Here is a 49,206-nt window from a genome sequence, read left to right on the forward strand (position 1 = left end):
GGTTACTGGTTAAATGTCTTACTTAAATTGGCAATCTCAGCAGCTTGCTGGTGCAGACGTTGGTTGTTGTCGGCAACTAGTTGCATATTGCCTAAGTTTTCATCTGCAATATGCTGAATATTTTGCACATTGCTGGCCACTTCACTTGCAACCTGGCCTTGCTGAGTCGCAGCTGTCGCAATTTGCGACGATAAATGATCGATGGTATTGACCATAGCGACAATTTCCGATAATTGCTCTGTGCTGTGAGTGGTCTGAGTCACACATTCTTCTACCTGTTCACGGCTTTGCGTCATGGTTTTGCCCCAACTCAATAAAGTTTGCTGGATTTCACCAATAGAACGCTGAATTTGCTCTGTAGCTTTATGAGTACGGGATGATAAAGCCCTTACTTCATCAGCGACTACGGCAAAACCACGGCCATGTTCACCGGCCCGAGCTGCTTCAATGGCGGCATTTAACGCCAGCAAGTTGGTTTGATTAGCAATACCCTGAATTTCTGTCATCACAGCACCAATACGTTCGGCTTCCACAGCTAAGTTATCTGCAGTGCTGGCTGCACCTTGTACTTCTACAGCCAGTTTTTTTACTGTGTTGGCGGTTAATTGCATCACTTGTTCTGCCTGCTGGCAAATCTGCTGAGCTTCGCCCACTTTCTGGTTGGTTTCGCCTGTGCGTTCGGCGATATCCAGTACTGTACTGCTTAATTGCTGAGTGGCCGTAGCAATAGAGACTAATTCCTGACTTTGCTGGTGAATGCCACGTTGTGTTAAATGCACGGCCTCTTCCAGCGTGTCGGCAATGCTGGTTAGTTTGTTGGTGCTGTCTCTAGTGCGGCCTAATACGGTTCGCAAGCGGGCCTGATGCATCTGATGGCGGAAGTCTGCTACTGAAAATGCCGTTTTACCGCTATAGACATAACGGGATACAGAATCGAAGTCTTGACGCATTTTGCTTAACTGAGCCGGAATATCTACTAATTCGTCATACATCAACACAAAGAAAATAGCCGGAATAAGCAAGGCCAGCCATAACGCATGAGACCAGAGCAAAGCACCTGCCGCTATTAAAATAAAGCTGCTAAGCAGTGCAATAAGACGACGTAAATTGCTGTTACCATTCCACTGGTTGATGGTTTTACCTGCGTTGATCGCCTGGTAACAGCGATCGGCTTTTTGGATTAAATCTGGAGTTGCTTTTACGCGTACTGACTGGTAGCCCACCAGTTGCTGCTGCTGATAAATAGGGGTGACAAAAGCATCCACCCAATAATAGCGACCGTCTTTGCAACGGTTTTTCACCATACCACGCCAGGATTGACCTTGCTTTAAGTGGGTCCACATATCAGCAAAAGCGGCGGCTGGCATATCAGGATGGCGCACCAGATTATGGTTTTTCCCCACCAGTTCGTCTTCTGTATAACCGGCAACCAGGCAAAATGCAGGGTTGGCATAGGTGATCACCCCACGTGTATCTGTAGTGGAGACTAACTCTTGTCCGGCGTCGTATTGAACTTCCTGGTCAACAAGGTTCTGGTTGCGGCGGTTCATGCTTATTTCCTTTTTATTTATCATTCAGTTAATCTGAATCAAAGCGGCGGCATTATTTCAAAGATCTCTCAGATAAGCGAGTTTAGGAGCATTATGCAAGTATCTGCCATTATGACCAGAAAATTGACGATGGTTGACCCGGATATGAGTTTGTCTGCGCTAAAAGACATTTTTAATCAGTCTAAATTTCAGCATGTGCCAGTGATTGATGCCGGGCGACGTTTAGTAGGTATAGTTTCCGTCAAAGATTATTTCAAAGCATTGGCACCTGTGATGGATGCCGCCTCGGAGAAAACCTTAGATATTTTTGTCACCAGCCGCAAAATTAAACATGTAATGAGCAGCCCAGTGATAGCTGTGCCTGAAGATTATCCAGTGGTCAAAGCGGCAGCCTTGTTGCTCAAACATAACATTGGCTGTTTGCCTGTGACGGATCAGGATAATGTGGCTATAGGCATAGTGTCGTGGAAAGACATTATGCGAATAGTGGTGTTGCAGGCGGCGCGCAAAAGCAGATTGGCATATGGCGCTGCTGCTGAAGAAGAGTAGAATACAACGTCAATTTATCTCACAAAAACTTAATTTCTGGGCACTCTTGTTTTTTAATTTGAGTCGCCCCATTTTAACGTTTGCTCATTATCAGAAATAAGGGATCAGCTTGAGTCATTTCCTCGAACAACGTCTGGCTGCGCTTGGCACCACGTCATTTCAAACTGCAATTAAAGGTATCAGACGGGGTATTGAGCGGGAGACATTGCGGATTAAGCCGGATGGTCATCTGGCTCAAACTGGTCATGCAAAAGCTTTAGGATCGGCTTTAACTCACCCTTTAATCACCACAGATTTTTCAGAGTCTTTGCTGGAGTTTATTACCCCGGCACAAACTGATATTGATGTGACTTTAAAGCAACTGACGGATATTCATAAATTTGCGTTATCTCATATAGGTGAAGAGCGGCTTTGGGCTGGTTCTATGCCTTGTTATATCGAACATCAGGATGAGATCCAACTGGCGCAGTACGGTAGCTCCAATGTTGGAACTATGAAAACCGTTTATCGCCAGGGCCTTAAAAATCGTTATGGCAGCATGATGCAGGCCATCAGCGGTGTGCATTTTAATTTCTCTATTCCACAAGAGTTCTGGCAGCAGTATCAGCAGTTGTTGGGAGACACGGGGTCCTTGCAGGATTTTATTTCTGCTCAGTACCTGCACCTTATTCGTAATTACAAAAGATATGTTTGGCTGGTTGTGTATTTGTTTGGTGCATCCCCTGCTATGTGCAGCTCGTTTCTACAAGGCCGCGAACCTAAGTATAAGTTCCAAACCTTGGGCAAAGGCTCTTTATACTTACCTTATGCCACCTCTTTACGAATGAGTGATCTGGGCTATACCAACAGTGCGCAGTCCAGTTTAAATATCAGCTACAACAATTTGCCGGATTATATCGAAGGTTTACGTCAGGCTATTTCGACGCCTTCTGCCGAATACGCTTCCATAGGCGTTAAAGTCGATGGGCAGTACAATCAGCTCAATAGCAATATTCTACAAATCGAAAACGAATTTTATTCGACCATACGACCTAAACGTACTACTCAAAGTGGCGAGCGGCCAACCTGCGCTTTAAAACGCCGTGGTGTGGAATACATTGAAGTGCGGGCTTTGGATGTCAATCCGTTCAGCGCTGTGGGGATTAACGCTGAACAAATGCGTTTTCTGGATTTGTTTTTGATTTACTGTTTACTGGAAAAAAGCCCGGATTTATCGGCTGACGAACAGGCAGTGACAGAGCAAAACCTGCGTAAAGTGGTAACCGAAGGACGCAAACGTAACCTTGATCTGAATGAAAATGGCCAGCCTCGTTTAATGCTGGACTGGGCTGAACAGCTGTTCGCTGATCTGATGCCTATAGCGAACTGGATGGACGCAGCTCACAGCAGTGATTCGTACAGTGCTGCTATCAAAGAGTTTTATTTAGGCTTGTTAGATCCGAACCAAACCTATTCAGGTAAGTTATTAAGCCGTTTAATTGCTCAGCAGCAGGATAGTCCTTATTACGCTTTGGCTTTGGCTGAGCAGTACAGGCAGCAATTGGCTGCAATGGACTATCAGCTGTATACCGAAGCAGAGTTTGAACAAATGGCGGCGGTATCCTTGCTTGAGCAACAGAAGATTGAACAGGCCGACTCGGTGAGTTTTGATCAGTACCTTGAACAGTATTTTGCTGATTTATAAGCATAAAGCCGGATATTAAATCCGGCTTTTTAATATCCACTAAAACTCAGACATAAAAAAACGGCCAGCAAGCTGGCCGTGAAAACTAAGGATAAGGATAATCCAGGGATGAAAAACAAAAACTTGGTTGAATCCATTCGTTAGGTTAGTCTGAGTTGTGTTTTGAAAAGTTCAGCGTGTTATGAAAAAAATTAAAAAAACTTTACTCTTCTTATCGCTTGCTACTGTATTAACAGGCTGCGCTACAGCCCCACCTAAAAACAGCTCCAATTTATGTGAAATTTTCCGCGAACATGACGACTGGTATGACGCAGCATCCGATATGCGTGATAAATGGGACGTGCCTATTCATGTGCCTATGGCGATGATGTATCAGGAAAGCAGTTTTAAGCATAATGCCCAGCCGCCTATGGAATATTGGTTTGGTTTTATTCCAGTCGGTCGTGCCAGCACAGCTTATGGTTATGCTCAGGTCAAAGACGAGACCTGGGAAGACTATGGCCGTGAAACGGGCAGCTATTTTGCGGCGCGCTCAAACTTTGATGATGCTTTGGATTTTATGGGCTGGTATATCAACAAAAGCAGCAAAATTAATAAAGTGGCCAAATCTGATGCCTATGCTCAGTATCTGAATTATCACGAAGGCTGGGGCGGTTATAAGCGCGGTACCTATTACAAAAAGCGCTGGCTGATGGAAACGTCCCGTAAAGTACAACAAAGAGCAACTATGTATCAGAAACAATTACAAAGCTGTGAAGACGAATTTAAAAGCGGTTGGTTTTTTGGTTTGTTTGGTTAACTGGACAAAAACAGATGTAAGAAGGGCGCCGCAGGGCGCCCTTTTGCTTTTATGCTTTTTGCAAATGCGGCATTAACCGCACTGTTTTAATCATATTATCCTGCACTTCGATAATCTCCATTGGGCACCCTGCCAGAGTCAAACCTAAACTGGCTTCAGGGATCTCTTCCAGATACTCAAGCACCAGACCATTTAATGTTTTAGGCCCATCCGTTGGGAAATTCAGTTGCATATCCCGGTTTAAATCCCGTAAGTTGATACCGCCGTCGACCAGGAAACTGCCATCAGGCTGAGGCTGAATTTCTTCGCTCTGGTGATCTGTGATATCAGTCGTAAAATTACCTACCACTTCTTCCAGTATATCTTCTAAGGTAACCAGGCCTTGAATATCACCGTATTCGTCGACCACCAGGCCTATACGCTCTTTGGAACTTTGAAACTTATGCAGCTGGGTATTGAGTGGGGTGTTTTCCGGAATAAAATAAATTTCCCGTACTGAACGTAGTAAAGATGCTTTGTTCAGTTGTTCTTTTAAAGCCAGACGGGCCAGATCACGGCTGTGAATAAAACCTAATGCATCATCCACGCTGTCGCGGTACAACAAAATGCGGTTATGCTGACTGTTGGACAACTGACGTACTATGTCTTTCCACTCGTCGTTGATATCAATGCCCACCAACTCGTTGCGTGGGATCATAATATCTTCCACTGTGGCTTTTTCTAAATCCAGCACGCCAACCAGCATACTTTGGTTGTGTTCCGGGATCAGAGCTCCAGCTTCATAGACGACAGTGCGTAATTCTTCGCTGCTTAAGCTGTTGCCATGATGTTGCTCAGCACTGACGCCAAGCCAGCCTAACAGGGTGTTACAGATTTTATTCAGTAACCAGACCACAGGATAAAGCACTTTCATCAGGGGTTTAAGGACTACCGAACTTGGAAAAGCGACTTTTTCCGGGTGCAAAGCTGCCAGAGTTTTTGGTGTGACTTCACCAAAAATCAGGATGATTACTGTCAGAGCTATAGTGGCTATTGCAATACCAAAATCACCATATAAACGTAAGCCAATAACCGTACCTATAGCTGATGCTGCGATATTGACGAGATTGTTACCGACCAGAATTAAACCAATCAGCCTGTCACGGCGTTCCAACATAGCGGTCACACGCATGGCAGCTTTATGCTGTTCATTGGCAAGATGTTTAAGCTTGTATGGGTTCACCGACATCATGCCGGTTTCAGAAGCTGAGAAAAATGCGGAACATAAAACCAGCAATCCCAATACAATAAAGAGGGTGCTGGTTGAGATCTCGTCCAAAAGTAGTTTACCTGTAGGGCTAATCGAAGCTATTTGATATTACGAACAGCCCTTCAAGTCAAGACTTAATGGGCTATAGCGGGAAAAAGCTGTTATCCGAGCCGGTCTAACATCACTTCACGGACAAAACGGCTGCCAAAATAAGCAAGTGTCAGCAAAATGCTGCCGGTAAAGGTTAAGGCTATCGCCAGACGACCACGCCAGCCTAACTGAGCATGACCCCATAACAGCAGTACAAAGATCAGAAAAGCGATGGAACTCAGTATATTTTTATGCAGGTTTTGCGCGGCCAGCCAGTTGTCAGTAAAAGCGGCACCACTGAATAAAGTTAACCCCAGCAACAAAGTACCAAGCAGCAACACTCTGAACTGCAGCCGCTCGACCTGGAGCAGCGGCGGCAAAAACTGATTGCCTAGCATAAAGTCTTTTTGCTTCAGTTTTTTACTGATGTAGTGCACTTGCAGCGAATGCAAAGTGGCCACTATTAATAAGGTGTAAGCAACGAATGCAACTATGATGTGCATCAGCAAAATAGGACTATGCTCAAAGTGCTGCATTTGCACTTCAGCAGGCAACACCAAAACGGCCAGCTGAGTCAGAGCTGAAAAACCATAAACTATAGGTAGCAATAATACGGTTGGGGTGCGAAGTGCCGTAATAGTAATAGCAGTGCTGATCAACCAGCACACCAGCGAAATGACATTGAGCAGGCTGAAGTTCTGACCGGAGCCTGCAAAAATAGAATCAGCCAGAAACAGCATGTGGCACACAATAGCCAACAAGGCTGCACTGAACATTAATTTATAGTTAGGGCCTTGTGGATGCACCAGACGGGACAATACCATACCGGTTGCCAGCAAATAACCAACCAATGCCACACCGGGTAACAGCTCAACTAACATAAATCAGATCCTGTTGATTCGTGAAGATTTAACATTCTATTGCAAATTACTCGCATTTGACAGCTCAAGCTCACCTAATTGGCGTGACAGTTTCAGCTAAGATGGCGGCTGACTCCTTACTCGCTCTGGGGTATAATCCGGCCATATTGTATATCAGGTGCTAAGTTATGTTTGAAAACCTGTCGGACCGCTTAACCAAAACGCTGAAGAACATCAGCGGTCGTGGTCGTTTAACTGAAGATAATATCAAAGAAACCTTACGTGAAGTACGGATGGCTTTATTAGAAGCTGACGTTGCTTTGCCTGTGGTGCGTGACTTTGTTAATCAGGTCAAAGAACGTTCTGTTGGCATTGAAGTCAGCAAAAGCCTGACACCTGGTCAGGAATTCCTGAAAATCGTCCGCAAAGCCTTAGAAGATGCGATGGGCGAAGCCAATGAAGAGCTGGCATTAAATGTTCAGCCGCCTGCAGTGGTATTAATGGCCGGTTTACAAGGTGCGGGTAAAACCACCTCTGTGGCTAAGCTTGCGAAGTTTTTAAAAGAGCGCAAAAAGAAAAAAGTATTAGTGGTCTCTGCTGACGTTTATCGTCCAGCCGCTATTAAACAGTTAGAGACGCTGGCGAAAGAAGTCGGTGTTGAATTCTTCCCAAGCGATGTTAGTCAGAAGCCTATAGATATAGTCAACGCTGCCATAGCTCATGCCCGCTTACAAATTTTTGATGTGCTGTTAGTCGATACCGCCGGTCGTCTGCATGTTGATGAAGAAATGATGGGCGAAATTAAAGCTCTGCATGCAGCGGTTAACCCTGTCGAAACTTTGTTTGTGGTCGATGCCATGACAGGTCAGGATGCGGCCAATACGGCTAAAGCGTTTAACGAAGCTTTACCTTTGACCGGTGTGATCCTGACCAAAGCTGATGGTGATGCCCGTGGTGGTGCTGCTTTATCTATTCGTCATATCACTGGCAAGCCGATAAAGTTTATCGGTATGGGCGAAAAAATTGACGCCTTAGAGCCATTCCATCCGGATCGTATTGCCTCCCGTATTCTGGGCATGGGCGATATGATGAGCTTGATTGAGCAAATCGAGCAAAAGGTTGATAAAGAGCAAGCCGCTAAAGTCGCTGCCAAAGTAATGAAAGGGCAGGGCTTTAGTTTAGAAGACTTCCGTGACCAGTTAGTGCAGATGCGCAGCATGGGCGGCATGATGTCGATGCTGGATAAATTACCTGGCATGAAAAACTTACCTGCTGGTGCTATGGATCAGATGGGTAATAAGCAGTTCAATAAAATGGAAGCCATTATTAATTCCATGACGAAAAAAGAGCGCTTGTTTCCTGATTTGATCAAAGGCTCTCGCAAAAAACGTATCGCAGCAGGTTCAGGCACCCAAGTGCAGGATGTGAACCAAATGCTGAAGCAATTTACCCAAATGCAGAAAATGATGAAGCAGATGTCGGGTAAAGGCGGCTTAATGAAGATGATGCGTGGCATGGGCGGTAAGTTACCACCTGGCCTGTTACCTCCACGTTAAGTCCAATTCCAGCCTGCCGTCAGTGGGTTTTGGTAAAAGCTGAAATATGCGGCCAAAGCCCGAAAAACCTTGCAATGCAGGCAAAAATCCGTACAATTCACCGACCCCACGGTCTGACCGCGGGGTTTGTTATTTTTTTAAATCCTGAACGATTATTAGAGGACGGTATGGTAACTATTCGTTTACAACGTGGTGGCGCGAAAAAGCGTCCATTTTACCAAGTTGTGGTAGCGGACAGCCGTTTTGCCCGTGATGGCCGCTTCATTGAGCGCGTGGGTTTTTTCAACCCAATCGCTAGCGGTACTGAAGAGCAAACGCGTATTGACTTAGAGCGTATCAACCACTGGGTATCGCAAGGCGCTTCTTTAAGCGACCGCGTTGCTTCATTGGTGAAAGCTGCTAAGAAAACTGCTGCTTAATAGCTAAAATAAATAAAGGTCGGAGTTTCACCTTGAACGGTAAAGATTTAGTTGTCTTAGGTAAGTTTGGTGCTGTTTACGGCATCAACGGGTGGCTAAAAGTAAACTCCTATACCGATATCCCGGAAGGGATTTTTGATTACACACCCTGGCAAATTCAAGTGCAGGGTAACTGGCGTCAAATGCAAATCTCCGGTAAAAAACGACATGGCAACGGCCTTATCGTAAAACTGGCAGACGTGGCTGACCGCGACCAGGCTCAACTCTACGTAAATGCGGATATCGCAGTAGAGCGTTCTGCATTACCTCAGCTTGCTGAAGGTGATTTCTATTGGCGTGACCTGATGGGCATGTCTGTAGTGAACGAGGCTGGTTATCACTTAGGTGAAGTGGTCGACATGATGGAAACTGGCTCAAACGACGTTCTCGTTGTGAAAGCCAATAAATCCGATGCATTTGGCAAGACGGAGCGTTTACTCCCTTTCTTGACTGACTCTGTCATTAAGGAAGTGAATAACGCTGAAAGACGTATCTTAGTAGACTGGGATCCGGACTTTTAATGTCGCAGCAAGCTGGTTTGTGGGTTGGAGTTATTACTCTGTTCCCGCAGATGTTTGATGCTATTACAAAGTTTGGTGTAACAAGCCGTGCTGTAAAGCAAGGATTGTTACAGGTGGAGTGTTGGAATCCGCGGGATTATACTTCGGATAAACACAATACTGTCGATGATCGCCCCTTTGGTGGTGGTCCCGGAATGCTGATGATGGTGCAGCCGCTGACCGACGCTATTCGCGCCGCCAAGCAAGCTGCCGGAGGGAATGTACATACGGTGTATTTGTCGCCGCAAGGCCGCAAATTAGACCAAAAAGGTGTACAGGAACTTTCACGTTACCCGAAACTGCTGTTAGTGGCAGGCCGTTACGAAGGCATTGATGAACGCGTAATTGAAACCGAAATTGACGAAGAATGGTCAATTGGGGATTACGTGCTGAGTGGAGGCGAGTTGCCTGCGATGACGCTGATTGATGCGGTATCGCGACTGGTACCAGGCGTACTGGGGCACGAAGAGTCGGCAGAACAGGATTCGTTTGCAACTGGTTTGTTAGACTGCCCACACTACACCAGACCTGCGGTGTTAGCAGACAAAGAGGTTCCACCGGTGTTGCTGAGTGGACACCATGAAAATATACGACGCTGGCGTCTGAAACAGGCTCTTGGTAGAACCTGGTTAAGACGGCCGGATATGTTAAATACCCTGGCTCTGACTAAGGAGCAACGCAAATTACTGGATGAATTCCAATTGGAACACCAGGCGTTGCAGCAACACGATAGTTAATTCCAGGTAAAGTGAGATTGTTATGAGCAAAGTTAGCCAAAACATTATCAAGCAACTTGAAGACGAACAGTTAAAAACTGACGTGCCAGCATTTGGCCCAGGTGACACTGTAGTTGTTCAGGTTAAAGTGAAAGAAGGTGACAAAACCCGTCTGCAGGCTTACGAAGGCGTAGTTATCGCCAAACGTAACCGTGGTCTGCATTCAGCTTTCACAGTTCGTAAAATTTCCAACGGCGAAGGTGTTGAGCGTGTATTCCAGACGCACAGCCCTATGATTGACAGCATTACGCTGAAACGCCGTGGCGCAGTCCGCCGTGCCAAGCTTTACTACTTACGCGATCGTTCAGGTAAATCAGCGCGTATCCGCGAAAAGCTTAACTAAGCGACTGGAAAGGCTGACCTTGTGTCAGCCTTTTTTTATGTCCATGGAAGGACGGTATGTCGCAGCCATCCCTGGCGCTCACCCTTTGGGCCAATGCTTCGCATTGTTAAAAATTGATCCTGACTATTTTTTATTCGCAGCCATCCTTGGCGCTCACCCTTTGGGTCAATGCTTTGCATTGTTAAAAATTGATCCTGACAATTTTTTGGTCTGTAATGTGACTATGCACACCGAACTGCAAGCCGATTTAGTTGCCGCACTCGAAGCTTTCCTGTTATCCAGACAAGGAGAGATCAGCGAGCAGGAATTGCTGCATCAATTAAAAGCCTTTTTCCCCGAACCTCGTAGCCTCGCTGTCGATTCCTTGTTATTCCAGCAACACTTTATTCTTTATCATCATTTGTTTGTATTGCAGGCGCAGTGGCAGCAGGAGCAAGTGGCTTTATTACATATTGGTTACGCCAAAGTGATGGTCTACACGGTCAGTGCTCTGCCCGACAATGCCGTGGCTTTATGGCAGGAGCAACAGGACAAAGCGGCTTATTATCTGGATTGGCAAAATATGCGGGCTATGACGGATGATAAACTGCAGACGGTATTGGATGAATTCTGGAAAAAGCTGGCGTTGTACCAGCAGAATAAAACGCTCGATACCACAGTGTTGCAGCAAAAATGGCAGTTGCTTCAGCCTTATTCAGTGGCTCAATTGAAAAAAAACTACCGGCAACAGGCACTGCGTTTGCACCCGGATAAAGGCGGCGATGCTGCGGCTTTTCAACTGTTGCAGCAGGAGTACCAATGGTTACTTGCTGAGCTTTCTCTGTAAAGACAGCGCTAACTTAGCTTTTATCAATCACTTAGCAATATCCTCTTCTATCCATACCTCACAAAGCCCACTACAATAGCTTTATATTGTGTTGCAACGCGACAAGGACCCTAACGTGGATTCCGCCAGTTTTATCGAAAAACGCCGCTTTATCGTCAAGCTTGGCAAAATGCTGCATAAGTTTGGTACCCCTGCTTATCGTTTGGAAGCGCACTTACAGGAAGTGGCACAGTTGCTGAAAATTGGCGGCTCTTTTGCTATTACGCCTACAGTGCTGACTTTTGTGCTGTGGATCCCTGGTGATGAGAATGAATACACCCACATCTCCCGGGTGACTCCAGGCGAACTGGATTTAGGTGCCTTGTCTTATACGGATGAACTGGTGGATGCACTCGCCAGCAGTAAACTCACCTTACAGGATGTAAATCTGCGGTTGGATCAAATAGCTGCAGCGCCAAATCCTTATTCCCGCTGGGCCACTTTTGCTGCTTTTGGTGCTGCAGGTGGTGCTTTTGCTATGCTAATGCGCGCCAGCTGGCATGATGTGTTCTGGGCCACAGTGCTGAGTCTTATTGTATATTTGTTTGTGCTCTGGTCGATGAAGTCACGCCGTGTTGCCCATATGCTGGAACCACTGGTGGCGCTAATTTCAGCCTTGTTGGCTACTGCTGTTGCAGTCTATATTGACCCGATGATCAATGTACCCCTGGTGGTATTGTCTTCCATTATTGTATTTATTCCAGGTCTGGCTTTAACCCTGGGATTAGCAGAGCTGGCGGCCCGTCATCTGGTATCAGGTACAGCCAGGGTGATGGATGCAGTCATGCTGCTGTTTAAGCTGTATTTTGGTGCCTTTTTAGGGGTCGCTTTAGGTCAGGTGTTATTTGGCCAGATCCCTCCGCAAATCGCGCCTTCAGTGCCAGAATGGACCAGTTGGCTGGCCGTCTCGATTTTATGTGGCAGCTTAGTGGTGGTATTTAAAGCCAGGCTGAAACATGCACTTTGGGGGATAGCTTCAGGTTTTATTGCCTATGCTGCCAGCTTAATAGGAGCCTATTATCTGGGATTGGCATTAGGAGCTTTTGTTGGTGCTTTCGCTGTTGGTTTATACGGTAATTTGTTTAACCGACTGATGAATGCCCCTGCCAGTATTGTTTCTTTGCAGGGCATGATAGTACTAGTGCCTGGCAGTAAAACCTATATGGGTTTAAATGCTTTTGTTTCAGGGCAACAAATGGTGTCAACTGAGCAACTAGGCCAGCAAACCTTTCTGATTTTTATGTCGCTGGTGGCAGGATTTATTTTTGCCAATGTGGCGTTGCCGCCGAGAAAGGCGTTGTAGAAAATTCGATTTTCGTTATACCCAAAGTAATTGATGTTGCAGCGCGACGACAAGCGTTGGAGACCCCGGGAGCATAGTAGTCCTATGTTTCTATGGATTGAGGCGTATGCTCGCCAGAGACCAAAGTTAATACCTTTAAATAAATTGCTGGGGCGAGGAGCGCAGTCAACAAAGCTGCGGCTTCAAGTACGAAGGGTATAAAAAAATCGTCGGGAAACGATTTTCACTCACATCGTCCATGATGCTCGCCTTCGGCAGCTGAAGCTGTGAAAAACGGCTATCCTGCCGTTTTTCACATTGGAGCGAAGCGACGATGGCCTGTCAGGGCGAAACCGGTAAAAGCATTGCCAACAGTTTGGCAATGCCCGGATGAGCGCCAGCGGCTCTGCCGGCTGGCCGGAACATTTTGCAGGACAGCAAATGTAAAAAAGCTGCGATTAACGCAGCTCTTGTAACAACTTCTCTAAGCGGTCTTTTAAGTCGCTAAACAGCAGTGGCTTGCGCATCAGTTGCACTGAATCCGGTAAACCGCCACCAGAGGCAATTTCAGCATCTGTTAAAGCAGTTACCACAATAATTTTCATATTCTCGTGGCGAGGAGATAACTTCAGTTCACGGATCATCTGAAAACCATCCAGTTCAGGCATTTGCAAATCTGAGATCAGAATCTGTGGTGCCCATTCGCCAATTTTTAATAAACCAGCTATACCGTTGGTAACTGATTGCAAACTGATAGGTAAACCCCAGGATTCAATTTGCAGGCTATAAAGTTGCTTGAGTAACTCATCATCTTCAGCCAATAGAATGCGAACCGAATTATCAACAGGTTGAGTTTGATTTTTCAGCAGAAGGCGTTCGACAGAAGATTGAGTGACACGACGATGACCACCAGGAGTTTTCCAGGCGTCCAGAGCACCTTTCTCCACCCATAACTGCACGGTGCGTAAAGAAACACCAAGTAAATCAGCAGCTTGTTGAGTCGACAATAAAGGTTCTGTGTGTTTACTTTTGTTCATACGGGGCTAGTGGGTATCATATTTTGTATTTTTATCAATTCTAGACGAGAACACAGGTCGCTGTCACTTTATTTTTTGTGATTTTAAACCGCTTTTTTTTCACTTATCGCTCCTGACTCTTTGACCTGAAAGGCAAAATGGTAGCGCAGGGCTTTTTCGGCGGTTTTTGCGGCGCGCATAACTGCTCCAAGGCATCCTGCATCCGGCTCATTTCTGACAACATGAGTTGATAGGCTCTGGTTAGCCGGACCAGAGGCGCTTTATATCTTAACTGTTCTGACTGCAGCCTGAACAAGGTTTGCTGAATGGCCTTTCTTCCCCTGTCGTCACTTTGCGCATCAATAAGCTCCTGATTCAATTTTTTCTGTAACTCATCCAGTGCAGCCGGGTTCTGTTTTGCCATGCTGAGTAACTCATCAAAAGCGGGCAGCGGTGAATAAGGGGGAGCAGCCATAAGCTAGCCTATACAGAGTTAGAGTTAGTTAAGTTTTAGTGTAGACCATCCAGTTCTGACCGTTGTTCCTGTGGTTTTAATACTCGCAACAGGTAGAAACCTGAACTATTGAGCCTAATGATTTGCATTGTATTGTTAAGTGTACGGTTGTTGATTTTCTTGATTCTGCTTTATTGTCTTTATTTGTTTGGCTTTAAAGGTTGACTTGTGGGCCTTTGGTTTTTAATATGCCTGCATTCGTAATTAATTGAATACGTGTTGTAAATATAAGTTTACTGGTGTTCTGCTTGCATTTATCAAGTAAAAACCGGCGCTTTGGCAACGCATGATGCAAACAGGAGCATTTAAATGAGCAAGATTGTTGACGATTTACGTATAGTCTCGGAGCAGCTATTAAGCCCGCCAGCCGTATTGAAGCAGGCTTTACCTTTATCTGGTGCAGGTTCTGACTTTATTCAGAAATCCCGCCAGGAGATTGCAGATATAGTGCATGGTCGCGATCCACGTTTACTGGTGATCACAGGTCCTTGCTCTATTCATGATCCTGTGTCAGCTATGGATTACGCCCGCCGCCTTAAACAGCTGCAACTGCAATTCAAAGATACTCTGTACATTGTGATGCGGGTGTACTTCGAAAAACCCCGAACTACAGTCGGCTGGAAAGGTTTTATCAACGATCCTCATCTGGATGACTCTTTTGATCTGGAAACAGGCTTAACCAAAGGGCGTCGTTTACTGTTAGATTTAGTCGAGATGGAGTTGCCAGCCGCGACTGAAGCTTTAGACCCTATCAGCCCACAGTACCTGTCTGATTTAATCAGTTGGGCTGCAGTCGGTGCTCGTACAGTGGAGTCACAAACTCACCGTGAAATGGCCAGCGGCTTGTCGATGCCTGTTGGTTTTAAAAATGGCACTGACGGTAATTTAAATATTGCACTTAATGCGCTGCAATCAGCTGCCAGTGGTCATAGCTTTATTGGTATCAACCAAAAAGGTCAGGTTTCTTTGGTGCAAACCGCAGGTAACCCAGACGGTCATGTTATTTTACGCGGTGGTGTTAAACCGAACTATGACGAAGACAGCGTCCAGGCTGCTTTAGCTGCGCTGCGTAAGCATGGATTGCCAGAAGGTTTGGTGATTGACTGCAGTCATGGCAATTCCAGTAAAGATCACAACAGACAAGGTATTGTGGCTCAGTCAGTGATTGAACAGCGTATCAAAGGCAATAAAGCCATTATAGGCATTATGCTGGAAAGCCATATTCATGCTGGCCGTCAGGATTTAGTGGATGGTAAAGCAGAACTCTATGGCGTGTCTGTGACGGACGCTTGTATCGACTGGGCGAGTACAGCCGGATTATTGGCTGGCCTGGATCAACAGCTATCTTCACAAGAGGCATCACAACAAGCTTCACGTGAAGTTGCAGCCTGAGAACAGTAAATGAATGATGTAGAAGTTCAAGACCCTATGGCAGCTCTGCTGCCGTTGCGTCAGCAAATCGATCAGTTGGATAGCCAACTGGTCGAGTTATTGGCCAAAAGAGCCGCAGTGACGGCAGAAGTAGGGCGGGTGAAGCAGCAATATGCTTTGCCTTTGTATGTGCCAGAACGTGAGCAAGCCTTAATTAAAGCCCGTCGTCAGCAAGCGGAAGATGCAGGAGTTTCTGCTGATCTGATTGAAGATGTATTACGCCGTGTGATGCGTGAGTCTTACCAGACTCAGGAAGCAGGTTTTGTTTGCTGCCGTAACACCGGTGATAAAGTGGTGGTGGTTGGGGGCGCAGGTGCTTTGGGCAAACGTTTTGTCAGTTTATTTCAGCGCTCTGGTTATCTGGTTGAAGTGCTGGAGCAAGACAACTGGCATCAGGCGCTGCAGATGGTTAAAGGCGCGGCTTTGGTATTAATAGCTGTGCCTATTGCTGTGACACAACAGGTGATAGCGCAATTGCCTGAATTGGATGCCGATACTGTACTGGCTGATTTAACCAGTACTAAAACCGGGCCTCTAAGCGCTATGCTGGCGAAACACAGTGGTGCTGTTGTAGGTTTACATCCTATGTTTGGCCCTGATATCAGCAATATAGCCAAACAAGTCGTAGTGCTTAGCCATGGCCGTGATGCTGAAGAGTATCAGTGGCTGATACAGCAATTCAAAGTATGGGGCGCTGTACTGACAGAAAAATCTGCGCAGCAGCATGATGAGCTGATGCAGCTTATTCAGGCGATGCGCCATTTCAGTTCTTTAGTCTACGGCGTGCATCTGGCAGAAGAGCAGGCTGATTTACAGCAGTTGCTGGAGTTGAGCTCACCTATTTACCGGCTAGAGCTAGCGATGGTAGGCCGCCTCTTTGCCCAAAATGCCGAGCTCTATGCCGACATTATGTTGTCGTCCAGCGCTGTCACTGGTTTATTGCAGCGGTATCAGCACAGGTTTAATCAGTTATCTCATTTATTAGCGGCGCGGGACAAAGCAGGGTTAATGGCCGAGTTTGCTAAGGGGCAGCAATTTTTTGGACCTTTGGCAGATCAGTTTCTGCAGGAAAGCCGTCGTCTGTTGCAAAAAGCGTCGGATGAGCGCAGCTAAAGGATAACGCTTTTAAAACACCAACTACTCAGAATGAGCCAGCAACTAAAGCTGGCTCATTTTGTTTAGGCGCTTTACACTCAAATTCCAATAATGCTGACACTTATCTGGAAAGTCTTTGATTTCATTTTGGTTTGGTAAATTTCTAAAACTTATTAAATACCTGATTATTCTGGCTTTAAGCTTGGTGCTTATCTTTGCTTTTGTACCTGTCCCTGTCACTGGAGTGATGATAGAGCGGCAAATTCAGGCGCTGTGGAATAATCATAAAAGTTATGAATTACAGCATGACTGGGTACCTTTTGAGCAAATTTCAGCCGCTATGAAACAAGCTGTGGTGGCTGCTGAAGATCAAAAGTTTCCGGAACATTACGGCTTTGATACTCAAGCTATCGAAAAAGCTTTGGAGTACAACAGCAGAGGCCAGAAAGTGCGTGGTGCTTCCACCATCAGTCAGCAAACAGCAAAAAATGTATTTTTATGGACGGGTCGCAGCTGGTTTCGCAAAGGGTTGGAGCTGGTGTTTACCGGTTTGATTGAATTAGTTTGGGGTAAAGAACGTATTTTAGAAGTGTATTTAAACAGCGTGGAGTTTGGCCCTGGGGTATTTGGGGTGGAAGCCGCCGCACAGAAGTTTTTCAAGCGGCCAGCCAGTAAGTTGAGTCGTCATCAGGCGGCCTTGTTGGCTGCTGTGTTACCTAATCCGCTGCGTTTTAAAGTACAGGCCCCATCGCCTTATATGTATAAACGCCAGCAATGGATTTTAAAGCAAATGGGACAGTTAGCTCCTATTGAACAACGTTTAGCTGATAATTAAACAAGTGTGACTTTTTTATGACTTAGGTATGACTGTTCGATGAAGATTTGTGATTTTTAACGCTTTTTCGATGCAAACTTTGCTCAGGCTGTTTAGGATCCGGCGCAACTGAAGAGTTGAAGCGGAGTTTAATCATGGGCAAAAGAACATCTGAATTTATGCGCTCTGTGCATATAAAAACTATCCGGGCCGGTTTGTTGCAAGGTGAAACTATAGAGCAAGCAGAGGAACATTTACGTTTTGTTGGCGTTTGCGAAGAAGAGCTGGCGGATTTACTGCTTGAAGCTGGTTACAGCCCTGATCGACATGTTAACCAAGCATCTTCAGAGCACTGCGGAATTTAAGCTGCAGTTTCCCATTGAGTACATATAAAAATGCAAAAAAGCAGGGACTGCATGCAGTCCCTGAATCGCAAGGTATAGAACAGGAATAGAGCTGCGTCTTGCTGCAGCCATGGCTAAGATGGCGAAAACTTGTGTCAGTTCTGTGACACTGGTCGCTTCTACTCTGGTGAATACGTATTCAACTGCTGTTTTTTATCTTATTTGGGAAATTTGCGATTTTTCTGCAGGAAAAACAGGTCGGATTAGAGGAATTTTCTGCAAAATAAAGTATCCTTTGCCCACTTTTAACCGGCTTGGGGTACTCCATGCGTTTTTACTTTCCTCTGATCATCATTGATGAAGATTTCAGAACCGAAAATACCAGTGGTTCAGGCATTCGTGAACTGGCTGCAGCCATTGAAGCCGAAGGCATGGATGTGGTGGGTTATACCAGTTATGGTGACTTAACTTCTTTTGCCCAACAACAAAGCCGGGCCGCTGGTTTTATTTTGTCTATTGATGACGAAGAATTTGGCGCAGGTTCTGTAGAAGACAGCCAATCGGTGCTGGAAAACCTGAAAGGTTTTGTCGATAAAATCCGCCATCGCAATCCGGATATCCCAATTTATCTGTACGGTGAAACCCGTACTTCACGCCATATCCCTAATGCAATTTTGCGTGAACTGCATGGTTTTATTCATATGCACGAAGACACGCCAGAGTTTGTGGCGCGGCATATTATCCGTGAAGCCAAAAGCTATTTAGATACGCTGGCTCCACCGTTTTTCCGTGCTTTAACCAACTATGCACAAGATGGCTCGTACTCCTGGCACTGCCCTGGACACTCAGGTGGCGTCGCCTTTTTAAAATCGCCAGTAGGCCAGATGTTCCACCAGTTTTTTGGTGAAAACATGCTGCGTGCCGATGTCTGTAACGCGGTCGATGAATTAGGTCAGTTGCTGGATCACACAGGACCTGTAGCAGCGTCTGAACGCAATGCGGCACGTATTTTCAACGCTGACCATTTGTTTTTTGTCACTAACGGCACCTCAACCTCTAACAAAATTGTCTGGAACTCCACTGTAGCTCCGGGTGATATCGTAGTTGTTGACCGTAACTGCCATAAATCTATTTTGCACGCCATTATGATGACGGGCGCTGTGCCGGTGTTTTTGATGCCAACGCGCAACCATTACGGCATTATTGGTCCTATTCCTCGTAGTGAGTTTGAACCTGCAACTATCCGTAAAAAGATGATGGCAAACCCATTCTGCCGTGAAAAACTGGAGCAAAATCCAGATGTGAAACCACGGGTTCTGACTATTACTCAGTCGACTTATGATGGCGTCTTGTATAACGTCGAAGAAATTAAGTCGATGCTCGACGGCGAAATCGAAACTCTGCACTTTGATGAAGCCTGGTTACCTCATGCGGCTTTCCATGACTTCTATGGTGATTATCATGCGATAGGTGAAGGCCGTCCGCGTTGTGAAACTTCGATGGTGTTCTCTACTCAGTCGACGCACAAACTGTTGGCTGGTATTTCACAGGCGTCACAAATTCTGGTGCAGGACGCCAAGCAGAACAAGCTGGATCAGCATTTGTTTAACGAAGCCTACCTGATGCATACCTCAACCAGTCCACAGTACGCCATTATTGCCTCCTGTGACGTGGCAGCAGCCATGATGGAAGCGCCAGGTGGTACGGCCTTAGTGGAAGAGTCACTGGACGAAGCTTTAGAATTCCGTCGTGCTATGCGTAAAGTCGACGACGAATATGGGGATGACTGGTGGTTTAAAGTGTGGGGACCGGATGATTTAACAGACGAAGGTTTGGATCACCGCGATGCCTGGATGTTAAAAGCGGGCGAAAGCTGGCATGGTTTCGGTGATATTGCCGAAGGTTTTAACCTGCTCGACCCAATCAAAGCGACCATTCTAACGCCTGGTTTAAACGTAGACGGCGACTTTGATGACTCAGGTATTCCGGCTGCTATTGTGGCTAAGTATCTGTCTGAACACGGTGTCGTGATTGAAAAAACCGGTCTGTACTCGTTCTTCATTATGTTCACCATCGGCATCACCAAAGGCCGCTGGAATACTATGGTGACAGCGCTGCAGCAGTTCAAAGACGATTACGATAAAAACGCCCCACTGTGGCGGGTTTTACCTGAATTTATCGCCAAGTACCCTCAATACGAACGTATTGGTTTAAAAGACTTATGTGATCAAATTCACCAAATTTACCGTGAAAACAACGTCGCTAAGATGACCACTGAGATGTATTTGTCTGAGCTGGTACCAGCAATGAAACCATCCAAAGCTTTTGCTGCTATGGCCCATAAAGAACTGGATCGGGTGCCACTGGATGATCTGATAGGCCGTATTACAGCTGTGATGTTAACGCCGTACCCGCCAGGTATCCCGCTGTTGGTGCCGGGTGAAGTGTTTAATACTATTATTGTGGATTACCTGAAATTCGCTCGCGAATTTAACGGTTCTTTCCCAGGCTTCGAGACTTATATCCACGGTCTGGTTTGTGAAGAGCGTAACGGTAAAAAAGAATACTTTGTTGACTGCGTAAAAGCTCAATAAGCTGAAAATGGGGTCAGATTACATTGGTTATGCGTAACTAATGTGATCTGACCCCCAATTTTATAGCTACAACTGATAACAATGGCAAATGGCTTGCCAGGCTTGTTCCGGTGTATCGACAAACTGGATCAACTGCATATCTTCGGCTTTAATCAATCCTTCCTCGACCAGCAAATCGAAGTTAATCAAACGGGTCCAGAAGTTTTTGTCATACAGGATCACTGGCACTGTATTGGCTTTACCAGTTTGCAATAAAGTCAGAGTTTCAAACAGTTCATCTAAAGTGCCAAAACCGCCGGGAAAAGCCACTAAAGCCCGCGCACGTTGTAAAAAGTGCATTTTACGAATGGCAAAATAATGAAAGCGGAAACAAAACTCTGGAGTGATGTAAGGGTTAGGCTTTTGCTCGTGCGGCAGTACTATATTCAGACCGATACTTTGCCCGCCCGCCTGATAGGCACCTTTGTTCGCTGCCTCCATTACACCAGGTCCACCACCACTGATAATCATCAAGGAGGTATCAGGACAGCTTTGACTATGCTCTGTCACAATACGTGAAAACTCCGCCGCCGCTTCATAATAGGCACTGTTTTTTAACTGACGCTTCGCCACTTTCAGCTTTTGCTGCAGCTCCAAAGCTTCAGGATATTGTGTCAATTGAGTAGTGGCTTCGGCCACCATTTGCTCTGCCTGTTGACGCGATACAAAACGAGCACTGCCAAAGACTACGACAGTGGCTTTTACATGATGTTGTTCGAGAACCAGCTGAGGTTTCAGATACTCCAGTTGCAAACGTACATGACGCAATTCGTCCTGCATTAAAAAGTCATTGTCTGCAAAGGCGAGTCGGTAGGATGGGTGCTCAAGCAAATCCTGACTTTGCTGTTCTGTCGCTTCACGGGCAGAACTCAGATGGCGTTGATACAGGGGGATGTCACCAGACATAAAGAGGCTCCATAAAAGGGAAGACGGAATAAACTAACATATTGTTTGATATAGACTAATCTTTTAACACTTCAGTTCAGTTATAACATGGACATAACACCACCACAGCCAAGAAGAAAGTCGGAGTGTACCCAATGCCATTAGATGCCAGTTTAACCTTTTTAGGGGCTGCAGAGCAGGTCACAGGCTCTTGTTATCTGTTGAAGCTGCAAGACAAACACATTCTGCTCGACTGCGGTATGACTCAGGGCGAAAACCAAATCACCGAATGGAATAAATTTCGTTTTGCCTTTCGCCCCAAAGATATCGATTACGTGATTTTATCTCACGCTCATATAGACCACAGCGGCTTATTGCCTTTGTTGGTGGCTAAGGGTTTTCAGGGCAAAATTTATTGTACTCAGGGCACAGCGTTGTTGCTTGGTGTGCTGTTAAAAGATTCAGTGCATTTGTATTTAAAAGATCTGGAATGGCAAAACAAACAATTAGCCCGGCAAGGTAAAAAGCTACTAGACCCTGTCATGGCAGTGCAGGATGTAGAGCAGGTATTGGATTACTGTCATCCGGTCGGTTATAAGCAAAAAGTAACGGTCTGTGAAGGGCTGGAGCTGGAGTTTCTCGACGCTGGGCATATTCTTGGTTCTGCCATAGTGCAGCTTTCCGTAAAACAAGGAAAAGCCATGCGCCAGTTGGTATTTTCCGGTGATTTGGGCAACCCGGCTACAGTGCTGATGCCAGATCCAAGCCCGGTAAAGACGGCTGATCTGGTGCTGATGGAAAGTACCTATGGCGATCGCAATCACCAGCCACTACAAAACACGCTGGAAGAGTTTGCCAATGCGCTGGATGAAGCTCATAAAGCGGGTGGTAATGTGTTTATTCCGGCTTTTGCCTTAGGTCGTAGTCAGGAGATTTTGTATTACCTCGGGCTTCTGTACCATCAGGGTCGATTGAAACAAAAGATGGTTGTGTTGGACAGTCCTATGGCGATAGAGATCACTAAAATTTACAGTGAGCTGATGGCTGAGTTTGATCGCAAAGACACCAAAGTATTACATGGTTATGGTGCCCGCGATTTGCAATCCTTTTTACCTATCTTGCGACTGGCATCCAGTATGGAAGAGTCTATGGCCATGAACCGCATCAGTGGCGGCGCTATTGTCATCGCAGGTTCTGGCATGTGTAACGGTGGCCGTATAGTACACCACTTAAAACACAACTTATGGAAAAGCAGTAATCATCTGATTTTTGTTGGTTTTCAGGCTAAAGGCACGCTAGGTCGTCGTTTGGTGGATGGCGAAAAACGGGTGAAATTGTTTGGGCAAAATGTAGCAGTTAAAGCCACCATACACACCATAGGTGGTTTTTCTGCTCACGCAGGGCAAGATGAGTTATTGGGCTGGGCCAGAATGATAGGCGGTCAGCCTCGTTTTTATCTGGTGCATGGTGAGCCTAACGCTCAGCTGGCGCTACAGAGCCGTATGCTTGAATACGGCCTGCATTGCCAAATTGCTGAAAAAGGCCAGCAGATTAAACTGTAGCAATGCCAGTCTGAAAGGTTTTAGCCGTTGGAAGGTAAATCCATATCACAGACCTTTTTACCTTCAGCCCTATGTCTTTGGATCTGTGTATTTACCTTGTGGATAAATTCATCTGATACTGCTGAGGAAAAAGCGATTCGGGTTGGATCGCGCCATTTGTAAAAGGGTAAAGCAACATAGTCATCCGCTTGCTCTGCAGGCATCCGGCGCAGCCAAAGGTCGGAGGATAACAATAAATCGGCTCTGTTTTTCTTCAGCATGGTCAACGCCAGAGCTTGACCTACAGGAGCTGGTAGCAACATTTTGCTGCACTCCTTGTTGGTGCGAAGTATTTCTATCTCCTCCCCAATATAACCTTGTGCGGGAATGATAATAATCGCCTGACGCATAGTGTCATCACACCAGTCTCTGATGTTTTGCCACTGCACTGCAGTGTGCAGCCGGTAGAGTTGAAACTGGTGTTCAGCGAAAGCTGCACTGAACTTATAATTTCGCTGTGGTGATTGAGTTAAACCAGCCAGCAACTCGATTTTTTGCTGCTGCAGCATGGTTTCTCTTTGAGTGGTTTGCGGGTTGTAGTTCAGAAATTCCAGCGGACAACCAAGTTCATTAAAAAACTCAGTTTGCCACTGATCCATACAAGACAGGCTCTGGCCACTGCGATCAAAAAAGTGGTAAGTACGCAGCGGTGTTGGACAACTTTCGCTGGCGGCTGCAGCAGTGGTGACACTAAACAGCAAAAGCCAAAGAGGATAGGTTTTGAACATAAAAAACTCCTCAGTCCTGACGGTTGCGAATAGTTTGCCCGAAGTGGATGACGGTCCAGTGAAGAACCGTCCTAGTTTTACTATGAAACCCTGTTCCTTTGCTGTCAACCTTGTACCAAGGTTGGACTGACATCTTCACTTGGATAACAGCCTAATACCTTCACAAAACGGGTGATGCGGTTCAGTTCATCCAAAGCACGAGTCATAGCGTAGTCATCCAGATTGGCGAACACATCCACATAAAACATCTCTTCCCATGGATTACCGGGAATAGGGCGGGATTCCAGTTTACCCATGCTGATGCCATGTTGTTTCAGCACAGTTAAGGCATCAACCAAAGCACCAGGTTGCTGGCCTGTGTACATGATGAAAGTGGTTTTGGCCGGTATGGCTTTCGCCACATTAATAGCCTTACGCGCCACGACAATAAAACGGCTGGCGTTGTCTTTTTGATTGGCTAAACCCCGGCCTAATACTTCCAGGCCATAGAGTCTGCCACCTTCTTCACCGCCAATGGCGACAACAGATTTATCCTGAGCTTTGCGTACCCGTTCAAAAGCATCGGAGGAGGCATCACAGTATTCAATTTTGACGTTGGATAAACCCTGTAAATAGTTACTGCACTGAGCTATCACCTGAGGGTGAGCGCAAATCTGACGGATTTTACTCAGCTCTGTACCTTCTACACCCAACAAACAGTGTTCGATAGGGTGGGTCAGTTCGCCGACGATCGACAAACGGGTATGCTGAAGTAAGTCGTACACTTCGTTGATACTGCCGGAGGAGGTGTTTTCAATAGGCAATACTGCATAGTCGGCATGACCTGTTTCTACCGCTTGTACTATTTCATTGAAACTGTCGCAGCCAATTTCAATCAGCTTTTCAGCACGACGGGTGAAGTACTTTTGTGTTGCCCAGTAACTGTATGAACCCTGACGCCCCAAAAAGGCGACCCGGCAAACCGGACCATTGTCACCATTCAGCTGGCCTTGTACTTTGGCTTGCTGCTGCAATACAGAGTCTTCAATAATCACATGGTAAATTTTAGTGACGTACTGAGCGTCCAGTCCCAGTGTTTTGCCACGTTCAATCAGTGACACCAGTAACTCTTCTTCCCGCTTTTGATCGCGAATAGGTTTGTTTTGTGCCAATTTAGCATCGGCTACGCTTAATGCGAGCTGGCGTCGGCTGGCCAGTAATTGCAGCAGATCTTTGTCCGTACTGCTGATCTGCTGGCGAATGTGGTCTAAATCTATGCTCATAAAAGCGTCCTTTAAGCTAAAAAAAAACCTCCCGATGCTGGGAGGTTTTTTGGTTTATCACGCGCGCGCGACTTACCGCCTCCCCGTTGGGGTGGTAAAGAGGCGAAAAAAGCGAGCGATCTGAATTGGTTTCATGGCCACCACAATAGTAAGTCTGGACGTCTAAAGTCAAGCTTTAGGTTGCAACTTCAGTAAGTATTTTTGCTCGCCAGGTAAAAAGCTTAATGGTTGCTCCTTTAACCAGAAGTCGTGGTCCGCATCATAAAAAGGGGATAATGGATGACCAGACTGTCCAGCTGGGATCACTAAAATACCGTCCGCTTCTTTGCCTGGTGACACCACCATACGTTCTGACTGGCCATGCACTCTGTTTTGTACTCGTGGCATATGACTGTCACCATTCATCGGCATTGCAGGCATATTCAGCCAGTCGCCGAAGAAGGGCACTGCAGCTGAGAGTGGATGCACTATAGAGCTTTGATTGATGTTGCCCCAGCTTGCGCTGGCTAAAGAACCATAATCTGTTTCCAGCTTTTGTTTACTTTGCAGAACGGCCTGTTGCAATAAGGTGCGCCAGGAACTGAATTCTGCAGGCAGAGTGTCGGTACGCTGTTGCTGCAGCATTTCCCAGCCTGCTGTCTCCAGAGAGAATTTCAGGTCCCGCCCTGATAAGTTATTTTCCTCCAACAGTGCCGTTAAAGGCGCAAAGGTCAGCTCCAGTGTTTTGGCCCGAAAGGAGCGCAGCAATGAGTAGCCCACCGATCCAATACTGGCATGGCTGGTATCTTTCATCACGTAATCTAGATAAGACTCTAAGTTATGTTCTGCAACAAAGTCTTTGGTCAGCACTGTGTCCAATAGCAGTTGTTGCCAGCGGGCCAGCATTAAGGCGCGGTGATCCAGCTGAATGTCATGCAAACTTTGTTCGGTATGCTGGGCTGTTGCTGTTAAGGCATCACGGATTTGCTGGCCCCGGGCACCTAAGTCGTAACCGCCATTACCAATCAATGCTAAGTCTTTGCCGCCTATCATTCTGCTGTTGGCTGTCCAGAGCTGACCGGATTGCGGCTGGTAAATTTGTGGGTAACGGCTTTGTGACACATAACCTGTCCATTGATTCTGGCCATTGCTCCAATCCTGAGGCGTATCCATATGCTGTATTTTACGTTCTGGTAAAGCACCGATCAGAGTCCAGCCTATGGCACCGTCTTTATCTGCTACCAGTAAATTTTGGGTCGGCACGCCGGCACTAGCTGCCAGTTTTAAACTTTCACGTACGCCCTGACTTTTTTCCAGTGCTAACAAATTAAAGTTGGCACCTTCCACATCATGAGCCACCCAACGATAGGCGTAGTTCTGAAAAGGTGGGGATAACACCGGGCCCCAAATAGTTTCTTTTTGCAGTACTAATTCATCCGGCTGGCCTTTGACTTTAAACACTTCATTTTGGTAACTGAATTCCTGCCAGCCATCAGTGGTTTGGTACTTTTCACCTTTTTCATCCAGCTTCAAGGCTATGACATCAGACCAATCTGCTGTGCTGTTGGTAAAACCCCAGGCGATATGACCATTGCTGCCAGCTACTATAGCTGGAGTGCCAGGTAAGCTGACTCCTGCAACTTCAAACGCCTGCTCGTTTTCTGTCCATTTCAGCTGAGCTTTAAACCAGGTGCCTGGTACACGGATCCCCAGGTGCATATCGTCGGCCAAAATAGCGCGGCCATCTTTGGTTCTTTGACCGGACACGGCAAAGTTATTACTGCCAATATCGGCACTGTCATGCAAAGAGCAGTCAGTGCAGGCGGTTTTTTGTCCTGCCAGCAGCGCCGGATAAGTTGATTTCGGCATAGGGATAAGACTGACTTTGCTGTTGTCCATGGCTGCTTGCCAGTCCGGGCTGTGCTGGAATAAAAAATCGTACCAGTCTTGTGGCAGCTTTTGTTGCATCAGGCCCATTGCCAGTTCATCTTTGCCTTCGGATCCCTGTAAATCCAGGTACATGCTATAGAGTGCCAAAAAGGAATCGGCTTCTACCCAGTTTCGTGGCGTTTGTGCTAATAAACCGTATTCAAAGGGCGGCCAGCCTAACTCGGCCAAACCTGCATTGACTCCGGCTGTATAGCGCTGAAGCAATAGCTTTTGGTCTGCAGGTAAATGGGCAAAACCCCGCTGCGCTTTGGCTCTGAATCTGTGAATACGACGTTTTTTGTCCAAATCCAGCGCCATTTCACCAAAAAGTTCGGACAACTCTCCGGCTGCATTACGGCGCAATAAATCCATCTGGAAAAATCGCTCCTGAGCATGGACAAAACCTAAGGCATAAGCCACGTCATTGCGATTTTGCCCTTTGATGCTAGCGTAGCCTTGCGCATCCCGGCTGATTTCAACCTGCTGTCTGACCTCTGCAGGCAATTCGCCTTCATAGGCTGGTAAGGTGCTGCGCAGAGCAAAATATAAAAAACCAGCGACCAGCAGGATCAGCATCAATAAGACAATAGAAATCCGTTTGAACCAAAGCATAGGTTTTTTCTTCCAATGGGGTAAAATCAATAACTTATCATAATAGAGGACTGAGAAAAGATGAAAGTGATTCAGTTATGGGATAAAGCCATACGATTTTACCACTGGAGTCAGCTGCTGTTATTGGCTGGCTTATGGTTTACCGCTGATCAGGGTTATCTGGTGGTGCATCAGGTTTTGGCGTATTCACTTGCTGCTATTTTACTTGGTCGTTTGATGTGGGGTTTTGTTGGCAGCGAGACTGCCCGTTTCAGTCATTTTCTGCAAAGCCCGTTTCAGTTAGTACGGATGTGGAATAAAGCCAAACATGGCATTGGTCACAGGGGGTTGTCAGGTTATATGAGTCTGGCCTTGATGACACTGATTTTGTTGCAGTTTATCTCAGGATTAATGACCACTGATGATGTGATGACAGAAGGGCCACTTTACGCTTCAGTGTCGTCTGACTGGTCATCTTTTGCCTCCTGGTTTCACCATAACAACTTTGATCTGTTGCTGATACTGATTGCAGTGCATGTGGTTGCAGCGCTTGTTCACGGGGTGAAAAAAGATGGGGTCTTAGGCGCTATGTTGCATGGCAAATTGAAAACGGACGCGCAACAACCTGCAATAAAATCATCGCGTTGGTATCTGCTGCTGGTGCTGGTTTTTGCCGGAATTTTTGCACTCTGGCAAGGTATGTCTTTGTATCAACAGTGGTAATGTGTAACGTCGGCTGCGTAGGGGCGGGTCTTGTACCCGCCCGTCTAAAATTACAATCCAATCCCAGATAGGGTTTATCCCAGCCTGTTAAGAAGGATATCAATCTGCTTTGTATTGGTCATGACAGGCCTTGCAGTTTTTGGCGAAATTGCCAAAGGCTGGTTTAATAGTCGCCTGGTCGCCTGATTTAGCTGCAGTTTGTAGCGCTAAAGCATCAGTTTGGAATTGCTGGGCTTTTTGCTGAAAATCCTGCAGGTTTTTCCAGATATCTGCTTTGGCTTCACTTTTTACTTTATCAGCTCCAGCTACTTCAAAGGCTTCCCATGGTAAGGTGGTCAGGCTTGCCAGTGCGTCAGCGCGTTTTTCTGCGCGTTTAGCATCAAAAGGTACTTTCCCGCGCATCATGTCGCCTAAATCGACGAAATTATGTCGGATTAATTGGAAACTGTGTTGACGGTAAGTGACAGCGTCTTCGGCGTCGGTAAAGGCGCTGCCTGCGATAGCAGATGCAGAAGACAATCCTAAAGACAGTAAGATAAACAGATTTTTCATTGGCTTAATTCTCATTTGTTTGATTTTGATGCAATAATGGTTTGATGCTTTTGTGTATCACAATAGCATTACAACTGAACCCCGTCGCTGTCAACTCAGGAAATCATGTGAAGGACGTTAATTTTCACAAACCTACAGGTATGAATTCCCTTAGCATCAAGTTTGCGCTACTGGTGTTTATGCTAACTGTAGTTGCAAGCGCGGCCATCGCCTATGCAGTATTGATGCTGCAACAAAATGTGCTGATTGAACAAGAGAAACACGAATTAAAGCGGCAATCTGAAAAATATGCCCGCGAACTGGATGCCGATTTTTTAACTCGTGAGAAGAAGGCCATCAGTGCCAACAACATAGTAGTGCGCTACTTAAGCAAAACTACAGACTCATCTCAGGAATTGCCTGCGGTTCTGCCAGATGGCAGTGTACGTGTTCAGGATGACCTGTCTGCCGCTTTTATTCCTCAGTCAAAATTAGATCCTCAGCAAAGTGCCTGGTTAATGCAAACTGAAGAGTTATGGCAGCAGTTGGCTCCTTTGATGCTGGAGGAGTTTTTTAACTTTTATTTTATTTCCAAGCAAGGTCTGATAAGAATAACGCCGGCAGACTGGGCGCTGGAAGTGCCTGTCACTCATGATTTCACCAAAGATATCTTCTTTGATATTGCCACGCCGGAACAAAACCCCAGCCGTTTACCACGCTGGACTCCGATTTATTACGATCCGATCTGGCAAAAATGGATGACGAGTCTGGTGATCCCCGTGTATGCCGCAGATGAGTTTTTAGGGGTGACGGCTAGCGATTATATTCTGGATGAATTGTTTCTTGATTTAGCCAGCATTGAACAATCGTCCGGTGGCTTGCACAGTATGTTGTTTGATCCTCAAGGCAATTTATTACTCGATGGCAAAAAACCTGTGCCGCTGCAAAAAAGCGGACAACAAAACTTTGATGCCCGATACAGTTCAGTGGCACCAAGAAGACCTGAGCTGGCTGCTTTTATTCAACAAGTGACAACCAACCCAGCAGCGTCGGAGTTGCTGCAGGCAGATTTGGCCAACTATCTGGTGTCAGCCGCCAAAGTGCAACGTTTGGATTGGTATCTGACCTTGTATCAGGATAAACAGGTGGTCGTTAGCGGCCTGCAGGATTTTCGTGACAATGTGATGCTGATTTTTCTGGCTGTTGCAGTCGTGGTGGCATTGTCTCTGCAGTTTTTTATTTACCAGTTTATTTTAAAGCGCTTAACCCGTTTGTCTTCTGCCGTGCAACGGATCAGCAGGGGCGATTTACAGCAACTTACTCTGGATCAGAATGACGATGAAATTGGCATGCTCAATCGTGCTTTTAATGGCATGGCTGAAGAAATCCATCAACTGATCTCCGGTTTAAATACCCGCATAGGTGAAAAAGAAGAAGCGGAACGTGCCACCCGTAAACTAACCAAAGCTGTAGCCTTTTCCAGTTCGGGTATTTTATTGACCGATAAAGAGTTGCATATTGAATACGTGAACCCTTTTATGCTGGAGCTGATGGGCTGCACTGCAGAGCAGATGATGCAAAAGCCATTGTCGTCTTTGTTTGCCGCTGAGATGTTTTTTGTGGGTGAAGAAATATCGCAGACCTTGCAGGAGCGCCACCACTGGCGCGGCGATATGCTGTTGCAACATGTGTTGCGCAAAATTTGGGTGTCACTGGCGATAGCCCCTATCCGCGATGAAAAGGGAGAGGTCAGTAACTATGTCTGCGCTATGCAGGACATCTCTTTTATCAAAGAAAGTCAGCGAAAAATGGAGCAACTGGCTTACTACGATATGCTAACTGGCCTTGCCAATCGCAGTTATTTTCGTGACCAGTTACGCAAAGCTATTGCGATGTCGTCCCGTGGTTATTACCACTTTGCTTTGTTGTATTTTGATCTGGATGAATTTAAACGCATCAACGATACGCTGGGCCATGACGCCGGAGACGAACTACTGAAAGAAGTGGCGCGCAGGTTGATTAGCCGTTTACGCGAGGAAGACACCATAGCGCGTTTGGGCGGCGATGAGTTTGCAGTGATTTTAAGTGGTATTAAAGATAGAGCCCATGCAGCCTTGATCGCTGAAAACCTGCAGCAAAGTTTTGCAGCTCCGGTAAAACTGACTGGCCAGGAAGTGGCTATCAGCGCCAGTATAGGCATCACTATAGCGCCTGAAGATGCGGCCGACGAAGAACTGCTGCTCAAACATGCCGATTTGGCCATGTACGAAGCCAAGGCCCGTGGTCGCAATACCTATCATTTTTTCAGCCAGGATTTAAACGAAGCAGCCAAAGAAAAACTGCAAATAGAAAACCATTTGCGTGAAGCCATTCGTGAACATCAGTTTGTGTTGTATTACCAGCCGAAAATCGACATTCGTACTAATGTGGTGATTGGTTATGAAGCCTTATTGCGTTGGATCCGGCCTGACGGTTCGATGATCCCACCACTGCGCTTTATTCCTGTGGCGGAAAGCACAGGGCTGATTGTTGAAATAGGCGAGTGGATTATCTGGGAAGCCTGTCGTTTTATCAGTCGTCAGCAATCCAGAGGCCATGATGTGACTATTTCTATCAACCTGTCGGCGCGACAATTTACCGATCAAAACCTGGCCGAAGTGGTTGAACGGGTGTTACAACGTACTGGTGCTAAGCCAGACAAACTGATCTTTGAAATTACCGAGTCGATGCTGATGGGGGACACTGATGCGGCTATTGCCCAGTTAAATGAGTTAAAAGGACTGGGTGTGACTTTATCTATTGATGACTTTGGTACAGGCTATTCATCGCTGAGTTATTTAAAGCGATTCCCGGTAGACGAGCTGAAAATAGATCGTTCTTTTGTCAAAGATATTCCGGCAGACACCAACGACATGGACATAGTTGCGGCCATTATCGCTATGGCGCAAAAAATGAACCTGCGGGTCGTGGCTGAAGGCGTTGAAACCATAGAGCAGATCGAATTCTTAAAAAACAATGCTTGCTATCTGGTGCAAGGTTATTACTTCAGCATGCCAAGGGCAGAGCAGGACTTATATAACCTGAGTTATCAACCATTACTAATAGGGGCTGCTTCACTGTAACCTGCTGTTGGGAGTACGCCAGCCCTGCTGAGTGCTTTTCTTCATACAGTTTACAGGGCGACACCCCAATAAAACCAGGAAACATCCATGATCAAACTAAGACTGTCCTTGTGCAGTACGGCAATGCTTTGCGCTTTATTGCCCGCTGCTTCGGCGGATCAAACCACGCCGGTTCAAGGGATCCGTGATAAATCACCACAACTTTACGCCTTAACGAATGCCACTGTGATCACTGAACCAGGCAAACGCCTGGACAATGCCACTGTGCTGATTAGCAATGGCAAAATCAGCAAAATTCAAAATAAAGCTGATGTGCCAGCTGGCTATCAGACCATAGATGCCAGTGGTTATTTTATTTATCCGGGTTTTATCGATTTATACAGTCAGTATGGTCTGCCCAAAGCAGAAAAAGACGCTAAAGCTGGCTTTGGCCGCAAGCCAAATTACAGCAATGAGCGCAAAGGTGGTAACGCCAGTAATGCCGCTATTCACGCCCGTCAGCAGTGGGTTAATGAATTTAAACCTGATGCTGAACAAGCAAAAAACTATCAGCAACAGGGTTTTACTACAGTTCAATCGGCCCGTTTTGATGGTATTTTCCGTGGTCAGGCTTTTGTTGCGTCCTTAGTCGCAGGTTTGCCGAACGAAGCTGTATTACGTGCGCAAGCCAATCAGTTTATGGCCTTTAGTAAAGGTACTTCAGTTCAAAGTTATCCATCCTCTTTGATGGGCAGCATAGCCCTTATTCGCCAGACTCTGGCCGATGCCAACTGGTACAGTCAGGCTTATGGCAAAGATAACTGGCGTTTTTATAATCAGCCTATTGAGTTTAATGCTGACTTAGCTGCTTTAGCCCAGCTGAAAACTCAGGGTGTGGTATTTGAGGCGGCTGACGATCAGGCGCTGTTGCGTGCGGATAATCTATTAAAAGAGTTTGGACTGGATAAAGTGACATTGGTGGCTTCTGGCTACGAATACAGTCGTATTGAACAGGTCAAAGCGACTGGCCGTCCTCTGATTTTACCGCTGGCTTTTCCGGCTGCTCCTGCTGTGCAGCAGTTAAATGATCAACTGGATGTGGAGCTGGCTGCGTTACGTCATTGGGAAAGAGCGCCATCCAACGCTGCGGTATTGGAACAGGCGAAAATTCCTTTTGCGCTGACCCTGCACAAGCTGGAAAAACCAGAGCAGTTCTGGCCGAATTTACGTAAAGCTGTGTCTTATGGTTTAAGCCAGCAAAAGGCTTTAGCCGCGCTAACCACAGAGCCTGCAAAATGGTTAGGTATGGACAAGCAGATCGGTAAAATCGCTGTGGGTTATCAGGCCGACTTAGTGGTCAGTAAAGGTGATTTATTTGCTGACGGTGAAATAGTTGCGACCTGGGTTCGTGGTCAACAACAGCAATTTACAGCTATGGATTTACCAGCCTTTGCTGGTACTTATCAGTTAAGTGTAAACGGCAGCAGCTTGCCACTGGAACTGACAGATAAAAAAGGCTCAGTGGAAGGTTCGGTTAAACTGGGCGATAAAACCAGCAAACTGAATCATGTAGCTGTGCAAAAAAATCAGCTGCAATTTGCATTGGATTTAAAAGCGCTGGGACAAGGTTCTGGTGTGGCTCAGTTTAGTGGTGAACTCAAAGGTAAAACCTTGCAAGGAAAGTTAGTCACTGCAGAGGGCGCCACAGTTGCCATCAGCAGTCTGCAACAGCCTCTGGTTGCTACAGCGGATCAGAAAAAGGCGACGGAAAAGCCTGTGATGCTGTCAAAAGTGACGATGCCCAATCGTGCATTTGGTGTGACACAACAAGCGAAGCAGCAAAATGTGCATATTAAAAATGCCACAGTCTGGACTTCAGCCAAGGCTGGTAAGTTAGAAAATACGGACGTACTGGTGAAGGATGGTAAGTTTGTCAAAATTGGCAAAAACTTATCTACGCCTTCAGGTTATCAAGCCATTGATGCCACTGGTATGCACCTGACGGCTGGTATTATCGATGAACACTCGCATATTGCTATTGATCAGGGCGTGAACGAAGGCTCTGATGCCGTGACCTCTGAAGTGCGTATTGCCGATGTGTTAGACGCCGATGATATTAATATTTACCGCGGTTTAGCTGGTGGTACTACGACAGCTCAATTATTGCATGGCAGCGCTAATCCTATCGGCGGTCAGGCACAAATTATTCAGCTGCGCTGGGGCGATAGCTCAGATCAACTGAAATTCAAAGGCGCACCAGAAAGCATCAAGCTTGCTTTGGGTGAAAACGTCAAACAATCCAACTGGGGCGAAGATTTTGTCAGCCGTTACCCACAAACCCGCAGTGGTGTCGATACTATTATTCGTGATGCCTTCCAGGCCGCGAAAGAATACAAAGCGCAGTGGGCTGAGTATGAAGATTTATCCAGCTCTGAACGGGCAAAAACTGCACCGCCGCGGGTGGATTACCGCATCAAAACTTTGGTCGAGATTTTAGACAAAGAACGCTTTATCCATATTCACTCCTATGTGGCGTCAGAAATTCTGATGATCATCAAATTAGCCGACGAAATGGGCTTTAACATCACTACTTTTACGCACATTCTGGAAGGCTATAAAGTCGCAGACGAGATGAAAGCGCATGGCGCCAGTGCTTCGAGCTTTGCCGATTGGTGGGCTTATAAAATGGAAGTGCAGGATGCTATTCCAACTAACGTCTGTTTAATGCAACAACAAGGTGTGCTGGTCAGCATCAACTCAGACAGTCCGGATTTACAGCGCCGCCTGAACCAGGAAGCCGCTAAAGCCGTGGTGTATTGTGGTATGGATGAGCAACAAGCCTTGAATATGGTGACTATTAATCCGGCCATACAACTGAAAATAGACTCTAAAGTAGGTTCAGTGGAAGAAGGTAAACAGGCTGACTTCGTATTGTGGTCTGCCCATCCATTGTCTGTGTATGCCCGTGCTCAGCAAACCTGGATTGAAGGAGCACCTTATTATCAGCTGACTGCAGACGAACAGTTACAACTGCAGGTCAAAAACGAAAAACAACAGCTGATCCAGAAGGTGTTACAGGCTTCTGACAGCGAAAAAGCAGGTTCTGGCGCTTCATACAAAGCCAATAACCCGGTTTGGCACTGTGAAGATAATCACGACGTGTTATCTGTTGCTTTTGGTCATCAGCATTAATGGAGTCATCAATGAAATTCTCTAAACTTTTTTTACTGGTGACTGCAGCGCTGAGCCTGACTGCACAGGCGAACGACATAGTGCCGGCACCTAAACAAACTGCAGCCATTTTGTTACAGGATGCCACAGTGCATACAGTGACCAATGGCGTATTAAAAGACACTGATGTATTGCTGGTGGACGGAAAAATCAGTGCTATAGGCACAGATTTGGCTGTGCCTGCTGGCGCGCAAGTGGTGTCTTTACAGGGCAAGCAGTTGTACCCCGGCTTGATTGCTCTGGCGAATCAGCTGGGTTTAACTGAAATTGAAGCAGTGCGGGCGACGGACGACAGCACTGAAGTGACTCAGACCAACCCGGATATTAAAGCTCAGGTCGCGTATAACGCGGATTCTGAAGTAGTGCCTACTATTCGTGCCAATGGTTTTAGTTACACTTTGGTGTATCCAAATGGCTCTTTGATTATGGGCCAGTCCGCTTTTATGCAACTGGATGCCTGGAACTGGAAAGATGCCACAGTGGTGGATTCAGTGGCTTTGCATATCAAATGGCCACGAGCTGACGTGATGCCTAATCCATGGCGTCCACAAAAGCCTGAAGATATTCGTAAAGCCAGCCAAAAAGCGATGACTGAGCTTGAAGGCTACTTCAAAACAGCCAAAGCTTATGCGCAAGCTGTGGGCGATGGCGTGAAGTTACCTGTTGATTCGCGTTGGCAGGCGATGATCCCGGTATTTAAAGGTGAGTTACCGGTATTTGTACATGCCAATGACGAGCGTCAAATTGAACAAGCGATGAAGTTTGCTCAGCACTATGGTTTTGCCCTGACCATAGTAGGTGGACGTGATGCATGGCGTGTCGCACCGCAACTGGCTGCGGCCAATGTGTCGGTTATTTATACCTCGCCTTATGGCATTCCTGAACGTGCCGATGAAGCCAGCAGCCAATCGTTCCAGACTCCGGCTCAGTTGGCTAAAGCAGGGGTGAAATTTGCCTTGTCACTGGATGGTTACTGGGATACCCGCAATGTGGTATTTGCTGCAGGTCAGGCGATCAGCTATGGCTTAAGTCCGGAGCAGGCGTTACGTTCTGTTACACTTGATGCCGCTGCTATTGCTGGTGTAGCTGATAAAATCGGTAGCATCGAAGTGGGTAAGGCTGCCACTCTGGTGGTGTCTGATGGTGATATTTTTGATTATCTCGGGCACAAAGTACGTTATATGTGGATTGATGGCCGTGCTGTTGACTTAAATAGCCGCCACAAACAACTGCACGACAAATACCAGCAGCGTTATCAGGCTAAAAACTGAGTAGTCAGGGGCGAAAGCCCCTGAATTTTTTAAGGAAATACTATGAAACTGATGTCAATCAGTGCTTTATCCGCCATGCTGGTGCTGGCGGGCTGTCAAAGTACCTCAACACCTTCTTCTGTGGCTGCTTTGCCAAAAGCCAGCGCTAAAGCCATTGAAGCGCATATGACGTTTTTAGGCGATGACAGCCTGGAAGGCCGGGATACCGGTAGCCGTGGTCATCAAATTGCGTCGAATTATATTGCCACTCAGTTGGCCGCTTTAGGTTTAGAGCCGGCCGGTGAGCAGGGCTATTTCCAGTCTGTGCCTTTACGCAAAGCCATGCTGGTGCAAAGCAGTGCCAAAATGTCGCTGACTAAAAATGGCAAAACCACAGACTTTGATTATCCAAAACAGTTTTTTACGGGTCCAAGCACTTTGCATGCGAAAGCCGATGTCACAGCGCCATTGGTCTTTGTCGGTTATGGCTTAGTGTCCAAAGAGTTTAATCTGGATGACTACGCCAATCTGGATGTAAAAGGCAAAATAGTAGTGATGCTCAGTGGTCGCCCTAAATCTTTACCCAGTGAAGAAGCGGCTCATATCCAAAGTTTAAAAGCAGAAAACGCGGCTGAACGTGGTGCTGTGGGTATCCTTACCCTGCATACTCCTTCAGAAGAAAAAGTGCGGCCTTATGCTAATAGTCTGATGTATTTAACCAGCCCTCGTATGCGCTGGCTGCATAAAGACGGTAAAGCAGAAGGTGAATTTGAGTCACTACTGGGTGGTGCTTACTTACATCCTGACGCTGCTAAAAACCTGTTTGAAGGAGCCAGCCGTTCTCTGGACGATATTTTTGCAGACTTAGCCGCAGAAAAAGTGCCTACAGGTTTTGCCTTAGAAGGTACTGTTAATTTAAAACGTGAATCCACTATGGAAGATATCACCAGCCCGAACGTGGTTGCAGTATTGCCAGGTTCTGATCCGGTGCTTAAAGATGAATATGTGGTGGTGACGGCTCACTCTGATCACATTGGTTTTTCCAACGATGTGCGCAGCAAAGATAAAATCAATAACGGCCTGATGGACAATGCCGCTGGTGTCAGCATTATGCTGGAAACTGCGCGTTTATTTGCTCAGCAGGCAGAACGGCCAAAACGTTCTATTTTATTTGTTGCGGTAACTGGTGAAGAGAAAGGCTTATTGGGCGCTGACTATTTTGCTCATAATCCAACCCGTCCAATCGACAAGCTGGTGGCGAACGTCAATATCGATATGCCAGTGTTGTTGTATCCTTTTGCTGACATAGTTGCATTTGGTGCTAACCATTCCAGTTTAGGTGCAACAGTGGATACAGCTGCAGCTGCAGTGGGTATTAGTCAAAGCCCGGATCCAATGCCGGAACAGGCTATTTTTACCCGTTCAGATCACTACACTTTAGTGCAGCAAGGTGTGCCATCTGTATTTCTGATGACAGGCTTTACGTCTAAAGATCCAGCTCAAAAAGGGGGCGAAGTCTGGGGCAAGTTTTTTGCCAAGCATTACCACAAGCCGACTGATGACAAGGCGGGTTTAACTGCTGACTTTGGTGCTATTCGTTACGATGCCGGGGCTACTTTCGCCGACATTAACTTCGGTATTACCACTGAAGTGGCGAATAATCCGCAGCGGCCAGTCTGGTTAAAAGACAGTTTCTTTGGCAAGATTTTTGGCAAAGACTACAACCAACAGAAGTAGTTGATACGGGTCAGGGCGTAAGCTCTGACCCGTCTTCTTTTTAGTGTTCCATGATGCGGCTTAATAAAGCCCGCACTGTTTCAGGTTCAAAAGGTTTATCACACAAGGCATTGACGCCAGATTGCGCAATATTCGCTAAGTGTGATTCATTGGCTTCACTGGTCACCATCAATACCGGTATATGGCTTTGCTGGCTATGTTCACGGATATACTGGGTCAGCTCCTGACCGTTCACTTCCGGCATATTAAAATCTGTCACCACCAAATCAAACATGTTGTTTTTCAAAAGCTCAATGGCTTGTTGCCCATCTTCGGCTTCAGTTAAATGCCCAATGCCCAGATTTTGCAGTACACGTTTAATATGGTTGCGGGCCAGGCGGCTGTCGTCTACCACTAACACTCGTACATCATGCACATCAAATAAACTCAGTTCCAGCTCAGCCGGGCTTAACAAGTCGATAGCCGCATTTAAGGCTTTGCCCAACTGAATGGAGTTAAAAGGTTTAGGTAAAATGGCTACCACACCGGATTGCTTAAATTGTTCCAGCTGAGCTTTTTTGGTTTCAGAAGAAATTAATACAAAAGGCACATCCGCTAAATCAGCGTCGTTTTTCAGTTTCGCCAGCAGTTCCAGACTAGTGCCTTGTTCAAAGTACAAACTACTGATCACTAAATCGGCTTTGTGTTGCTTCAGCTGCACCATGGCAGTGGCAATACTGTCGGCTGTGCTGACTTGAGTTGCGCCTTCTTCGGCCAGTTGTTTGATAATAATTTTGCGCTGAACATCAGAAGGTTCGATCAGCAGAATAGATAAATCGGCAGGGGAGAGTTGTTGCATCAGACGCTCGCTTGATCCACTTGGGTATAAAGGGGCGGTTTAACCACCTGCCCATTTATGTTTGTAACCCAGTTTGGTTAATTCCTGTTGCACCAGTTCGCGTTGATCACCCTGAATTTCAATGACGCCATCCTTGACCGAACCGCCACAACCACACTTTTTCTTTAATAAAGCCGCTATTTCTGTCAGTTTTTCTGCGCTTTCAGCAAGGCCAGAAATAGTGATCACGGTTTTGCCATTGCGGCCTTTGGTTTCACGTTTTAACCGTGCATGACCATCCGTAAAACTTTGAACCACAGCTTTTTGCTGTTTGGGTTTGTCAATACGGCCTGACTCTGTACTGTAGACCAAATCATCTGCTTTTGCTGCTGTTGCCGCTTCGGCAGGTCGCCCCAATTGTTGTTGCCAGTCGGCTAACGAGATTTTTTTGCCACTCATAAAACAATCTGTGTAAGTCGTCAGAAAGCGCACGATAAACAACTTAATAATAAACAGCAAGCGCTATCCCCGTCGTTCTTGAAGACGCTGCTTTGTTACCTGCGCGCTCTCGCCCAAGTCACATAGTGGCCTATGCTCCTTGGGTCTCGATCTCTTGTCGCCTTGCCGCAACTCCAATTACTTAGGGTATAAAAATAAGGAGGTAAAAAAAGCCATTGGCAAATAAAAGGCTTCTGGTAAACTACGGTCAATTTTAGAAATCTGGATGGCTGAAGTGTCTATTACCTTATATCTGGAACAGTCTGGGTTAGCGGCCGTATTGCAAGGGCAAGAAACGGCTATAGAGCAGGCAGTTACCGCATTAAAAAACCAACTTTCTATCGCAGCGGCTCCTGCTGTCACCTGGTCTTATCAGGTGCCTGAATTAGGCGAAGGTGGGGCTTGTTCGTTGTTTGGCCAATTGGCTGATGAACCTTATGATCTGGCCGCCACTATAGGCCAAAGTGAAGTAACAGCTGCGGCTCTAGCTCAGCTCACTGCGGTGGTGCAGAACTATCAGCAAACTAATGACAGTGACTGGTTTGGTATTTACCAAAAACGTCAGAACCCTCAAGGTGAAACCGTACTGGTGAAGCTGGCCTATTTTGGAGCTGCTTCCCGTGCTGAGTTTCCTTTAACGGTTGAATTTGCAGCCATCAGTAATAACAGTACTGTTGGGCTTACTGGCAAAGCCAAAGTGATTAACGACGTTACGGCGTATTTAACTGCAGGTGGTGAATATTACACCTGCGATCCGAAGGTTTTATCCGAAGCTTGTTTGCCTTTATTTAACGGCAAAGGTGAACTGGCAGGTATTATTGACGCTGAGGCCTTTAAACGTCAGGCCTACCATACAGAAGCGCTGATCCGCTTAGTCGCCATTTGTCTTGTGCTGCCGGGTCTGCTGCCCGCATGATAAGATGAAACCGAATTGATTCATTAACACCGCAAACTAACAGGTAATTACTATGTTTTCGCACTTACAGCCAACCCCTATCGATCCAATTTTAGGTTTAATGGCCGCTTATAAAGAAGATCCAAATCCATTGAAAGTGGACCTTGGGGTGGGTGTCTACAAAGACGAGCAAGGCCATACGGCTGTGCTGGATTGTGTGAAAAAAGCCGAAGCGCTGCGTTTAAAAAACGAAGACAGTAAAACCTATATTGGTATGGCAGGTGATTTATCTTTTAACAGCCATATTGAAAAACTGGCCTTTGGTCAGCACAAAGTACTGTTATCAGGCCGTGTCACTACAGCTCATACTCCAGGTGGCACAGGTGCTTTACGGGTGGCTGCTGAATTTATTAAAAAAGCCAATCCGGACGCTACAGTCTGGGTGACTAACCCAACCTGGGCCAACCATATCTCCTTGTTTCAGGCCGCTGGTTTGAAAGTAAAAGAATATGCTTACTACGACTGGGATACGAAAGGCTTAAAGTTCGACGCCATGCTGACTGAACTGGCACAAGTTCCTGCTGGTGATGTGGTGCTGGTGCACGCCTGTTGCCATAACCCAAGTGGTATGGATTTAAACTTTGATCAGTGGAAACAATTTGCTGACCTAGCCAAAGAAAAAGGTTTTACCCCGCTGGTTGACATGGCGTATCAGGGTTTTGGTTTAGGTCTGGATGAAGACACTCAGGGCTTACGCTATTTAGCGGATCAAGTAGAAGAGATGATCCTGTGCAGCTCCTGCTCAAAAAACTTTGGTTTATACCGTGAGCGTATTGGTGCCTGTAGCATAGTGGCAGCAGACAGCAAAACGGCAGACATAGCTAAATCTGTGCTGCTGAGTGTAGTGCGCAGTATTTATTCTATGCCGCCTGCCCATGGCGCAATTATTGTCAGTCATATTCTGGATAGCCAGGAATTAACGGCGTTGTGGCATCAGGAATTGGCTGTGATGCGCAATCGTATCAATGACTACCGTCAGTTGATCATCGACAAATTTGCCGCTGAAGGCATCACACAGGATTTCAGCTTTATCACTAAACAACACGGTATGTTCTCATTCCTTGGCATTAACAAGGAGCAGATTGAACGTCTGCGTAAGGACTACAGCATCTATATGGTCGGCTCAAGTCGCGTCAGTATTGCGGGTTTAAATCACAGCAATATTGATTACTTCGCTAAAGCCATGGCGCAGGTGTTAAAAGGTTAATAGCTAAACCTGCATACAGAGGGCGGCGATAGCTGCCCTTTTTTATTGCGTAAAAAATCAGCTGTTGTCAGGAAAGCTCAGGATAACTAAGCTAGGATAGACAAAGTGTTGTATGCAAAGTGATCTGTCAAGCTGGAGTTAGGCTGTGAGAAAAAGCTTAGTGGTTGTTTTGTTGTGTTTATTTTTCACCTTCACTGCACATGCTGATGGTTCTGCGCTGAGAGTAGTGACTGAATTATCGCCCCCTCATCAGACAATCAAAGAGGGTAAAGTAGATGGGCTTAGCACTCAGATTATAGAAGCGACGCTAAAACAAGCCGGACTACAAAGCCGTATTGAGGTTTATCCCTGGGCCAGAGCTTTTTATATCGCCAGCTCCACACCCAATGTACTGATTTACAATATGGCCAGAACACCGGAGCGGGAAAACGAGTTCCATTGGATTGGCCCTGTGGCTAAATATCGATTTGGGTTAGTGCGGTTAACGGATCGTACTGACTTAAGCCCAAACCATATCAAAGATTTAGGTTCTGCTGTTATCGCAGTGCAACGAGCTGATTTTTCGGGGCAATGGCTTAAACAGCAAGGCATGAAAGAAGGCAAAGAACTGCAGTTGTCGGCTGATATTCTGGAGTCCTGGCGTTTACTGCTCAAAGGCAAAGTGGACTACGTGATCGATGATCAAGCGGCTTTGCCTTCCATGGAACAACAGTTAGCTCTGCCTGCAGGCATCACCACTTTTGTATTGGCTATTCCGCAACTTGAGCAACAAACCTACCTGGCCGCCAGCAAAAACAGTGACGCAGAGCTTGTGAAGAAACTGCAGCAAGCCCATCTTGAAGTGCAAAAAACTCAGCTGTATCAGGACGTGATGACAGGGCGTTTTTAAACATCCCGATGTTACAGGGCTATCAGCTCATTCATCAGTTGAGTCAGCCACTGATCCAAGCGCTGATCGGTTAAATCGTATTGATTCTCTTCATCCAAAGCTAAGCCATAAAACCATTCATTGTCAGGCGTGACTGCTTTGGAGGCAATAAAGTCATAACCTTCAGTCGGCCAGAAACCAATGCGAATACAGTCTTGTGGCGCTATGGCCTGATGCAGCATACCTACAGCATCCTGGAACCACTCGGCGTAGCCCAGTTGATCGCCCATGCCATAAATAGCCACAATTTTGCCGCTTAAATCCACTTCAACGATATCATCCCAATGGACTTCCCAGTCTTCCTGCAGTTCGCCAAAGTCCCAGGTTGAAATACCTAAAATAAGCAGATCATAGTCAGCCATCAGTGCGAGAGGCTGATCTTTAATATTGTGAAGTGTTACACTGCTGCCATCCGGCAGGCTTGGGTCAGCACTTAATAGTGTCTGAATTTTTTCCGCCACTATTTGGGTGTAGCAGGTGGTGGAGCCGTAAAAAAGACCAATTTTCATCTGGCGGGACTCAACATTTTCTGTGGGCGGCAGTGTAGCAGAACAGCGCAAACCAACAAAGCCAGACAAGGTAAATTAACCAGGGAGCAGCAAGTGGCAGCAGTGTTGGCCATCTCAGAGCAACAGCTTATTAAAGCCTTTTTAGACCAGCTTTGGCTGGATAAAGGCGTCAGCGAGCATACGCTAAGTGCTTACGGTACAGATCTGACTAAATTCGCGTTATTTTTGCAGCAACAGGGCCAGCAACTGACGGCTGTGGATCAAATGCTGCTGAATAGCTATTTGGCGTTTCGGGTGGACCAGGGTTTTAGTCCACGCAGCACCTCCAGAACCTTAAGCAGTTTGCGACGTTTTTATCGTCATCTGCATAAAACCCGGCAAATCACCGAAAACCCGCTGTCGGACGTATTTAACCCCAAAATTGGCCGCTCTTTGCCTAAAACTTTATCCGAGCAGGATGTGGATTTATTGCTGTCAGGTCCAGATGTCAGTGATTTAATTCAGTTTCGCGATAAAGTGATGTTAGAAATTCTGTATGCGGCCGGTCTTCGAGTCTCGGAGCTGGTAGGTTTAACCTTACAGCAAATAAATCTGCGCCAGGGTTTGGTCAGGGTGACAGGCAAAGGTAAAAAAGAACGGCTGGTGCCTTTGGGGGAAACCGCAGTGGAATGGCTGGATAATTACCTGAAGCAAGGCCGTGCTTTGTTGCTTGATGGCCAGAGTGATGTGGTGTTTCCAAGCAACAGAGGCCAACAAATGACCCGACAAACTTTCTGGCACCGAATTAAGTTTTATGCCAAAGTGGCGGGCATTAGTGCAGAGTTGTCACCGCATACGGTACGGCATGCTTTTGCCACACATTTATTGAATCATGGTGCAGATTTGAGGGTCGTACAGCTGTTATTAGGGCATAGCGATTTATCGACCACCCAAATTTATACTCATGTGGCGCAAGCGCGTTTGCAAAGTTTACATCAACAACATCATCCCAGAGGCTAGCTTTGGGTGCAGGAAATACAGATGAAGAAGTTTAGCTATCTCGCCGTTATGGCAACCTTTTTAAGTACTGGTTTAACAGCTCAGGAGACTTTACCTGAAGTGAACAAAGCCTTTTCAGATATTGGTTTAAACGTAAAAGCAGTGGCAGATTCGGCAGTGCCTGGCATGCTACAAGTGCATACAGACAAAGGTTTATTCTTTATTTCGGACAATCAACAGTATTTGTTTGAAGGCAATATTTACGATTTAAAAAATAAAAAACTGGTGAATGAAGACATTCTGAAAGATATCCGTAAAGCGGGCGTCAAAGAATATACCGACTCAGCAATTGAGTTTAAAGCTGCTGATGAAAAATACGTGGTGCATGTGTTTACTGACACCAGTTGCGGTTATTGCCGTAAGTTACATAACGAAATGGCCGACCTGAACAAAGCTGGTATTACAGTGCGTTATCTGGCGTTCCCGCGCGGTGGCGTGCAGTCTGCAACTTTTGATGAACTGCAATCTATCTGGTGTGCAAAAGACACTCAGCAGGCGATGACAGACGGTAAAGCCGGTAAAGCGGTAAAGCAGGCAAGTTGCAAGAACACTGTGGCTCAGCAATATGAGTTAGGCCAAAGTTTTGGTATCACTGGCACTCCGGCACTTATTTTACCTGATGGCCGTTTAATTCCTGGCTATCAACCAGCAGCCGCTTTAGCCGCTGCCTTGAGCCAAAATGCGCCATAAGCAGGTTTCAGTTTGAGTATTATTAAAGCATTACAACGCCGGCCTGTGCCGGCTATTTCATCGGAACTCTCCCAATACCATCCGGTGATCCAGCGCATTTATGCCAGCCGTGGCATTGATAGCTCGCTGCAATTGGCGCGAGGTGCCGCTCAGTTACTGCCTTTTACTTTGCTCAAAGGTATTTCTGCTGCTGTGACCTTGTTGATTGAGGCGTTGCAGCAGCAACAGCATATTGTCATAGTCGGCGATTTTGACGCCGATGGCGCCACCAGCACTGCTACTTTGCTGACGGGTTTAAAAAGCCTGGGCTTTAAGCATGTGGAGTATCTGGTGCCTAACCGTTTTGAATACGGTTATGGTTTATCTGTCGAGATGGCAGAAATTGCAGTGGCTCAGGGCGCTCAATTGATAGTCACTGTCGATAATGGTATTTCAGCTATTGACGGTATAGCGCTGGCGAAAAAAATGGGCGTCAAAGTGCTGGTCACAGACCACCATTTACCGGGCAACGAGCTGCCGGATGCTGACGCTATAGTCAATCCAAACCAACCTGGTTGTGATTTCCCCAGTAAACAACTGGCTGGTGTCGGGGTAGCGTTTTATCTTTTGTTGGCGTTACGTGCCGAACTTCGTATTCAAGGTTATTTTACGGAAACTCAGCCTGAACCTAATTTAGCGGATCTGTTGGATCTTGTGGCTTTAGGTACAGTGGCTGACGTAGTTCCGCTTGATACGAATAACAGAATTCTGGTGCATCAGGGCTTGCAGCGTATCCGTAGTGGCAAAGCCAGGCCAGGCATTCAGGCGCTTATTGATATTGCCAACCGTAAAGCGGAAAAGTTAACGGCGCAGGATTTTGGCTTTGCTTTAGCACCACGTTTAAATGCTGCCGGGCGTTTGGATGATATGGGCCTTGGCATTAGCTGTTTATTAGCGCCTGATTTACCCCGCGCCCGCATGTATGCGGCTGAACTCGATAGCTTAAACGTTGAACGCCGTGAAATAGAGCAGGGCATGCAGCAGGAAGCCCAGGCTTATCTGCAGCGGTTATCTTTCGCCTCTGAAGAGTTGCCTGATGCCTTATGTTTGTACCAAAGTGACTGGCATCAAGGCGTGATAGGTATACTGGCTGGCCGGATTAAAGAGCAATACCACAGACCTGTGCTGGTGTTTGCCCAAGGCGACGAAGGCGAGCTGAAAGGTTCTGCCCGTTCTATCCCTGGACTGCATATCCGTGATTTATTAGACGAAGTTTCTACCCAATACCCAGGCTTGATTAAGAAGTTTGGTGGCCATGCGATGGCGGCTGGTTTAACTATTGCCGAAGAGCGGTTTGAAACCTTTAAACTGGCACTGAATTTTGTTGCGAAAAAGTACCTGACACCAGAGCTGCTCACTGCAGTGCTCTTTACAGACGGAGATTTGAGCAGTGATTGTTTGTCTGTACCTTTTGCTCAGCTGTTACAACAGGCTGGACCTTGGGGGCAGGCCTTCCCTGAGCCTGTGTTTGAGGGCGAGTTCATAATCCGCCAACAACGTCTGCTGGCGGATAAACACCTGAAGCTGATGCTGGAATCGAGCGATGGTAATCTGGTCGATGCCATCTGGTTTAATGCCGACAACAAAGCCTGGCCTGATGCCAACGTAAAAAAGATCCGCGTGGCTTATCAGCTGGATATCAACGACTACAGAGACCAACAATCGGTGCAATTGATTGTCCGGTTGATTGAAAAAATCGGTTAGTTCCATGCTAAACGGATCCTGCACAGCTTTTGTTGAAAAGTCAGTGCAGGATCCTGTTCAACTCTTTCAATAGAAAATCGTCGGGGTGGCTGCATGTCTGCTGAAATATTGCTACAATCGCCACCAATTTTTTTCTAAGCGCCTTAAATCATGTTTGAAGTAAATCCGGTATACAACGCCATTAAAGATCTGACTGAACGCACTAACGTGCTTCGGGGGTATCTTTGACTACGACGCCAAAAAAGAAAAGCTAGAAGAAGTCAGCCGTGAGCTGGAAGATTCTGCTGTCTGGAACAACCCCGAAAATGCACAAGCATTAGGCAAAGAACGTTCAGCACTGGAACAGATTGTTGGCACCATCGACAAACTGGATCAGGGCCTGGAAGACGTAGCTGGCTTAGTGGAGCTGGCGGTTGAAGCCGAAGACGAAGATACTTTTAATGAAGCTCAGGCTGAACTGGCCGACTTAGAATTACAACTGGCTAAGCTGGAATTCCGTCGTATGTTCTCAGGCAAAAGCGATCAGAGCGATTGTTACCTGGATATTCAATCTGGTTCTGGTGGTACTGAAGCTCAGGACTGGGCCAGCATTTTAATGCGGATGTATCTGCGTTGGGGTGAAGCCAAAGGCTTTAAACCTGAGTTGTACGAAGTGACAGACGGTGATGTGGCCGGTATTAAAGGCTGTACCATCAAATTCACTGGTGAATACGCTTATGGCTGGTTACGTACTGAAACTGGCGTACACCGTTTAGTCCGTAAAAGCCCCTTTGACTCAGGCAACCGTCGCCATACGTCTTTTGCGTCCGTTTTTGTGTCGCCTGAAGTTGATGACGATATTGAAATCGAGATCAACCCGGCCGACTTACGTATTGATACCTACCGTGCTTCAGGTGCTGGTGGTCAGCACGTCAACAGAACCGACTCTGCGGTACGTATTACTCACTTACCAACCAATATTGTGGTGCAGTGTCAGAATGACCGCTCACAGCATAAAAACCGTGATAACGCTTATAAGCAGTTACGCGCCAAGTTGTATGAGTTTGAACTGCAAAAACAAAACGCCGAAAAACAAGCACTGGAAGACACCAAGTCGGATATCGGCTGGGGCAGTCAAATCCGCTCTTACGTGCTGGATGACTCGCGCATTAAAGACTTACGCACAGGCGTGGAAACCCGTAATACCCAGGCGGTATTGGACGGCGATCTCGACAAATTTATTGAAGCCAGCTTAAAAGCCGGTTTGTAATTTAGCTCACAAAATCAGGAACTTATCATGTCTGAACAGAATACTCCTATTGAAGAACATCAGGACGTCAATAAACTGATTGCTGAGCGAAAACATAAGCTGGCCGGATTACGTGAACTGGGTAACCCATTTCCAAATGACTTTCGCCGTGATGCGACTTCAGATCAGATCCATGCTCAGTACGAGCACCTGAGCAAAGAAGAGCTGGAAGAGAAAAAAATCCGTGTCACTGTGGCAGGTCGTATGATGCTGCGCCGTATTATGGGTAAAGCCAGTTTTACCACTATTCAGGACGTGGGCGGCAAGCTGCAGTTGTATGTAGCACGCGACAGTCTGGCAGAAAATGTCTACAACGAAGGTTTTAAAAAGTGGGATTTAGGTGACATAGTCGGTGGTAGCGGCGTGTTGTTTAAAACTCAGACCGGTGAGCTGACCGTCTGGTTAGACGAAATCCGTTTACTGACCAAAGCCCTGCGTCCATTGCCGGACAAATTCCATGGTTTAACCGATCAAGAAGCCTGTTACCGTCAGCGTTATTTAGATTTGATTGTGAACGACCAGTCACGCAAAACCTTTTTAATTCGTTCAAAAACTGTGGCTTACATCCGTCAGTTTTTTAACAGCAAAGGCTTCTTAGAAGTAGAAACCCCAATGCTGCAAAGCATTCCTGGTGGTGCTTCGGCTCGTCCGTTCGAGACGCACCACAATGCGCTGGATATGCAAATGTTCCTGCGTATTGCTCCAGAGCTGTATTTAAAGCGTTTAGTGGTCGGTGGTTTTGAAAAGGTATTTGAGCTGAACCGTAACTTCCGTAACGAAGGCGTTTCAACCCGTCATAACCCTGAATTCACTATGCTGGAATTCTACTGGGCCTATGCCGATTACAACGATTTAATGGATATCACTGAAGAGTTATTCCGTGGTCTGGCGCAGTCTGTGCTGGGTACCACTGAAGTGCCTTACCAGGGTAACCTGTTTGACTTCGGTAAACCTTTTGCCCGTATGTCAGTGACTGAATCTATTCTGCACTACAACCCTGAAGTTAAACTCGAGCAGTTAACGACTCGTGAAGCAGTAGCTGAATTGGCCAAGTCGTTAGGCATTGAAGTTAAAGCCAACTATGGTCATGGCCGTATTCTGATGGAAGTCTTTGATGAGCTGGTCGAAACCAAGCTGCAACAACCTACTTTTATCACTGAGTACCCGGCAGAGATTTCTCCGCTGGCCCGTCGTAATGACCATAATCCGGAAATCACAGACCGTTTTGAGTTCTTTATCGGTGGTCGTGAATTAGGCAATGGTTTTAGCGAATTAAACGATGCTGAAGATCAGGCTGAACGTTTCCGTGAGCAAGTTGCGCAAAAAGAAGCCGGTGATGATGAAGCCATGTACTACGACGAAGATTTCGTCACAGCGCTGGAACATGGTTTACCGCCAACTGCAGGTCAGGGTATTGGTATTGACCGTCTGGTGATGTTGCTGGCCGACGCGCCAAGCATCCGTGACGTCATTCTGTTCCCGCATATGCGCCATACCGACAAACAGGGTTCATAGGA

The 49,206-nt window shown here is 46.5% G+C and carries 42 protein-coding genes; 29 read left to right on the forward strand and 13 right to left on the reverse strand.

What is annotated here, in order from left to right:
• Nucleotides 1-2: 2 nt before the first annotated feature.
• On the reverse strand, nucleotides 3-1,550 hold the full coding sequence (locus LSG37_RS04115; RefSeq protein WP_233078669.1) for a methyl-accepting chemotaxis protein: 1,548 nt from the start codon (nucleotides 1,548-1,550) through the stop codon (nucleotides 3-5).
• Nucleotides 1,551-1,643: 93 nt separating this feature from the next.
• Between LSG37_RS04115 and LSG37_RS04120 the strand changes: the two genes are divergently transcribed.
• The 3 genes from LSG37_RS04120 to LSG37_RS04130 all read left to right on the forward strand — a co-directional run bounded on the left by LSG37_RS04120 (nucleotide 1,644) and on the right by LSG37_RS04130 (nucleotide 4,582).
• Nucleotides 1,644-2,099 carry a CBS domain-containing protein gene (locus tag LSG37_RS04120; RefSeq protein WP_233078670.1) on the forward strand — a complete coding sequence of 152 codons (456 nt, stop codon included), beginning with the start codon at nucleotides 1,644-1,646 and terminating at the stop codon, nucleotides 2,097-2,099.
• Between the two features lie 109 nt (nucleotides 2,100-2,208).
• Nucleotides 2,209-3,783, forward strand: a complete 1,575-nt coding sequence (gshA, locus tag LSG37_RS04125) for a glutamate--cysteine ligase (RefSeq protein ID WP_233078671.1) — start codon at nucleotides 2,209-2,211, stop codon at nucleotides 3,781-3,783.
• 181 nt (nucleotides 3,784-3,964) lie between these two features.
• Nucleotides 3,965-4,582, forward strand: a complete 618-nt coding sequence (locus tag LSG37_RS04130; RefSeq protein WP_233078672.1) for a transglycosylase SLT domain-containing protein — start codon at nucleotides 3,965-3,967, stop codon at nucleotides 4,580-4,582.
• Between the two features lie 49 nt (nucleotides 4,583-4,631).
• Here the strand turns inward: LSG37_RS04130 and LSG37_RS04135 are convergent, their stop codons facing one another.
• Together LSG37_RS04135 and LSG37_RS04140 are read right to left on the reverse strand one after the other, a co-directional pair.
• Complete coding sequence (locus LSG37_RS04135) at nucleotides 4,632-5,900, reverse strand: HlyC/CorC family transporter (RefSeq protein WP_233078673.1); 1,269 nt, start codon at nucleotides 5,898-5,900, stop codon at nucleotides 4,632-4,634.
• A gap of 92 nt (nucleotides 5,901-5,992) precedes the next feature.
• Entirely contained in the window at nucleotides 5,993-6,802 is an 810-nt protein-coding gene (locus LSG37_RS04140; protein WP_233078674.1) for a cytochrome C assembly family protein, read from the reverse strand.
• 167 nt (nucleotides 6,803-6,969) lie between these two features.
• Between LSG37_RS04140 and ffh the strand changes: the two genes are divergently transcribed.
• The 7 genes from ffh (at nucleotide 6,970) to LSG37_RS04175 (ending at nucleotide 12,642) form a co-directional block, all read left to right on the forward strand.
• The gene (gene ffh, locus LSG37_RS04145) at nucleotides 6,970-8,337 is read left to right on the forward strand and encodes a signal recognition particle protein (RefSeq protein WP_233078675.1); all 1,368 of its coding nucleotides are present in this window, start codon (nucleotides 6,970-6,972) and stop codon (nucleotides 8,335-8,337) included.
• A 167-nt stretch (nucleotides 8,338-8,504) separates the two neighbouring features.
• Nucleotides 8,505-8,756: a 30S ribosomal protein S16 gene (gene rpsP / locus LSG37_RS04150; protein ID WP_008898077.1), complete on the forward strand. Its 252-nt coding sequence runs from the start codon at nucleotides 8,505-8,507 to the stop codon at nucleotides 8,754-8,756.
• 32 nt (nucleotides 8,757-8,788) lie between these two features.
• Nucleotides 8,789-9,316 carry a ribosome maturation factor RimM gene (gene rimM, locus LSG37_RS04155; protein ID WP_233078676.1) on the forward strand — a complete coding sequence of 176 codons (528 nt, stop codon included), beginning with the start codon at nucleotides 8,789-8,791 and terminating at the stop codon, nucleotides 9,314-9,316.
• Nucleotides 9,316-10,092 carry a tRNA (guanosine(37)-N1)-methyltransferase TrmD gene (trmD, locus tag LSG37_RS04160; protein WP_436286414.1) on the forward strand — a complete coding sequence of 259 codons (777 nt, stop codon included), beginning with the start codon at nucleotides 9,316-9,318 and terminating at the stop codon, nucleotides 10,090-10,092. The genes rimM and trmD overlap by 1 nt, the downstream gene beginning before the upstream one ends.
• 22 nt (nucleotides 10,093-10,114) lie before the next feature.
• Nucleotides 10,115-10,474, forward strand: a complete 360-nt coding sequence (gene rplS / locus LSG37_RS04165) for a 50S ribosomal protein L19 (protein WP_008898080.1) — start codon at nucleotides 10,115-10,117, stop codon at nucleotides 10,472-10,474.
• 37 nt (nucleotides 10,475-10,511) lie between these two features.
• On the forward strand, nucleotides 10,512-11,300 hold the full coding sequence (locus LSG37_RS04170; protein ID WP_233078677.1) for a DNA-J related domain-containing protein: 789 nt from the start codon (nucleotides 10,512-10,514) through the stop codon (nucleotides 11,298-11,300).
• 115 nt (nucleotides 11,301-11,415) lie between these two features.
• A complete protein-coding gene (locus LSG37_RS04175; RefSeq protein ID WP_233078678.1) occupies nucleotides 11,416-12,642 on the forward strand; it encodes a threonine/serine exporter family protein in 1,227 nt (408 codons plus the stop codon).
• 437 nt (nucleotides 12,643-13,079) lie between these two features.
• Here LSG37_RS04175 and LSG37_RS04180 read toward each other — a convergent pair whose 3' ends face one another.
• Both LSG37_RS04180 and LSG37_RS04185 read right to left on the reverse strand, forming a co-directional pair.
• Nucleotides 13,080-13,658, reverse strand: a complete 579-nt coding sequence (locus LSG37_RS04180) for a response regulator (protein ID WP_233078679.1) — start codon at nucleotides 13,656-13,658, stop codon at nucleotides 13,080-13,082.
• Between the two features lie 103 nt (nucleotides 13,659-13,761).
• Complete coding sequence (locus LSG37_RS04185; protein WP_233078680.1) at nucleotides 13,762-14,112, reverse strand: DUF3135 domain-containing protein; 351 nt, start codon at nucleotides 14,110-14,112, stop codon at nucleotides 13,762-13,764.
• A gap of 348 nt (nucleotides 14,113-14,460) precedes the next feature.
• Here LSG37_RS04185 and LSG37_RS04190 point away from each other — a divergent pair, with 348 nt between their 5' ends.
• The 5 genes from LSG37_RS04190 to LSG37_RS04210 all read left to right on the forward strand — a co-directional run bounded on the left by LSG37_RS04190 (nucleotide 14,461) and on the right by LSG37_RS04210 (nucleotide 20,429).
• A complete protein-coding gene (locus tag LSG37_RS04190) occupies nucleotides 14,461-15,543 on the forward strand; it encodes a 3-deoxy-7-phosphoheptulonate synthase (protein WP_233078681.1) in 1,083 nt (360 codons plus the stop codon).
• Between the two features lie 9 nt (nucleotides 15,544-15,552).
• Complete coding sequence (gene tyrA / locus LSG37_RS04195) at nucleotides 15,553-16,695, forward strand: bifunctional chorismate mutase/prephenate dehydrogenase (RefSeq protein ID WP_233078682.1); 1,143 nt, start codon at nucleotides 15,553-15,555, stop codon at nucleotides 16,693-16,695.
• A gap of 118 nt (nucleotides 16,696-16,813) precedes the next feature.
• A complete protein-coding gene (gene mtgA, locus LSG37_RS04200; protein WP_233078683.1) occupies nucleotides 16,814-17,512 on the forward strand; it encodes a monofunctional biosynthetic peptidoglycan transglycosylase in 699 nt (232 codons plus the stop codon).
• Between the two features lie 134 nt (nucleotides 17,513-17,646).
• Nucleotides 17,647-17,856 (forward strand): hypothetical protein, encoded by a 210-nt coding sequence (locus LSG37_RS04205; RefSeq protein ID WP_233078684.1) that lies wholly within the window; start codon nucleotides 17,647-17,649, stop codon nucleotides 17,854-17,856.
• Nucleotides 17,857-18,161: 305 nt separating this feature from the next.
• Complete coding sequence (locus LSG37_RS04210; RefSeq protein ID WP_233078685.1) at nucleotides 18,162-20,429, forward strand: arginine/lysine/ornithine decarboxylase; 2,268 nt, start codon at nucleotides 18,162-18,164, stop codon at nucleotides 20,427-20,429.
• A gap of 66 nt (nucleotides 20,430-20,495) precedes the next feature.
• On the opposite strand, the gene LSG37_RS04215 is transcribed toward LSG37_RS04210, so the two are convergent.
• Nucleotides 20,496-21,374, reverse strand: a complete 879-nt coding sequence (locus LSG37_RS04215) for an LOG family protein (RefSeq protein WP_233078686.1) — start codon at nucleotides 21,372-21,374, stop codon at nucleotides 20,496-20,498.
• Nucleotides 21,375-21,508: 134 nt separating this feature from the next.
• Here LSG37_RS04215 and LSG37_RS04220 point away from each other — a divergent pair, with 134 nt between their 5' ends.
• A complete protein-coding gene (locus tag LSG37_RS04220; protein ID WP_233078687.1) occupies nucleotides 21,509-22,915 on the forward strand; it encodes an MBL fold metallo-hydrolase RNA specificity domain-containing protein in 1,407 nt (468 codons plus the stop codon).
• Between the two features lie 20 nt (nucleotides 22,916-22,935).
• Here LSG37_RS04220 and LSG37_RS04225 read toward each other — a convergent pair whose 3' ends face one another.
• From LSG37_RS04225 to LSG37_RS04235, 3 genes are all read right to left on the reverse strand, one after another.
• Nucleotides 22,936-23,682 carry a hypothetical protein gene (locus LSG37_RS04225; protein ID WP_233078688.1) on the reverse strand — a complete coding sequence of 249 codons (747 nt, stop codon included), beginning with the start codon at nucleotides 23,680-23,682 and terminating at the stop codon, nucleotides 22,936-22,938.
• Nucleotides 23,683-23,786: 104 nt separating this feature from the next.
• Nucleotides 23,787-24,944, reverse strand: coding sequence for a chorismate mutase (locus LSG37_RS04230; protein WP_233078689.1), 1,158 nt, complete (start codon nucleotides 24,942-24,944; stop codon nucleotides 23,787-23,789).
• Between the two features lie 168 nt (nucleotides 24,945-25,112).
• Nucleotides 25,113-27,464: a penicillin acylase family protein gene (locus LSG37_RS04235; RefSeq protein ID WP_233078690.1), complete on the reverse strand. Its 2,352-nt coding sequence runs from the start codon at nucleotides 27,462-27,464 to the stop codon at nucleotides 25,113-25,115.
• Nucleotides 27,465-27,524: 60 nt separating this feature from the next.
• Here LSG37_RS04235 and LSG37_RS04240 point away from each other — a divergent pair, with 60 nt between their 5' ends.
• Nucleotides 27,525-28,166, forward strand: coding sequence for a cytochrome b/b6 domain-containing protein (locus LSG37_RS04240; RefSeq protein WP_233078691.1), 642 nt, complete (start codon nucleotides 27,525-27,527; stop codon nucleotides 28,164-28,166).
• Between the two features lie 99 nt (nucleotides 28,167-28,265).
• Here LSG37_RS04240 and LSG37_RS04245 read toward each other — a convergent pair whose 3' ends face one another.
• Nucleotides 28,266-28,718, reverse strand: coding sequence for a c-type cytochrome (locus tag LSG37_RS04245; protein WP_233078692.1), 453 nt, complete (start codon nucleotides 28,716-28,718; stop codon nucleotides 28,266-28,268).
• A 107-nt stretch (nucleotides 28,719-28,825) separates the two neighbouring features.
• On the opposite strand from LSG37_RS04245, the gene LSG37_RS04250 reads away from it, so the two are divergent.
• The 4 genes from LSG37_RS04250 (at nucleotide 28,826) to LSG37_RS04265 (ending at nucleotide 38,016) form a co-directional block, all read left to right on the forward strand.
• Nucleotides 28,826-31,819, forward strand: a complete 2,994-nt coding sequence (locus LSG37_RS04250) for a bifunctional diguanylate cyclase/phosphodiesterase (RefSeq protein ID WP_233078693.1) — start codon at nucleotides 28,826-28,828, stop codon at nucleotides 31,817-31,819.
• Nucleotides 31,820-31,906: 87 nt separating this feature from the next.
• On the forward strand, nucleotides 31,907-34,990 hold the full coding sequence (locus tag LSG37_RS04255) for an amidohydrolase family protein (protein ID WP_233078694.1): 3,084 nt from the start codon (nucleotides 31,907-31,909) through the stop codon (nucleotides 34,988-34,990).
• 11 nt (nucleotides 34,991-35,001) lie between these two features.
• The gene (locus LSG37_RS04260; RefSeq protein WP_233078695.1) at nucleotides 35,002-36,300 is read left to right on the forward strand and encodes an amidohydrolase family protein; all 1,299 of its coding nucleotides are present in this window, start codon (nucleotides 35,002-35,004) and stop codon (nucleotides 36,298-36,300) included.
• A gap of 42 nt (nucleotides 36,301-36,342) precedes the next feature.
• A complete protein-coding gene (locus tag LSG37_RS04265; protein WP_233078696.1) occupies nucleotides 36,343-38,016 on the forward strand; it encodes a M28 family metallopeptidase in 1,674 nt (557 codons plus the stop codon).
• Nucleotides 38,017-38,056: 40 nt separating this feature from the next.
• On the opposite strand, the gene LSG37_RS04270 is transcribed toward LSG37_RS04265, so the two are convergent.
• Both LSG37_RS04270 and LSG37_RS04275 read right to left on the reverse strand, forming a co-directional pair.
• Nucleotides 38,057-38,854, reverse strand: coding sequence for a response regulator (locus LSG37_RS04270; RefSeq protein WP_233078697.1), 798 nt, complete (start codon nucleotides 38,852-38,854; stop codon nucleotides 38,057-38,059).
• A 39-nt stretch (nucleotides 38,855-38,893) separates the two neighbouring features.
• A complete protein-coding gene (locus LSG37_RS04275) occupies nucleotides 38,894-39,292 on the reverse strand; it encodes a translation initiation factor (protein WP_233078698.1) in 399 nt (132 codons plus the stop codon).
• A gap of 265 nt (nucleotides 39,293-39,557) precedes the next feature.
• Here LSG37_RS04275 and LSG37_RS04280 point away from each other — a divergent pair, with 265 nt between their 5' ends.
• The 3 genes from LSG37_RS04280 (at nucleotide 39,558) to LSG37_RS04290 (ending at nucleotide 42,382) form a co-directional block, all read left to right on the forward strand.
• Complete coding sequence (locus LSG37_RS04280) at nucleotides 39,558-40,247, forward strand: GAF domain-containing protein (RefSeq protein ID WP_233078699.1); 690 nt, start codon at nucleotides 39,558-39,560, stop codon at nucleotides 40,245-40,247.
• Nucleotides 40,248-40,299: 52 nt separating this feature from the next.
• Nucleotides 40,300-41,493: an amino acid aminotransferase gene (locus tag LSG37_RS04285; RefSeq protein WP_233078700.1), complete on the forward strand. Its 1,194-nt coding sequence runs from the start codon at nucleotides 40,300-40,302 to the stop codon at nucleotides 41,491-41,493.
• Between the two features lie 145 nt (nucleotides 41,494-41,638).
• Nucleotides 41,639-42,382: a substrate-binding periplasmic protein gene (locus LSG37_RS04290; protein ID WP_233078701.1), complete on the forward strand. Its 744-nt coding sequence runs from the start codon at nucleotides 41,639-41,641 to the stop codon at nucleotides 42,380-42,382.
• An 11-nt stretch (nucleotides 42,383-42,393) separates the two neighbouring features.
• Here the strand turns inward: LSG37_RS04290 and fldB are convergent, their stop codons facing one another.
• Nucleotides 42,394-42,930 (reverse strand): flavodoxin FldB, encoded by a 537-nt coding sequence (gene fldB / locus LSG37_RS04295; protein WP_233078702.1) that lies wholly within the window; start codon nucleotides 42,928-42,930, stop codon nucleotides 42,394-42,396.
• A gap of 93 nt (nucleotides 42,931-43,023) precedes the next feature.
• Between fldB and xerD the strand changes: the two genes are divergently transcribed.
• The 5 genes from xerD to lysS all read left to right on the forward strand — a co-directional run bounded on the left by xerD (nucleotide 43,024) and on the right by lysS (nucleotide 49,204).
• Complete coding sequence (gene xerD, locus LSG37_RS04300; RefSeq protein ID WP_233078703.1) at nucleotides 43,024-43,929, forward strand: site-specific tyrosine recombinase XerD; 906 nt, start codon at nucleotides 43,024-43,026, stop codon at nucleotides 43,927-43,929.
• A 21-nt stretch (nucleotides 43,930-43,950) separates the two neighbouring features.
• Nucleotides 43,951-44,658: a bifunctional protein-disulfide isomerase/oxidoreductase DsbC gene (dsbC, locus tag LSG37_RS04305; protein WP_233078704.1), complete on the forward strand. Its 708-nt coding sequence runs from the start codon at nucleotides 43,951-43,953 to the stop codon at nucleotides 44,656-44,658.
• A 12-nt stretch (nucleotides 44,659-44,670) separates the two neighbouring features.
• Nucleotides 44,671-46,401 carry a single-stranded-DNA-specific exonuclease RecJ gene (gene recJ, locus LSG37_RS04310; RefSeq protein WP_233078705.1) on the forward strand — a complete coding sequence of 577 codons (1,731 nt, stop codon included), beginning with the start codon at nucleotides 44,671-44,673 and terminating at the stop codon, nucleotides 46,399-46,401.
• A gap of 150 nt (nucleotides 46,402-46,551) precedes the next feature.
• Nucleotides 46,552-47,650, forward strand: a protein-coding gene (prfB, locus tag LSG37_RS04315; protein ID WP_233078706.1) for a peptide chain release factor 2 whose coding sequence is annotated in 2 segments (ribosomal slippage) — nucleotides 46,552-46,626 and nucleotides 46,628-47,650 — 1,098 coding nt in all. Because the reading frame shifts where the segments join, the coding sequence is not laid out codon by codon here.
• Between the two features lie 27 nt (nucleotides 47,651-47,677).
• Nucleotides 47,678-49,204, forward strand: coding sequence for a lysine--tRNA ligase (lysS, locus tag LSG37_RS04320; protein ID WP_233078707.1), 1,527 nt, complete (start codon nucleotides 47,678-47,680; stop codon nucleotides 49,202-49,204).
• Nucleotides 49,205-49,206 lie beyond the last annotated feature (2 nt).

It is taken from the genome of Rheinheimera soli, assembly GCF_021290985.1.
Lineage (GTDB): Bacteria > Pseudomonadota > Gammaproteobacteria > Enterobacterales > Alteromonadaceae > Pararheinheimera > Pararheinheimera soli.

Coding starts and splice junctions, on each gene's coding strand:
- LSG37_RS04115 (WP_233078669.1), bottom strand. CDS start 1,550: ATGAACCGCCGCAACCAGAACCTTGTTGACCAGGAAGTTCAATACGAC.
- LSG37_RS04120 (WP_233078670.1), top strand. CDS start 1,644: ATGCAAGTATCTGCCATTATGACCAGAAAATTGACGATGGTTGACCCG.
- LSG37_RS04130 (WP_233078672.1), top strand. CDS start 3,965: ATGAAAAAAATTAAAAAAACTTTACTCTTCTTATCGCTTGCTACTGTA.
- LSG37_RS04140 (WP_233078674.1), bottom strand. CDS start 6,802: ATGTTAGTTGAGCTGTTACCCGGTGTGGCATTGGTTGGTTATTTGCTG.
- ffh (WP_233078675.1), top strand. CDS start 6,970: ATGTTTGAAAACCTGTCGGACCGCTTAACCAAAACGCTGAAGAACATC.
- rpsP (WP_008898077.1), top strand. CDS start 8,505: ATGGTAACTATTCGTTTACAACGTGGTGGCGCGAAAAAGCGTCCATTT.
- trmD (WP_436286414.1), top strand. CDS start 9,316: ATGTCGCAGCAAGCTGGTTTGTGGGTTGGAGTTATTACTCTGTTCCCG.
- rplS (WP_008898080.1), top strand. CDS start 10,115: ATGAGCAAAGTTAGCCAAAACATTATCAAGCAACTTGAAGACGAACAG.
- LSG37_RS04170 (WP_233078677.1), top strand. CDS start 10,512: ATGTCCATGGAAGGACGGTATGTCGCAGCCATCCCTGGCGCTCACCCT.
- LSG37_RS04180 (WP_233078679.1), bottom strand. CDS start 13,658: ATGAACAAAAGTAAACACACAGAACCTTTATTGTCGACTCAACAAGCT.
- LSG37_RS04185 (WP_233078680.1), bottom strand. CDS start 14,112: ATGGCTGCTCCCCCTTATTCACCGCTGCCCGCTTTTGATGAGTTACTC.
- LSG37_RS04190 (WP_233078681.1), top strand. CDS start 14,461: ATGAGCAAGATTGTTGACGATTTACGTATAGTCTCGGAGCAGCTATTA.
- tyrA (WP_233078682.1), top strand. CDS start 15,553: ATGAATGATGTAGAAGTTCAAGACCCTATGGCAGCTCTGCTGCCGTTG.
- LSG37_RS04205 (WP_233078684.1), top strand. CDS start 17,647: ATGGGCAAAAGAACATCTGAATTTATGCGCTCTGTGCATATAAAAACT.
- LSG37_RS04210 (WP_233078685.1), top strand. CDS start 18,162: ATGCGTTTTTACTTTCCTCTGATCATCATTGATGAAGATTTCAGAACC.
- LSG37_RS04215 (WP_233078686.1), bottom strand. CDS start 21,374: ATGTCTGGTGACATCCCCCTGTATCAACGCCATCTGAGTTCTGCCCGT.
- LSG37_RS04220 (WP_233078687.1), top strand. CDS start 21,509: ATGCCATTAGATGCCAGTTTAACCTTTTTAGGGGCTGCAGAGCAGGTC.
- LSG37_RS04225 (WP_233078688.1), bottom strand. CDS start 23,682: ATGTTCAAAACCTATCCTCTTTGGCTTTTGCTGTTTAGTGTCACCACT.
- LSG37_RS04230 (WP_233078689.1), bottom strand. CDS start 24,944: ATGAGCATAGATTTAGACCACATTCGCCAGCAGATCAGCAGTACGGAC.
- LSG37_RS04235 (WP_233078690.1), bottom strand. CDS start 27,464: ATGCTTTGGTTCAAACGGATTTCTATTGTCTTATTGATGCTGATCCTG.
- LSG37_RS04240 (WP_233078691.1), top strand. CDS start 27,525: ATGAAAGTGATTCAGTTATGGGATAAAGCCATACGATTTTACCACTGG.
- LSG37_RS04245 (WP_233078692.1), bottom strand. CDS start 28,718: ATGAAAAATCTGTTTATCTTACTGTCTTTAGGATTGTCTTCTGCATCT.
- LSG37_RS04255 (WP_233078694.1), top strand. CDS start 31,907: ATGATCAAACTAAGACTGTCCTTGTGCAGTACGGCAATGCTTTGCGCT.
- LSG37_RS04260 (WP_233078695.1), top strand. CDS start 35,002: ATGAAATTCTCTAAACTTTTTTTACTGGTGACTGCAGCGCTGAGCCTG.
- LSG37_RS04265 (WP_233078696.1), top strand. CDS start 36,343: ATGAAACTGATGTCAATCAGTGCTTTATCCGCCATGCTGGTGCTGGCG.
- LSG37_RS04270 (WP_233078697.1), bottom strand. CDS start 38,854: ATGCAACAACTCTCCCCTGCCGATTTATCTATTCTGCTGATCGAACCT.
- LSG37_RS04275 (WP_233078698.1), bottom strand. CDS start 39,292: ATGAGTGGCAAAAAAATCTCGTTAGCCGACTGGCAACAACAATTGGGG.
- LSG37_RS04280 (WP_233078699.1), top strand. CDS start 39,558: ATGGCTGAAGTGTCTATTACCTTATATCTGGAACAGTCTGGGTTAGCG.
- LSG37_RS04285 (WP_233078700.1), top strand. CDS start 40,300: ATGTTTTCGCACTTACAGCCAACCCCTATCGATCCAATTTTAGGTTTA.
- fldB (WP_233078702.1), bottom strand. CDS start 42,930: ATGAAAATTGGTCTTTTTTACGGCTCCACCACCTGCTACACCCAAATA.
- dsbC (WP_233078704.1), top strand. CDS start 43,951: ATGAAGAAGTTTAGCTATCTCGCCGTTATGGCAACCTTTTTAAGTACT.
- lysS (WP_233078707.1), top strand. CDS start 47,678: ATGTCTGAACAGAATACTCCTATTGAAGAACATCAGGACGTCAATAAA.